Source organism: Gracilibacillus sp. D59, from assembly GCF_052246695.1.
Taxonomy (GTDB): domain Bacteria; phylum Bacillota; class Bacilli; order Bacillales; family Amphibacillaceae; genus Gracilibacillus.
Genome location: NZ_JBQQCK010000005.1, coordinates 57672 through 115342 on the forward strand (window position 1 = coordinate 57672; position 57671 = coordinate 115342).

Below are 57671 nucleotides of genomic sequence, written 5' to 3' on the forward strand. Positions count from 1 at the left end.
ATATTTTCCATATTACCTGAACCTTTATGACCAAAGGTAAAATCAAATCCAGCGACTAACTGTGAAATATTTAGAGTTACTATAAAATGTTCAATAAATTCTTTAGGTGTTAATTTAGCTAATGACTGATCAAATCGAATAATATATAAACGATTAACTCCTAGAGCTTCAATTCTTTTTATTTTTTCATCAATAGGGGTAATATAACGTACTCGATCTTTTTTCTTTTGCAATACTACAGAAGGATGTGGATCAAAAGTAATCACAGCTGATTCTTTGTCCTTTTGACTAGCCATGTTAATAGCTTGCTGGATTACCGCTTGATGTCCTTTATGAACTCCATCAAAGAAACCAATAGCAGCTACCGTATCCGGCAAGTTAGCTTTTTTTAATTCATGGGGGTATACAAGTGATTGCACTTCCACCTGTTTCACCTACTTTCTTTCATTCAATCTGAAAACACGAGCTGGTTTTATTTCTTTTTTATTATCATGTATTTGATATATAGCTACAATTTGATTGTGATAAGTCATTCGAAAAAAAGCTGTATCAGGTCTCGGACTAGGTAATGGTAATTTTTGTCCATGCCATACTTTTTCTTTTATATTTTCATCAATTTCCAATTTATCTAAATGTGCAAGACCTTTATTTATTGATAAAAGCGGGACTGGTTGATTACTATCCACGCACTCTTGAATTTGATCAAGAGTTAAAGTATCTTGTTCAGACAAATTGCCAGTAGCTTTTCTTACTAAATGGGACATATGGGAAGGAAATCCTAAAGCTTTTCCGATATCAACACACAATGTACGGACATATGTACCTTTAGAACATGTAACTTCGAATTCAATAGCTTGTGTCTTTCCTACTTTATCATATGTAGTAGCCAAAAAACGAATATTGTGTATCTTCACTTGACGATAAGGTCTTTCAACTGGTTCATTGGCTCTTGCATATTCATATAACTTTTTTCCATTCACTTTGACTGCAGAATATAGTGGGACTTGTTGTGTAATGTCACCACAAAATTCTTGTAATACACAATTAACGGTTTCTTCCGATATTTCGGCATCTACATTCTCTTGTTTCTGCATTGCTCCTGTTTGATCTTCCGTATCGGTAGAGTACCCCAATGTTACTTTTGCTCGATACGTTTTAGTCGTATCCGTTAAAAAAGGGACAATTTTTGTTGCCTCTCCAATACAAATAGGTAGTACTCCTTCTACTTCTGGGTCAAGTGTACCAGTATGCCCTACTTTTTTGATGCCTAGTATTTTTCTAACCTTAAAAACACAATCATGTGACGTCATTCCTTTGGTTTTCCATAATGGTAAAATCCCGTCCATACGTCACCTCCACTTCATTAAATGTAGACAGTCAGAAAACCCTTGTAAACACAAGGGTTCTCATTTATCTATAGACTATACATCCAAAGATGTCTAGCTCCAGCGCCATAGCAAATCGTTGTACCTTACTCCGTGGAACAGTCCAGACATAGCGCATCGGGCGCTTGTACTTTTCTTATTGATCTTCTGATTCATTTAATTCTCTAAGAATATGTTCGATCCGATTTCCTCTTTCGATGGTGTCATCGAAATCAAACATTAATTCTGGTGTTTTTCTCAATCTAATTCGATTGCCAATCTCCGAACGGATAAAGCCTTTTGCTTTAGCAAGACCAATTAGAGTTTCTTGTCTTTTGTTTTCATCACCTAAAACCGAGATAAATACTTTTGCTTGTTGTAGGTCTCCGGTAACTTCTACATCTGTAATGGTAACAAACCCTACTCTAGGATCTTTAATTTTGCGGGATATGATATCACCAAGCTCTTTTTTCATTTGTTCGGCGACTCGATTAGAGCGTAATTCCCCCATCTATATCACCTCTTTCCTCTTACTTCATCTTATTTCAGTATTTGTAATAGTCCGTTCTATTTCCGTAAAGGAATCAAGTATACTTAAGGCTTGTTGGACAACTTGCTCACCGATTTCACTCGATTCCGATACGGTAACTATCCCCAGCTTAGATCGTTGCCATAAGTCTTGATAATCCATTTCAGAGATGGCAATATTTAAACTTTTACTAAGGCGATTTTTAATCCTTTTTAATACAGATCGTTTATCTTTTAAAGAATGACATTCGTACAAAAAGATTTCAACTTCTGCATAGGTGATCATTTAATCTTAATTTCCTCCATCACATATGCTTCAATTACATCGCCTTCTTTAATATCATTGTAATTTTTAATCGTAATACCGCACTCGTAATTTTGTGCCACTTCTTTGACGTCATCTTTAAAACGTTTCAATGTATCAATCTCACCTTCATAGATGACTACACCATCACGAATTAAGCGAATGCCAGAATCTCTGGTAACTTTCCCGTCTGTAACGTAAGCACCTGCTATTGTTCCAATTCTAGATACTTTAAAGATTTCTCTTACTTCTACTTGACCAATCACTTTTTCTTCATATTCAGGATCAAGCATCCCTTTCATAGCAGCTTCCACTTCTTCAATTGCTTTATAAATTACACGGTGAAGACGAATATCTACATTTTCTGATTCTGCTGCTTTCTTCGCGTTATTATCAGGTCGTACATTAAATCCAATAACAACCGCATTAGATGCTGAAGCAAGAATAATATCAGATTCCTTGATTGCTCCAACACCGGTATGAATAATGTTGACTTTTACACCTTCTACATCAATTTTCTTCAAAGATGCAGCTAGTGCTTCCACAGATCCTTGAACATCTGCTTTTATAATCACGTTAATATCTTTGATTTCACCTTGTTTAATTTGTTCAAATAAGTCATCTAAGCTGACACGAGACTGTGTACCTCGCTTTTCTTCTAACTGTTTCTCTTGTCTCATTTCTCCGATTTGGCGTGCTTGTTTTTCATCTTTAAACACAACAAATCGATCACCAGCTAATGGTACATCATTTAGACCTGTAATCTCAACAGGTGTTGAAGGTCCAGCTGAATTAATACGTTTACCTAAATCATTAACCATCGCACGAACACGACCAAACGTATTACCAACTACAATTGGATCTCCTACTTTTAGTGTACCATTTTGTACTAGTAATGATGCAACTGAACCGCGACCTTTATCCAATTGCGCTTCAATTACCGTACCGTTAGCACGACGGTTGGCATTTGCTTTTAATTCTTCTACTTCTGCCACAAGAAGGATCATTTCTAATAAATCATCAATTCCTTCTCTTTTAATAGCAGATAATTGTACGAAGATGGTATCTCCACCCCAGTCTTCAGGGATTAATTCATATTCAGTTAACTCTTGCATCACACGGTCTGGATTTGCGCCTTCTTTATCCATTTTGTTGACCGCTATTATAATTGGTACTTCTGCTGCCTTCGCATGGTTGATCGCTTCAACCGTTTGAGGCATTACACCATCGTCAGCTGCAACCACTAAAATAGCAATGTCAGTTACTTGTGCACCACGCGAACGCATACTCGTAAATGCTGCGTGACCAGGTGTATCAAGGAATGTAACTTTTTTACCGTTTTCTCTTACTTGGTATGCACCAATATGTTGAGTGATACCACCCGCTTCACCCTCTGTTACTTTTGTATGGCGAATCGAATCAAGTAATGTAGTTTTACCATGGTCAACGTGTCCCATAATTGTTACAACGGGAGGACGTTCCTCTAATTTTTCTGGATCATCTTCTTCAATATATGTCGCAAGATCTGCTTTGTCTATTTGTACTTCTTGTTCTACTTCTACTCCATACTCATTACAAATTAATTCCAAAGCATCTTCATCGAGATCTTGATTCTTTGTTGCCATGACACCTAAAAACATTAATTTTTTAATGATTTCATTTGTTTCTTTATTTAACTTCTCTGAAAGTTCTCCAACTGTTAACGAACCTGAATAGGTTATTTTACTTGGTAGTTGTGGTTGATTATTAGCTGGCTTTTTTGGTTCTGGTCTTTTGTCTTGCTGTTTATTATTATTATTATTTTTCTTAGTCTTATTTGACTGTTGATGATTGTTAGGCTTTGTATTTTGTTGATTCTTTCCTTGTTTCTTTTTAGGTTGTTCTTTTGGCTTTGTCTGAAAGCTTTGATCAAGCTTTGATTTCATATCATCTGTAATAGTAGACATATGATTGGATACAGGAAGCTCTAATTCTTTTAGTTTATTAATGACTTCCTTACTGCTTTTGTTTACTTGTTTTGCGTACTCATATACTCGTATTTTTGACATACGTTCACCCCCGAATATTTTCATCAAGTAATGCACTCAATTTCTTCGCAAATCCATTTTCATGAATGGAAATCGCTACACGACCTGATTTACCTACTGCTTGTGAAAGTGTATCTCGATCATCTACAAAGAAATAAGGAATGTTATAAAACGAACATTTATCTGTTAATTTCTTTCGTGTCTGATCGCCAATATCACTTGCAATTATTACAATCTTTGACTTTTTCGACTGAATTTCTTTAACTATTTGCTCTTCACCAAACGTACACTTGCCAGCACGATTGGCTAAACCAATTATATTAAGATAAGATTTTTGATTGCCCACTTTATTCGCCTTCGATCTGTGTTCTTAATTCATCATATATTTCTTGTGGAATTTTTATTTCTAGTTGTTTTGCAAGTGCGCCATTTCTTTCTGCTTGGTCAATTACTTGTAGATCCTTTGATACGTAAGCTCCTCGCCCATTTTTCTTTCCAGAGGGATCTACAAAAACGTCACCTTCTTTTGTTTTCACCACTCGAATTAAAGACTGCTTAGGTAGCATTTCTTGTGTTACGACACATTTTCTTAATGGAACCTTACGTTTTTTAGCCATATATGAATACCTCCTTACTTGAACAGATCTTCATCCATATCTTCATAGGATTCTTCATAATCCAGGCTATCCTCATATTCTAAAGCCTCTAAGCTTTCTTCAATCTCTTCTTCTGAAATGAGACCTTCTTCTTTAGCTTCAGTTTCACTCTTAATATCAATTTTCCATCCAGTTAATTTTGCAGCTAATCTAGCATTTTGACCTCGTTTACCAATCGCAAGCGATAATTGATAATCTGGAACTATTACTGTGGTTGCTTTCTCATCCTCATCAACAAGTACCTGGATAACTTTTGAAGGGCTAAGTGCATTGGATACGTAGACAACAGGATCTTCAGACCATTCCACAATGTCAATTTTTTCGCCTTTTAATTCATCGACAATAGTCTGTACCCTTTGCCCTTTTTGACCTACACATGAACCTACAGGATCAATTTCTGGATCCTCTGCATGTACAGAGATCTTGGAACGGTCTCCTGCTTCACGCGCTACAGAAATAACTTCGACTGTACCATCATAAATCTCCGGTACTTCCATTTCAAATAAACGTTTCAATAAGCCTGGATGTGTTCTGGATACAAAAATATTAGGGCCTTTATTTGTATTTTCCACTTTGGTAACAAACACTTTAATTCTGTCATGGACATTGTATGTCTCGGTTGGCATACATTCAGATTCTGGTAATTTTGCTTCCACTTTACCTAAATTCACATAAATGAAGCGACCGTCCATACGTTGAATAGTACCATTCATAATATCTTCTTCACGGTCAACATATTCATTAAAGATAATACCCCGTTCTGCTTCTCGAACTCGCTGTGTTACAACTTGTTTCGCCGCTTGCGCTGCAATTCGACCAAAATCTCTTGGTGTTACTTCAATTTCTACCACATCACCAATTTCATACGCTGGATTTATACTATGTGCTTCCTCCAGTGAAATTTGTTGATGATGATCTTCTACCTCTTCGACAATTTCTTTTTGAGCAAAAACACCCATTGTTCCAGCTTCTTCATTTAAATCCACTCTAACATTGGTTGCTGATTTAAAATTCTTTTTATAGGCAGAAATCAAAGCAGCCTCTAAAGCTTCCATAAGAATTTCTTTGTTGATTCCTTTTTCCTTTTCTAAATAATTCATTGCATCGAACAATTCTCTGTTCACAAATGTCTCCCCCTTTAATCAAAAGTTACAGCTAGACGAGCTTTCGCAATTTTCGCAAATGGAATCTCCACTTCTTTTTGCTTCGTTTTGTCTTTATATTGAATAGTAGCATAGCCATCTTTAAAATCCGCCAAATCTCCGGTGAATTCCTTCTCACCAGCAATAGGCTCATAAAGCTTTACATATACATGTTTTCCGATGTTCTTTTCAAAATCAGCTTCTTTTTTCAATGGACGTTCTACTCCTGGTGAAGAAACTTCTAAGAAATATGCCTCACTTATAGGATCTTCCTCATCTAATTTCGCACTTAATCTTTCTGAAACTTGACCACATTCTTCAATATCTACACCTTCATCTTTATCGATGTATACGCGTAAAAACCAATTTGGTCCTTCTTTTTCATAGACGATATCTACAAGCTCTAAAGAAAGCTCATCTAATATGGGTTGGACTAGTTCTTCTGTTTGTTGTGCTATCTTGTTTGCCACTCTAATACCTCCTCTACTACGATTATGTTCTTTAAGATATATTTCCCATATTTACTAAACGATACACACATAAAATGGTTCTTCCGAATGTCGGGTGTTAAATAATGGTTAACATCATATTCATAAAAGGTTTATCATTTATACGTGAATCACTGCTACAGGACACTCACTTACCTTAACCATATAAAGGTCTTTTCCTGAATAATCTATGTAACCCAACCAGTTAATTGAAACTCTTCATGTATAAAGTGAAGTCGGAATGATAAATCCCTTGCCAAATAATGGCAAGGGATTTATCAAAACCCTATATCGTTCTTGGTTGAAGCTAAGAAGAAAGAGTGGGGATCCCCACTCTTTACTGTCTGCATCAAATGAAATCTGTTTAAAATATAGCATAAATGGTTGAATAATGCAAGGAATTTAACGTTTCATTCAATAAAAGTTCCACTCATCTCGCTCGGCTATCCCACAGTAATCGGGCATCTGCCACAATAGAATACAATATATCAAATAACCTTTTTTGCAGGAATCATTACATTCCTAAATGGTCGCCAAAGATTCCTTGTTCCTATCAAAACAGTGATAATTGATTTTTTTCAGCCATGCCTTCTAAACATCCATGTTGATCAAGGTATTCTAATACGGTTTTAGAAATGCGGCTACGTTCTCGTAAATCTTCTTTTGATAAGAATTCTCCGTCTTCTCTTGCTTTTTCTATATTTATTGCTGCGTTTGTGCCTAATCCATCTACAGCATTAAACGGTGGGATCAGACTATCTCCATCTACTAAAAATTCCGTTGCAGAGGAACGATACAAGTCTACTTTTTGAAAATGGTAGCCTCGTTCATTCATTTCTAATGCTAATTCTAAGACAGTAAGTAAACTTTTTTCTTTTGGTGGTGCATCATTACCTTTATCAAGTATTTCTTTAATTCGTTTGCGCATAGCTTCTGAACCTTTGATCATCGTAGCTAATTCAAAGTCATCAGCTCTCACTGTAAAGTATGCTGCATAGAAATAAATAGGATAATGAACTTTAAAATAGGCAATTCGTATCGCCATCAGTACATATGCAGCAGCGTGTGCTTTCGGGAACATATATTTTATCTTTTTACAGGAATCAATATACCAGTCAGGAACGTTGTGCTTTTTCATTTCTTCGATCCATTCCGGCTCTAATCCTTTCCCCTTACGAACAAATTCCATAATCTTAAAGGCAAGCGATGCTTCTAATCCTTTATGCATTAAGTACACCATAATATCATCACGACAACCTATAACATCTGGCAATCCACAAATACCATTGTTGATAAGTTCTTGTGCATTACCTAACCATACATCTGTTCCATGGCTCAGACCAGATATAATGACTAATTCAGCAAATGTCTTAGGCTTAGTATCTTCAAGCATCTGCCTTACGAACCGCGTACCAAACTCCGGTACTCCTAATGTCCCTGTCTTACACATAATTTGTTCTGCTGTAACACCTAACACTTCTGGACCTGAAAAAATCTTCATGACCTCATCGTCATCAGTCGGGATTGTTTGTGGATCAATGCCACTTAAATCTTGTAACATACGGATCATGGTTGGATCATCGTGCCCAAGTATATCTAGTTTCAATAAATTATCATGAATCGAATGAAAATCGAAGTGTGTTGTTCGCCATTCCGAATTTCTATCGTCAGCTGGAAATTGAATTGGTGTAAAATCATAAATCTCTTTATCGTCTGGAACAACTATAATGCCCCCAGGGTGTTGACCAGTTGTTCGTTTAGCACCGGTACACCCTTTTACTAAACGGTCTATTTCTGCTTGCTTTAAGGTTAATTCTTTGTCACTCGCATATCCTTTGGCATAACCGTACGCTGTTTTCTCTGCTACCGTACCAATTGTTCCGGCACGATATACTTTTTCTTCCCCAAAAAGCACCTTCGTATAGTTGTGCGCACGTGGTTGATATTCACCAGAGAAGTTCAAGTCAATATCTGGTACCTTATCACCTTTAAAGCCTAAGAATGTTTCAAATGGAATATCTTGTCCATCTTTTTTCAAATCAGCATTACAGTTAGGACATTTTTTATCTGGCAAATCAAATCCACTACCGACTGAACCGTCATCGAAAAATTGACTATATTTACATTCTGGACATACATAGTGAGGTGGTAATGGATTTACTTCTGTAATCTCTGTAAAAGTTGCAATTAATGAAGATCCGACCGAGCCCCTTGACCCTACCAAATATCCATCATCCAGCGATTTTTTTACTAGCTTTTGAGAGATTAAATAAATAACTGCAAAACCATGGCCAATGATACTTTTCAGTTCTTTTTCTATCCGTTTTTCAACTAATTCTGGAATCGGCTCACCATATACTGATTTAGCAAAGTTATAACTTAATTCACGAATTTCTTCTTCTGCACCTTCGATATTTGGTGTGTATAGATCTTCTTTTACTGGTTTAACTTCATCGATTTGGTCAACGAGTTCATTCGGATTAGTAATGACTATTTCTTTTGCTTTTTCTGCTCCCAAAAACGAAAATGATTCCATCATTTCATTCGTTGTTCGAAAGTACGTATTAGGTAATGTTTGTCTGTTTAACGGATTACCACTTTGCGAAGCGATCAATATTTGTCGATAGATCATATCATTTTTTTCTAAATGATGGACATTTCCTGTAGCTACACATGGTTTACCTAGTTCTTCAGCAAGTTGAACTATATTGCGAATAATATCGAATAACTGTGCTTCATTTTGAACTAATTCTCTATCATAAAGATGCACAAAATTGTCAGGAGGTTGTACCTCGATATAATCATAGAATTGTGCCACTTTTTCAGCTTGTTCCTTTGATTTTTGCATCATCGTTTCGAAAACTTCACCTTTATCACATGCTGTACCAACTAATATACCTTTTCGATATTGTTGTAACTTTGATCTCGGTATTCTTGGCACACGATAGAAATAATCGATATGAGCTAATGAAACCAATTTATAAATATTTTTTAATCCTTCTTGATCTACCGCTAATAATGTTGCATGGAACGGGCGGGAACGCTGGTAGGCATTTCCTTCTCCCATGTGCATATTGAATTGATTATGGTTTTCAATTCCTCGCTCGATCGAGAGTTTAACAAATTTCCATAATAAATACCCTGTTGCCTCTGCATCATAAATGGCCCGGTGATGTTGGGTGAGCTCGATATCAAGCTTCTTACAGAGAGTATTCAAACGGTGATTTTTTAATTCCGGGAACAGCAAACGTGCTAATTCTAACGTATCTATCACAGGATTACTTGCCTCTTCATAGCCTATCCGCTTAAACCCAGTATTCAGGAACCCCATATCGAAATCTGCATTATGAGCTACTAATATACCATTTCCCATCCATTCGTGAAATTCTTTTAATACTTCTTCGACTTCTGGAGCATCTTTCACCATTTCATCTGTAATTCCAGTTAAATTAGTCGTTGTTTCAGATAATGGATGATGAGGATTGGCAAAAGATTCATAACGATCGATAATTTCACCATTGTGTACTTTCACGGCAGCAAGTTCAATGATCGTATCATATATTGCAGATAATCCTGTTGTCTCTACGTCAAATACAACATATGTATCATCTGTTAATGTACGATCAGCTTCATTATATGCAATTGGTACACCATCATCGACAATATTTGCTTCCACACCGTATACAACTTTTACACCATGTTTTTGTCCGGCAGCATATGCTTCTGGATAGGCTTGAGCAACCGCATGATCTGTAATAGCAATAGCTTTATGTCCCCATTTACCTGCTTGTTCAATAAGTTTCGAAGCAGACACAACGGCATCCATTTGGCTCATTAAAGTATGTGCATGTAATTCAACTCGTTTTTCTTCTTCATAGCCTTTATCTTCGCGTACAATGGAGGCTACTTCTTGAATATCTTTCGCCATCATGGTTAATTCATTTGTGAAATTATCAGTCTGAACCATTCCTTTTGCTTTAATCCACATACCTTCTTTTAACTGCTTAAACTTGTCAACATCTTGATCTCCTTTTGAGAACATCTTAATTTGAAAGGAATCGGTATAATCTGTGACTTTAAGCATTAATAAATGTCTACCAGACCGTAATTCCCTGATTTCAGCATCAAATACAAACCCTTGAAAAATAACGTTTTTTTCTTCTTCTACTACCTGCTCCATAGGTATAGCACTTTCTTTGATAGGATAACCAATCTGCACAGGACCTGAAGGACTTTCTGGTTTCGCTTCTTTTGCCCGTTTCTCTTGTTCCTTAAAGGCTTCTTCCACTTTTTTGCGATCTTCCATTGCTTTTTCCTGTTGAAATTTTTCTATCTCCTCTTGTTGTGCAGCTACTTCAAGTTGGATGATATGTTTTGGAATTCCTACTTTCATACAGAATTGATCATATTGGTTTTGGATTGTTTTACTCCATTGTGCTTCAATTTGGTTACTTACAGTTAACATAATATTATTATCGTTAAATAAAGGCTTTTTATTTTCAAAAGTACGATATTTAGGTGATTCTCTCATCAGTTCTGATAAAAAGATTTGCCAATAATGGAATCGTTCCTGTTCATCTAATTCGTGTTGATCGACTCTAATTGTCCAAGAAACTCTTGCGATTGATGAAAAACCTTCGGTTAATTTCAAAATAAATGCTTGATAAACATCAGCCGGAATCGTCCGTTCGAAATGTAAATGAAAGTGCCATAATTGATTTGATCGATACACTTCCAGTTTGTCAATAGCTCCATTTTGAAAGTATTTATTCTTCATGTCATCAGCAATACCAATCTGTTTCATTAGTAACTGAAATTTATCCTGATTAGAGATACTCATTTTCGATCCCCTTTACCTATTAATCTTTCTCATAATTTTAACATAAGAAAAAAACGGGCAACACATGTCCGCTCCTTCTTTACAAAATTGTATCGTAGTAGATACAAACTGCCAACCAATGAAAGTTCTTTTGGTGTTTCTTTCTTCCGTTCTGATTGATGATGAATGCTGTCATTCGCTCCGGCAGAATACTGCGCTTTCCGTGGGCTCGGCTTCAGCTAACTTTGTGAAGAAAACCACTTCACAAAGTGGATCTTCAGCTCTCGCTGGCCCACAGGAGTCTCCGTATTCTGCCTTCGCTAATAATATTATTCTATCTTTTGAAAGTGGAAGTACTTAGGATATAATTCCCGTGTATTACTTCCTTTAAAAAACAGAACACTACGCAAAGCGGAGGCAAGATACGTAGACTCCTACGGGAACAGCGCGAGCTGAAGATCCCGCAAGAAAACGGGTTTTGTTTTCTGAGGAAGCTGAGGCCGTGCCCGTGGAAAGCGAAGTATCTTGCCGTAGCGTTTCGTAGCACTCATAAAAATTCAGAATGGAAGAAAGCAAATCTAAAAAGTATAACTTCGCAGTTTATGTTTTTTGTTCTTTATGCTGTATGTTCTTTTATTAAAAAATTTAGCTCACCTAGTGAAAATATAATTCCCTTGCCTGCGATGTTGAGACAAGGGAATGGGATTATTTTAGCAGTGAACTAATTTTATCTACTAATTCTGATATGTGAAGGTCTTCTTGCTCCCCGTTTTCTCTTAATTTACATTCCACATAGCCTTCCTGAGCTTTTTTACCGACTGTAATTCTAACTGGTAATCCAATCAAATCGCTGTCAGCAAATTTGACACCTGGACGTTCTTTACGGTCATCAAATAAAACGGAGATATTGTTTTGTTGCAGTTGTTCATAAATATCTTCTGCTAAATCGTGTTGATCTTGATTTTTAGGATTTACAGCGATTAAATGCACTTGGTATGGTGTAATTTCTTTTGGCCATTTGATACCATTGTCATCATGGTATTGTTCCACAATCGCAGCAAGAGTACGTGAGACACCGATACCATAGCACCCCATCGTCATTGTTTCCTGTTTACCTTGTTCATTTAAATATTGTGCACCTAGTTTTTCAGCATAGAATTGACCTAATTTGAATACATGACCGACTTCAATTCCTTTAGCAAACTTTATCTTCCCTTTGCCATCCGGTGAAGGGTCTCCTTCTTGAATAAAACGGAGATCTTGATACGAAGATACTTTAAAATCACGATCTGGGTTAACATTCTGATAATGCTTGTCATTTTCGTTTGCACCACAATAGCCATTTCGGATAGCGCTGACCGCGTGATCTGCAATTAATTCGATTTCTTCTGGCAAATCAACAGGTCCAATGGAGCCTACTTCTGTATTCAAGAGTTCTTTCGTTTCTTCTACAGATGCTAATTCTACATTGGTAGCGGCTAAAGCATTTTTTAATTTAATATCATTGATTTCATGGTCTCCACGAGATAAAACTAATACAAATCGGTCATCCACTTTAAACAATAAAGACTTAATCCCTTTCTCTAAAGGTTGTCCTAAAAATTGAGAGACCTCATCCATTGTTTTATAGCCTGGAGTATCAATGGTTCCTAACTCCAATTTATCTTCGTCACTTTGTTCATATGTGACATTGACTGCCGCCATTTCAATATTAGCAGCAAAGTCAGAAGTATCAGAATACGCGATCGTATCTTCACCTATTTCAGATAATACCATAAATTCGTGGGTATCTTTACCACCCATTGCACCTGAGTCGGCAATAACCGCTCGGAAATTCAAGCCACAACGAGTGAAAATATTTTGATACGCTTTAAACATTTTCTGATACGATTCATCCAGACTCTCTTGATCGGCGTGAAATGTATAAGCGTCTTTCATTATAAACTCTCTTCCACGTAAAAGACCGAATCTCGGACGCCTTTCGTCACGGAATTTAGTTTGAATCTGGTATACACTTAAAGGTAGTTTTTTATAGCTTTTCACTTCATCTCGAATAAGACTTGTAATAACCTCTTCATGTGTCGCACCTAATGCAAATTCTCTTTCATGACGGTCGTATAGACGCATTAATTCAGGACCCATACTATACCATCTTCCTGTTTCCTTCCACAAATCAGACAATTGCAGAGCAGGCATTAACATTTCTACAGCTCCCGCATTTTCCATTTCTTCACGTACAATTTTTTCTACATTTTTTAATACTTTATTTCCCATAGGTAAAAAACTGTATACACCTGAAGCTGTTTGTCTAATATATCCTGCACGGACTAACAACTGATGACTTTTAATCTCAGCATCAGCAGGTGTTTCCTTCAGTGTTGGAATTAGTGTTTGACTTTGTCTCATCTTATAATCTCACCTCGATAATTTCGATATTAACCTAGCTACCTATAGAGCATTTATCATTACAAAAATAGTCGTTGAATATCATTCCATGTAACCACAATCATGAGCAACATTAATAATGCGAACCCGATAAAATGTACTACGCCTTCTTTTTGAGGATCGATTGGCTTCCCTCTGACTGCTTCCAATCCGACAAATATGAGTCTTCCACCATCTAATGCAGGCAATGGCAACAGATTAATAATTCCCAAGTTAACACTTAATACTGCTGTCCACGTTAAGAAGTTCATTAAACCAGTTTTCACAACTTGATCAGTAGCATCATAAATCCCAACAGGACCAGACAACATATCAATAGAGAATTGACCGGTAACTAGTTTACCTAAATTAGTTAATATTAACGTTGACCAACGGTATGTTTCTTCTATACTATAGGGGATAGTTCGGATGAATGACTTTTCTAAAGCCAAAGTTACACCAACTTGTCCCACATCTTGTTCTGGTGTTTCAATTAATGCCGGAGTTACTTCAAGTGGAACTTGCTGATTATCACGTAAGACAATCATTTCTAATGGCTCATTGGGACTTGCTTCAACGACTTCCTGAAATTCTTCCCATTTGCTGATACTTTTCCCCTCAATCTCTATTACTGTATCACCTGACTGAAAACCAGCTTCTTGAGCAGGACTATTATCCACAACGGACCCAATTCTTACATCTTCTACTGGTACCCCTTGAATATTTGCTAGGATAAGAAATATTACTACTGTCAGTACAAAGTTCATTAATGGACCCGCGAATAATTGTAATGCTCTTTGTCCAACAGTTTTTGAAGCAAATTGACGATCATATGGGGCTATTTGTGTTGCTTTTTCATCCATAATGAAGGATGCTTTTTCATTTACTTGGAAGGAATACTTCTCTTCTTCATTCATTTCATAGCCTTCAATTGTTAATGCATGATCTAAATCAATATGTTCTACTTCAATTACAAAAGCATCGGGATGTTTTGCTTTGTTGTTTACAATTATTTGGTTAACTTCGCCACTATCATTAAAAGTTAAACCAATATGCTGACCAGGTTTTATATCTATGATTTCCGGATCTTCTCCGGCAACCCGTACATAACCACCCATTGGTAACAGTCTAATTGTATATAACGTTTCATTTTTCACCGTAGAGAATACTTTAGGACCAAAACCTATCGCAAATTCTCTGACAAGCATCCCTGTCTTTTTGGCAACATAATAATGGCCAAACTCATGAACAAAGACAAGAAGGCCAAACATTAAAATAAAGGCAATAACGGTTGTCAATCAAAGCACTCCTTCCCTCTAACACATTATCAATATTTTTCATATGTTTTATTTCTAACTTCCTGATCAATCGCATTAATTGTTTCTAAATCGGGTTGATGGACAAATGAATGAGTAGCCATGGCATTTTCGATTACATCTTCGATTTCTAAAAATGTAATTTTTTCACGTAAAAATAAATCTACAGCTGCTTCATTTGCAGCATTTAAAACGGTAGGTAATGAACCACCTTTACTCCCTGCATGATATGCAAAAGCTAAACAAGGAAATCTGTCCATATCCATTTTTGAAAAATGAAGCGTACTAATCTCTACTAAATCAAGGCTTTTGGAAGGCGGCAATGGTAATCTGTTAGGGAATGTCAAAGCATACTGTATTGGTACGCGCATATCTGGTGTTCCCAATTGAGCAATAACACTTTTATCAGCATATTCAACCATTGAATGAATAATACTTTCTTTATGTTGTATCACTTCAATGTTGTCATAAGGTATATCAAATAACCAATGTGCCTCAATTACTTCGAGCCCTTTGTTCATCATTGTTGCAGAATCGATAGTGATCTTAGCACCCATGCTCCAATTAGGGTGATTTAGAGCATCTGTTACTGTTACATTTCGTAATTGTTCCCTCGTTTTATTGCGGAAACTTCCGCCTGATGCGGTTAGTATAATTTTATTAACATTTTTTCTTGATTCTCCATTAAGTGCTTGAAAAATAGCAGAGTGTTCACTATCCACCGGCAATAAGTCTACCTTATACTTCCTAGCAGCTTCCATCACTAAATGACCTGCTGTTACCAAGGTTTCTTTATTAGCGATTGCTATTTGCTTATTATGCCGGATAGCTGTTAATGTAGCGCCTAATCCAACACTTCCCATTACAGCATTAACCACTACATCTGTTTTTGGATCTGCACTTACTTCATCCAATCCTTCTTTACCAACTAGTATTGTGATTTGATCTGTATGTATCTTCAATTCTTTTCGTACTTTTTCATCTTGGACTACAATTATTTCAGGTCTATATGATTTTATTATCTCTGTTGCCTTGTCTATATTTTTACCAAAAGCAATACCATATAACCGAAACTGATTTGGATGCTCTTTGATGACTTCTAACGTTTGCAGACCTATTGAACCTGTAGCCCCTAATAAAGTGATGTTTTTCATAAAAGTAACTCCTATTATTAATAGTCTATGATATAAAATAGATAAAATGTAATAATGGAAAAACAAATAACCAGCTATCAAATCGGTCTAATATACCTCCATGGCCTGGTAATAATTTTCCTGAATCTTTTACATCATAATGTCTTTTTATTGCTGACTCAACAAGGTCACCTATTTGAGCAAATATGGATGCTATAATCGTAACTATAACAACTAATAACATTGATTCTTTTACTTGTAGGAAGTATTGAAAAATAATAGCTACTAAACAGGCAACTAAAATTCCACCTAATGCCCCTTCAATTGTCTTCTTCGGACTAATTTGTGGCCAAAGTTTGTGTTTTCCAAAAGCTCGTCCAAAAAAATAAGCTCCTGTATCTGTTGACAATATTACTAGAATAGCATAAAAAATATAGACTAGTCCATTTTCGGCGTCTCTAGTTTGGATGAAATAATAAAAACCCAAACCAACATATATAGATGCCAAAATTAAGAAACCAGCATCTTCAAATGTAAATTTGTTTTTGACCAACACTGTATAACCTAGTATAACAAGCACAAAAAACATGAGTAATTCCAAACGTGTTGAAAAGAATATATATTCATCTTGAAACAATAAAGACCATAATAAAATAACGCCTATAACAGTAGGAATTGGATACTTTGTCATCCTTCTCATATGTAAAAGTTCTAGAAAACCAATTGTTGCAATGATATACATGATTATTTGAAAGGGTATTCCACTTAAAAATATAAATGGAAAGAAAAGCAATATTGCAACCACCGCAGTAATAATTCTTGTTTTCATGTTATTTTCACACCTTATATTCCACCATAACGACGTTTTCGTTTCTGAAAATCGTTGATAGCTTTTTCAAATTCTTCTGTATTGAAATCAGGCCACAATGTGTCTGTAAACCATAATTCTGTATAAGCAGCTTGCCAGAGTAAAAAATTACTAAGCCGTAATTCCCCACTAGTCCTGATTAATAGATCAGGATCTTTTATATGAGAAGTATATAAATGGTCACTTAAAGTAGTTTCTGTAATCTCTTCAATCTCATACTTGCCTTCTTGTACTTCCTGGCAAATTTCTTTTATCGATCGTATCATCTCAAACCTGCTGCCATAATTTATAGCAATATTCAGTATTAAACCTGTATTATCAGCTGTTTGCTCTTTTGCTCTCCTAATAGCAGCCTTTGTATTCTTTGGTAAGTCATCGAATTCACCGATAGTCTGAATACGTACATTCTCATCAACTAATTCAGGCAAATAATGCTGTAAAAAATCGATTGGCAGTTTCATGATATATTCTACCTCAGTTGATGGCCTTTTCCAATTTTCAGTTGAAAATGCATAAAGCGTTAATATCTCAACTTGCAATTGATTTGCTGCCTTAACTATTCGTTTAACATTATCCATACCTTCTCGATGTCCTGCAACACGTGGAAGTCCTCTCTTTTGAGCCCATCTACCATTCCCATCCATGATGATGGCAATGTGTTTAGGTATATTATCATCAGAGACTGTTTGTGATAAGTCTACCGTACTGTCTTTATTATTTTTAAAAGGAAGTTTAAACAAACGCATAATTTATCCTCCATCATCAAAAACCGTCTATTCTTTATTCAACATAAATATGGTTGTCATGTAAAGTGGAAAAACCCTCTTCTTAATAAGAGGGCTTCTACACTCAATATATATTCTACCTTTTTTTTGCTTAGACTTCCATAATTTCTTGTTCTTTTTCATTTGTTAGTTCATCAATTTTTTTAATGTGTTTATCCGTTTGAGTTTGCACATCTTCTTGAAAACCTCTTAGATCATCTTCTGTAATGTCACCATTCTTTTCATCTTTCTTCAACTGATCATTAGTATCACGGCGAATATTACGGATTTGGACTTTTGATTCTTCCGCATACTTACCGACAACTTTCACAAGATCTTTACGACGCTCTTCTGTTAATGGAGGTATGCTAATTCTAACTACATTACCGTCATTTGACGGTGATAATCCTAGATCAGCTTTTTGAATCGCTTTTTCGATATCAGAAACTGTGGATTTATCAAATGGTGTAATCACTAATAAACGTGCTTCCGGAGCAGAAATAGATGCTAATTGGTTTAATGGTGTTAATGCACCATAGTACTCGACTTGTACACTATCTAATATTGCTGGGTTGGCTCTTCCAGCTCTGACTGTTGCTAGATTTTTCGAATATGCTTTTACCGCTTGATCCATTTTTTCACGAGTTTCTTTAATTAACTGTTCAGACATGTTTAACTCCCCCTTATAATTGTTCCAATATTTTCACCAATTACTGCTTTTTTAATATTGCCTTCCTCTGAGATGGAGAAAACAAGTAATGGTATGTTGTTATCCATACATAATGATGAAGCAGTTGAATCCATTACACCTAGTCCTTCGTTAAGAATTTCCAAGTATGATAATTCATCATATTTTCTAGCTTCTTTGTCAACTTTAGGGTCTGCAGTGTATACACCGTCTACATTATTTTTAGCCATTAAAATAACATCTGCTTCCACTTCTGCTGCTCGTAATGCAGCCGTTGTATCAGTTGAGAAGTATGGATTACCAGTACCAGCAGCAAAAATAACTACGCGTTTTTTCTCCAAATGTCGGATTGCTTTACGACGAATATAAGGTTCTGCTACTTGGCGCATTTCTATAGAAGTTTGGACACGCGTAGGAATTCCCACATTTTCAAGACTATCTTGAAGGGCTAGAGAATTCATAACAGTAGCCAACATCCCCATATAATCAGCATTTGCGCGATCCATACCCATTTCACTACCAACTTTACCACGCCATATATTGCCACCACCAACAACAATTGCAACTTCTACACCTAATTCAACAATATCTTTTACCTGTTTTGCCACTGATTGAATAATTGATGGTTCAAGACCAAAACCTTGTTCACCACTCAGAGCTTCACCACTTAATTTAAGAACAATTCTTCTGTAGTTAGCAGTAGCCATAATTACCTCCATATATGTAAATATTATAAAGAAAACGAAGATTTTCGCCAAGTAAAAGGGTAGAATCTTCAATTTTCTAAAATATGTTATTAGAAAACTTGGCTTATTTAGTGCCTTAATTTTCAAACTATAATCCATAAAATTATATATTATATACATTCTTATAGTATAAAATAGTATTCTTTAAATTTTACTTAATAATACAACATCGAATCTGTTATATTAATAAATGCCATTATGCCTGAAAGAAAAGGGACACCAAGTGCCCCCCTTTTTTTGATCATGTTATTTTTTGTTTACTTGGCTCATTACTTCTTCCGCAAAGTTATCTTCGCGTTTTTCAATTCCTTCACCAACTTCATAGCGAACGAAAGATTTAACTGTTGCATTGTGGCTTTTTGCAACTTGTTTCACTTTTTGATCAGGGTCTTTAACAAAACTTTGGTCTAATAAACAAATTTCTTCAAAGAACTTGTTAAGACGACCTTCTACCATTTTTTCAACAATATGTTCTGGTTTACCTTCGTTTAATGCTTGAGTTTTAAGTAATTCACGTTCTTTTTCAACATCTTCTGCTGAAACAGCATCGCGAGATAAATATTTAGGATTTACAGCTGCTACGTGCATAGCAATATCTTTAGCTACTTGCTCATCAGTTGTTCCTTCAAGAACTGTAACTACACCGATGTTACCGCCCATGTGGATATAGGCTCCAAATGCATCATTATCCGTTTTATTAAATATCGTAAAACGACGTAATGAAATTTTTTCACCTATTTTTGCAATGTTAGAGTTGATGAATTCTTCTACTGATTCACCATCACCGTTAAGTGGTTGTTTTAGAGCTTCTTCAGCAGTTTCAGGTTTTTGAGATAGAATATGTTTAGCAAGATCCTGAGCTAAAGTTTTAAATTGATCGTTTTTTGTAACAAAGTCTGTTTCACAGTTTAATTCTAATAATACTGCTTCATTTCCAGATACTTCTACATAAGCAGAACCTTCTGCAGCAATACGATCTGCTTTTTTGGCAGCTTTAGAGATACCTTTTTCGCGAAGATAATCAATAGCTTGCTCAATGTTACCATCAGTTTCTTGAAGTGCTTTTTTACAGTCCATCATACCTGCACCAGTTTTTTCTCTTAGTTCTTTTACTAACTTTGCTGTAATTGCCATTAGAGATTCCTCCTTTAATATCATATATTGCTGAAAAAAAGGTGATAAAAGGTCTCCCTCTTATCACCAAAACCTTTAATTACTCTTCTACAGATTCAACTTCTTTGTTTTCTGTAGCTTCTGCTTCTTCAGCAGCTTCTTCTGTTACTTCTCCTTGCTTCGCTTCTAAAATAGCATCTGCCATTTTACCAGTAAGAAGTTTCACAGCGCGAATCGCATCATCATTCGCTGGAATGACATAATCAATCTCATCTGGATCACAGTTTGTATCAACAATACCTACGATCGGGATGTTTAATTTATGTGCTTCTGCAACAGCAATACGCTCTTTTCTTGGGTCAATAATGAATAAAGCATCAGGGATTTTATTCATTTCTTTAATACCGCCTAAGAATTTCACTAAGCGCTCTTTTTCTTTAAGAAGACCTACAACTTCTTTCTTAGGTAATACTTCAAAAGTTCCATCTTCTTCCATTTTTTCAATATCTTTTAAGCGGTTGATACGTTTACGGATTGTTTCAAAGTTAGTTAATGTTCCACCTAACCAACGTTGATTAACAAAGAACATTCCTGAACGAATCGCTTCGTCTTTCACTGATTCTTGTGCTTGTTTTTTGGTACCTACAAATAAAACAGTACCATCGTTTTCAGCGATTTCTTTAACGAAATTGTACGCTTCTTCTACCTTTTTCACTGTTTTTTGTAAGTCAATAATGTAAATGCCGTTACGCTCTGTGAAGATGTATTTCTTCATCTTTGGGTTCCAACGGCGTGTTTGATGTCCGAAATGAACACCAGCTTCTAGTAGTTGTTTCATTGAAATAACTGCCATGGATATTTTCCTCCTAATAAATTGGTTTTTGATTCCTCCATTTGTTTCATACGATACAAGGACTAAACTATAGCACCACTTGTATCTTCCACAAACGTGTGTATTTAACACCGAAAACAAATATACCATAATGTATAAGTGCAATCAAGCGATATTTCATTTTTTTTGTTGAAATTTCAATAATAGTTCTATTTCTGTCTTCCCTTTGTCCAATTTTTTTGCTATTTCATTAACTGTATACCCTTTATTATGCAAATGTAGTACATATGCTGTAGATGATTGTTCGACAACATCTTCAACTTGTTCAACATTTGTAATTGGTTGATAATCTTTTGTTTTTTTAGAAGTATTTAATTCTGTAACTGGTTGCTTGACTTCCTTTTGCTCTTGGCTAGTACTATTATTTTCAAAATTGTTTCCACTAAAATCCTCTACTTGTTTCACGAATTTTTCGTTTTCTTCTTTTATTTCTACTAAATAGACAGCAAGCGTGTCTTCGATATTTTTCACCTGTTGGTTCACATTATCTTCAATTGTAACTAAAGCTTCTTGCTTTACTTTCAGTTGTCTGATGATAACAAATGTTACAATATGGATAATGAAACTAAGCAATAATAATATATATAACATAATCTACCTCTTAACCATTAAAGTCCACTTTATTTCCTAAGTAAGGATGTTTGAACTGTTGTTGATATTGGCTCTCTTTTTTCTTTTCTTCGGTTGATGTTTGGGTGTTGCTGTCTCTTTTTTGTTTGTTATTTTTAAGGTGCTCACTTGCTTCTTGTTCTAAAACCTTTTTTCGTTTTCTCAACTCTTCATTAGCTATTGACTGTGCCAGTAGATTCTGATCAACCCTTCCTTGTTGCTGCATTTGATCTTGAATTTTCCCGGCATCCTGCGTTCTAGGTAAAGCAACCTGCATTTCTACTGCTTTCCAACTCATAGGATAACCTCCTATATTTGAAATCGTTCCTGCTCCCAGTATAACAGTTTAGCTATAGCGATTGAATGGTGACTTCCTTTTCCTCTAAATAAGCTTGAAAATATTGATATTCCTGATACAAAACACGTTTATATTTACCAAACATTAACTCGACATTTTCATATGCTTTTCCTCTAACAATTAATTTCATCCCATCATAATTGCCAATTTCGAATTGTAAATCAGTTAGTTCGTTTTTAATTGTTTGCAGCTTGTCTGTAGTTTTATCAAACATATTGCGCTGTTTTAATAACATAATTCTTTCTTTAGTTGGTAGTTCACCAATTGCATCTTTTTTTTGTTTCAATTGATCACCCATTATGCGCAATTTCTGCTGATTTACTTCTAATTCTTTCTGTTCTTGCTTTAAATCGCTTACACGGTCTAAAACCTTTTTACTGATCCCAAAAGTTAATTCTGTTTTGGAATTTGCCAAATTTCCCACATTCTTTACTTCAGTCATTTTTCCCGCTGAACAGCTTCCACCTATAATACTTCCATTAGAACAGAAAATATTATTTTGCGCGACACAAATTGAATGCATAATCGATGTTTTGACTTTCAGATCTTTACCAGCCGACACTTCTGCTTGATTAATATAACCTACTTCAATATCTGCCCCGGCCGTAACAACTGCCTTCTCCATACCGGCAATGCCTTCTCTTATCAATACATTACCACCTGCATTAATATACGCTGCCTCTACAATTCCAAACACCGTCACATCACCATCTGCTGTTACTCTAAAACCAGTTGGAACATTTCCTTTAATCATTACGGAACCATTAAATTCGATGTTACCTGTTTCAAGTGATAAGTCACCACTGATTTCATATAGGGAATAAACATTAATTATATGATCACCTACAGATAATTGTCCATCTGATGTAGCAATAAACGTTTGATCAGACTCATTAAAGGAAACATTTGCCCCAGATCGACATTTATAAGGTTTTCCTTTCTTTTGATTAACAGGGTTATTATAAATATCTATTCCTGGTTCACCATCAGTAGGAGGTATCAACTGAGCTAATATATCATTTTCTTCAACCATTGGAATTTTATTAACATCTCTGAAGTTCTTTTTTTCTTCTTCATTTAACGTGCTGTCTGTTGATTGCTTCACTATTAATTTTCCGTCCATACCATTTTTTGGTATTTTCCCTTCTGCTATGATAACTTTATTGTCTTCTGTTAGTTTTTGTTTCCAATCTACCTCATCAATGTTAATAACTCCAAATATAATATTGTAACTTTTTAATAACTCCTGAATCTCTTCTTCAGTTATGTCTTCTATTGCATCGGGTTCTTTAGCATACAAAGTTGCCACTAATCGATCTTGCGACACATTAATATCTATTTTTTCTTTTATTTCATTCATGATAAAGCCCCGCCTATACTATTATATTTTTTTATATAAATGACGAACTTTTACTATGGCTTGTTTATGAATTTGTGAGATTCTCGATGTTGTTAAGCCTAATACTTTACCAATTTCCGTAAATGTTAATTCCTTATCATAAAATAAACTTAAGACCATTTGCTCATTATCGTTGAGTTGTTGAATACATTTTGATAATTCTTGATAGTTTTCCTTTTGTACAATATTATCTTCTGGTAAAAGTCCCTTATCATCTGGAATAAGATAACCAATACCTTCTTTCGTTTCTTCAGAGCTGTTTTTACTTTTTTCCTCCATTGACAAAAGATTAGCAAAAAAGCTATCTTTTAATGAATCCTCAACTTCTTCCGCAGTCAATCCCAGATATTCTGCAATTTCATGGGGGCTAACTTCTCTTTGGAGTGATTGTTCTAACGCTTCAATTGCATGATCAATTTTTTTAACTTTATCACGTGTCGTTCTCGGCAACCAATCCTCTTTCCTTAATCCATCTATAATTGCTCCTTTTATTCGAAAAGAAGCATAAGTATCAAATTTTAAATCTCGACTATTGTCAAACTTTAAAATCGCATCAAATAATCCAAATAACCCCAAACTTTTGATATCATCTTTGCTAACACTTTTAGGCAAATTAACAGCGATTCGTTGGACATGGTAATGTACAAGATACATATAGTTTTCAATTAATTCATTCGTATTTTCTTCACTTTTGTTACTCAACCATTTATTCCACAGACTTTTATCTACTGATATATCTTTGACCATCGAATCACCTCATTTCAAAAATAACGATAACTGATTAAATTTGCATAACTCCACTATTAACTGTTCGTACTTCAAGCATCCCTGTTTCAATATTGAATTCAATCGTTCTCCCTTTATTTCCGCCAACATCCTGGGCAACAACCGGAATATTATTTTCCTTTAATTTTGCTAGAACTGCCTCGATATTTCTTTGCCCGATTTTTAACATTTGATTATCAGACTGAAAGGAAAACATATGTGCACCACCAGCTATTTTCGCTTTCAGCTTAGATTTACGTACTCCTTCGGTTAAGAGTTGTTTCAATAACAAATCAATCGATGTATCTGCATACTTCATTTCATTTAACATATTCCTTTTGGATGCAGTTGAATCTGGCAACATCACATGTGCAAGTCCTGCTACATTCTGTTCATAAATTACAACACCAACACAGGATCCTAGGCCAGATGTTTTTAATGTATTTGGTACTTGAGTTACTTTTTGGTCTGCAATACCAACTTTTACAACAGTTGCTGTCATTGTCATTATTCTTCGACCCCTAGTGCTCTGAAAATTTCATCAAAAGAGTCAGGGTCTGGTAATAAAAAGAAATGGCCTTTCACCGACTCGTTTGACTGTTCTTCTTCTTCAATCATCGTATCAATAATAATGGCATAGTCGCTTTCTTGCGAAATTTCAAGAAGCCCTTGCATTAAAATAGCAGCTGCCATATCAATCGTTACATTCGGTACGGTTGGTTGCATGTTAATAGAAGTAAAATCAGATAAAGCAGATAAATAAGATCCAGAAAGAATGTTACCAATCTCAGAAATAGCAGAAATAGCAAGATCATTTTCTTCAATATTATCACCGGATGTGCCTATCAGTTGCTCCACTAACGAACTAGACTCTTCAGGTGAAAGCACAAAAAACATACTTCCAGGAGCATCACCTTGGATTCTTAAAAATACGCTTACGATTACTTGCTCAGGTCCACCTACAAATTCCATCAGTTCATTAAAATCTACAATCTTAATAGAAGGGATTGACATCTCTATCTTTTTCCCTAATAGGCTAGAGAGTGCTGTAGCAGCATTACCAGCACCAATATTACCTACTTCCTTTAACACATCTAAATGATGTTGCGATAAATTTTCCATATTAACCATTTGTTTAACCTTCTTGTCCTGATATTGCAGCACGATAAGAGTCTTGCGATAATACCTTTTCCAATTCTAGAAGCATAATCAACCGTTTGTCGACTTTTGCTACTCCTCCGATATAATCTGCGTCAACAGTTCCAATCACTTGTGGAGCAGGCTCTATGGCATCCACCGGAATATCTAATACATCATAAGCAGCATCTACAATAAAACCAACATCAAATTTTTCCATATGAATAATGATAATCCTTGTACTTTCAGTATGTTCGATACTTTCCATTCCGAATCGCTCACGTAAGTCTATAATAGGCGTAACAACACCTCGAAGATTAATAACGCCTTTAACGAATTTTGCTGTTTTCGGTACCCTTGTAATATGTTGCATTCGCTCAATAGCTCCAACGACTTCAACAGGAATCGCATATTCTTCTTTATCCAATTCGATAATAATCGATTTATGATTGCTCGTTACTTCTTCCATGCTAGCCCTCCTAATTAATTAATGTGTTCGTATCAACAATTAATGCTACTTGTCCATCTCCTAAAATAGTGGCACCGGAAATCGCGAACACATCACCTAAATAATCACCTAACGATTTTAATACAATCTCTTGTTGACCGATAAATGTATCGACAATCAGTCCTGCCATTTTATCCCCTTTTCGAATGATAACAATAGAATATAACTCATCTTCATTGTTTTCAGTTGGTACTTCAAATACATTTTTCAAGTCTATTAGGGGTACTACTTTCCCTCTAAAGTCAATTACCTTTTTGTTGTGTGCATTTAAAATTTCTGATTTGCTAATAATGGCAGTTTCAATGATCGATGATAACGGTATTGCGTACTTTTCTTTTTTTACTTCTACTAATAACACGGAAATAATCGATAGTGTTAATGGTAATTGAATAGAAAATAGCGAACCTTTTCCTTCTTCTGATTCGATTGTAATTGTTCCACCAAGTGACTCAATCGTATTTTTTACTACATCTAACCCTACACCACGACCTGATACATCACTTATCTTATCAGCAGTAGAGAAACCGCTAGACATTATCAGTTGGTATACTTGTTTATCTGTTAATTGATTAGCTTCCACTTCTGTAATAACCTGATTGGAAACAGCTTTATTTACTACTTTTTCTCTATTTATTCCTGCTCCGTCATCAGAAATTTCAATAAAGACATGATTTCCACTATGATAGGCCTCCAATAATAAGTGCCCTTCTTCATTTTTTCCTGATGCTTGTCGTTTCTCTGGTGTTTCGATACCATGATCTAATGCGTTACGAATCAAGTGTACAAGGGGGTCACCAATTTCATCGATAACTGTTCGGTCTAATTCAGTTTCTGCCCCAATAATTTCTAGATTGATTTTTTTACCTAAATCTTTTGAAAGTTGCCGTACCATTCTTGGAAAACGATTAAACACTTGTTCAATTGGTACCATACGCATATTTAATATTATATTTTGTAAATCTCCTGAGATCCTCGACATTCGTTCAACAGTCTCTTGTAATTCTGCATGCTTAAGATTTGCTGAAATCTGTTCCAATCGCCCTCTATCAATAACCAGCTCCTCAAATAGATTCATTAAGCCATCAAGTCTGTCTATATTGACCCGTATCGTCTTACTAGTAACAGCTTTTTTCTTACTATCTTTAGATTTTTTACTTTTTGATGATTCACTGGCCTCATCATTTGCTTGTTCTTCCTCAGCAATTTTATGCTCATCGTTATGTTCTTGGTTGTTTATTACATGTTCAAACGTTGATACGGTAACTTCTTCAATTTCAGAAACTTTGAGAATTTTTTGTTCTACATCCTCAGGGCTATCCTTAGTTACTAGTAACACATGAAACTGGAGATCGAAGTTTTCATCCTCTAGTTCTTGAACCGTAGGATTTGCCTTGATTACTTCCCCAATTTGCTCTAACACTTCAAACACCATATATACACGAGCTGCTTTTAACAAGCAGTTTTCATTTAATTTGACAGTTACTTCTAAATTATAGAATCCATTTTCCTTTGATTGATCTATAATAGCTAATTCGAATTGATCTAATTTGTCAAAATGTGCTTGATCATTACTGATTGGCATAGACTTATTATTTGCAGTCTCAGTTGATTCGTTTACCTCTTCTAATTCTTGATTACTTTCAATAGCTTGTAATGTATTAACCAGTTCTTGCACATCTGAGGAACCATCTCCACCTTCAGCAATGTCTAAAACCATCCCTTCAAGCTGGTCCACAGCTTGAAAAATTACATCAATGATAGCAGAAGTTATTTTCAATTGATCATTTCGTACTGCATCTAGTACGTTCTCCATTTTATGGGTTAAATTTGCCAAATCTTGAAAACCCATTGTTGCAGCCATACCTTTTAAAGTATGTGCAGAACGGAAAATTTCGCCAACTGTATCCATGTTTTCTGGTTCATTCTCTAAGACTAATAATTGATCATTTAATGATTGAATGTGCTCTTTACTTTCCTCAATAAATACTTCAAGATACTCACTATTTTCCATCGGTATTTCACCTCTTCTTTGGGATTTTTTGCACTAATACTTCACTAATATTGTCTATGTCTTCTACATAATCTACTAAACTAGTTTTTTCTGCTGCTTGAGGCATACCATAAACTACACATGTTTCTTTTGATTGCGATATAGCAATGGTTCTAGGGTGTCGTTTTTTTAGATGTAACATGCCATTTGACCCATCACTTCCCATTCCGGTTAAAATTACTGCAATAGGGTGGCAATGGTTAACATTTGCAACGGATTCAAATAGTACATCTACAGAGGGTTGGTGCCCATTAATCGGTTGTTCTTGTTTAACTTCTGCATACAATTGGCTATTGATTTCTTTTACTCTAAATTGATTCCCGCCAGGAGCTAAATAAACTTTACCATTCTCTATTAAATCCCCATCTTCTACCTCTTTGACTGTTACATCTGATAATTTATTGAGACGTTCAGCCAATGACTTGGTAAACCCTTTTGGCATATGCTGAACAATAACTACAGGTGATTGAAAATCAATTGGCAATTTGGTAATTACTTGTTGTAATGCTCTAGGTCCACCGGTTGAGGAGCCTATAGCGACAATGGGTTGATTACTTGATATTGGTTTATAGCTATTCTTTTTGATAGAAGGTGCTGAATTGAGTGTTAACTTGTAATTTGCTTGAGATGCATGTTCTACTTTTTGAACTATCTCTGATTCAATATCTTTAATATTTAAGGAGATCGAACCAGAAGGTTTTGCAATAAAGTCAATAGCTCCATAAGTCATTGCCTCGATTGTTTTATCTGCTCCAGATTTCGTTAAACTTGAAAGCATCACAACAGGTGTTGGAGCTTTTTTCATAATTTCTTGTAACGTTGATATTCCATCCATCAATGGCATTTCTACATCTAAAGTAATAACATCAGGCTTTAAATCCACAACTTTTTGTAAGGCGTCTTTACCATTCCTTGCTGTATCGATCACTTCTAAATAAGAAGATGAATTGATAATATCTGCAATCATTTTGCGCATAAATGCTGAATCATCAACGACTAGTACAAGCTTTTTTTTCATAGATTTCTACCTTTCTGTCATTAATCTTCTGAGTCTATTTAGAAATCCTGTATCATTTGATTTTTTTACTGGTTCTCCTAGATATTGATTCGTGAGGCTTTCAATAGCTGCCGATGCTCTTGATTTAGGATTATGTAAAATAAAAGGTTGCTGTGCTAACACAGCGTCTGTAACAGCTGAATCATCAGGGATAGTTCCAAGTGGTGTAATATCATGATGCAAGAAACGATTCACTGCACTGTTTATACGATTCATGATATCGATACCCTGTTTTTTACTTCTAGAACGATTAATAATTAAATGAAACTTAATGGGTTGTTGTAATAAAACATGTTTTACCATGGAATATGCATCTGTCATGGAAGTCGGTTCAGGAGTCGTTACTAGAATACATTCATCAACAGCTAAGATATAATGGATCGTTTCTCGTGTAACACCTGCTCCCATATCAAAAATGATATAGTCATATTCTCTCATAAGTAGTTCTAATTGCTCATGAAAATATTTCAATCTTTGCTCATCAAGAAAGAAGATATGGTCCTGTCCACTACCCCCGGCAATATAAGAGAGTGAATATGGACCTACTTCTATAATATCATATATCGACAATTTATTCTCGAACAGATTAATGATTGAATAGTTTGAACTTTTACCTAATAAAATATCAATATTACCCATGCCCACATCCAAATCAAACAATAAAACTTTTTTACCTTTGCTAGCTAGTGATAAAGAAAAATTTAACGCAATATTAGACTTTCCTACGCCTCCCTTACCACTAACCACCGCTATCGTTTTAGCATGATAATGACTGTGTACACCTTTTAATTTTTGCCTTAGCTTTGCTGCTTGATCAGTCATTTTTAATCACCAACTATTAATTTCGCTATTTGTTCTATCGAAGCTTCTTCAATATCATCAGGTACATCCTGACCATTAGTCATATAAGCTACACCGATTTTATATTTCAAGCATAAATTTAAGACAGGGCCATAAGTGATTGTTTCATCTTTCTTCGTTAAAATAAGTTGTTTAATTGGTATTTTATCAAATTGTTTATAGATATCTTCTAGGTCCTTTGCCCTTGTAGTTAAGGATAAAACTAGATAAGTATTTACATCATGGTTTAAATCAACAATTTTACCTAACTCTTTTATATATTTTTCATCTCTAAAATTTCTGCCTGCTGTATCAACAAAAACAAAATCATAATCTTGAAACTTTTCCTTCGCCTTTTTATAGTCATCCACATTGTATGCAATTTCTATTGGCACATCTAAAATTTTTGAGTACGTCTTTAGTTGCTCAATGGCAGCAATTCGATACGTATCTGTCGTTATAAACGCTACTTTTTTACGACGGTTTAACACACAATGTGCTGCTAGTTTTGCTATCGTCGTCGTTTTACCAACTCCTGTAGGCCCAACCAAATGAATAAATTGTTTGTCAAATATCTCTCCGCCGAATGTACCTTTATTTGCTATGCGGTGCTTTATTTCAAAAGATAACTGATCCCATATTTTACTTTCTTCTATATCATCATTATTAAATCGTTCTTGTATGGAGTCGATTAATTCATAAGCTATTTCTTGATCTACTTCCTGTTTCATTAAATGATCATAAGCCAACTGATATGGAAGCTTAAAAGTTAAATCTTTCGTAGCGTTTTTTTGCATCCATTGTTTCATTTCACGCAATTCTTTTAAAACATCTTCTTGATTAGGGCTTAAGTTTTTCGTGTTTACCTCTGGCTTAGGTTCTGTTACTTTTTTATGCACGATATTCTTTTTTTTCGGTAATTTTGTTTGGTCAATTGCCGCTAAGACTTCAATTTTTCTTTTTTTGAATAGCCCCAAAAATCCACCTTCGTGGATAACTTTTGAATTTAATATGACAGCATCTGCTCCTAATTCTTTTCTAACAACTTGCATCACTTCTGGCATTGTTGAACCCTTGAATTTTTTTACCTTCATGCTACGTTCACCACCCCGATGCTTTGAATTTCTGCAGTTGGTTCAATCTCGTTGTATGACAAGACAATCACATGTGGATAAAAGCGATCTAATAATTGTTTAAAATACATTCGAATTGTTGGTGAACATAAGATAACTGGTGTTTCTTCCTGTAAACTCATGTTCTCTACATTTTCCGAAACAGATTGAATTACTCGTTGTTGTGTATCAGGATCCATTGCTAAGTAACTGCCGTACTCGGTTTGTTGGATATGTTCGGCAATTATTTTTTCAACTTCACCAGAAACAGTTATTACTTTTAATTGTTGTTTACCTTGCACAATATCATTCGTAATTTGAACCGATAATGATTGCCTTACATATTCAGTCAGTAAATCTGTATCTGTAGTCATTTTGGCAAAGTCTGCTAAAGTTTCAAAAATAACTGGTAAATTTTTAATTGAGACGTTTTCTCTCAACAATTTAGCTAAAACTTTCTGTACATCACCAACCCCTAATGGTTCTGGCGTTACTTCTTCTGCAAGAATTGGATGAGATTCTTTTAAATGATCGATTAATTGTTGAGTTTCCTGTCGACCAATTAACTGGTGTGCATATCGTTTTATTAATTCTGTGATATGTGTCGAGACTACTGACGGCGGATCTACAACAGTGTACCCAGACATTTCGGCGTCATCTCTGACCTCTTCCGTTATCCATTTAGCTGGCAAGCCAAATGCCGGTTCGACTGTATCGATCCCATCTAAATCATCATCCTCAATACCAGGACTCATAGCTAAATAATGATCAAGCAATAACTCACCTTTAGCTATTTCATTCCCCTTTATTTTTAGCCGGTATTCATTTGGATTTAACTGAATATTATCCCGAATTCTTACAACTGGAATGACTAAACCTAATTCAATTGCTAATTGTCGTCTTATCATGACAACTCGATCTAATAAATCTCCGCCTTGATTAGAATCTGCTAAAGGAATTAACCCATAACCAAATTCAAATTCAATTGGATCCATGTTAATCAGACCAACAACATTTTCAGGTGATTGCATTTCTTCTGATTCTGATTCATCTATTTGATCCTCTGTTGGTGCCTCATCGACTAGTGTTTTTCTAGATAACAGGTAAGCACTAACAATTAACACTGAGGCGATCACCGTTGTCAAAAGAAAATTAATCGGTGTAAAGCCTAAGAAGAAGATCGTACCGCCTGCAATGTAAAGTAGAGTTGGATATCGCAATAACTGTTTGCTAACATCCGCACTCAAGTTACCTTCTGAGGCAACTCTAGTAACAACGATCCCGGTAGCTGTGGATATGAGTAAAGCAGGGATTTGACTCACTAATCCATCCCCAACGGTTAAGCGCATATATGTGTCAATTGCTTCGTTAAAACTTAACCCTAGCTGGGCAATCCCAATAATAAGTCCAAAAATAATATTAATGAGTACAATGATGATACCAGCTATCGCATCACCTTTAACAAATTTACTGGCACCATCCATCGCTCCATAAAAATCTGCTTCGTGCTCAATCTTCTCACGACGCTCTTTCGCTTGTTGTTCATTGATCATGCCAGCGTTTAAATCCGCATCTATACTCATTTGCTTACCAGGCATTGCATCCAATGTAAATCGTGCAGCAACCTCTGATACACGCTCACTACCTTTAGTAATAACTAAAAATTGAATAATAACTAAAATAACAAATACAACAAAACCTACTAAAGGATTATCTCCGATAACGAATGTACCAAACGTTTCAACAACGCCACCTGCATTTGCCTCTGACAGAATGGACCTGGTGGTTGATACATTCAAGCCTAACCGGAATAAGGTTAATAACAATAGTAAAGAAGGAAACACAGAGAATTGTAATGCCTCTGTAGTATTCATGGAGACTAAAATAACGATTAATGCTAGAGATATATTGGTTAAAATTAATATACTTAATAACCACCCCGGTAGAGGAATAACTAACATAATAATAATAGATATAACACCAAATAAAACTGAAAAATCTCTAGCTTTCATCTTCTTACAACTCCTTTAATTGAAACACAGAAACGTTCTTAAATCTTTTTTTGTATTCGATAGACATAAGCCAAAATTTCCGCAACAGCTTGGAAAAAATCTTCACCTATAACTTCATCAATCTCGACTTGATCATACAATGCTCTTGCTAAAGGTCGATTTTCTACCATTACCACGTCATGATTTCGAGCAATATCCTTAATTCTCATCGCAATAAAATCGACACCTTTTGCAACAACATATGGCGCATCTGCCTTTGCTTCATCATATTTAATTGCTATCGCATAATGAGTTGGATTTGTAATAACAACATCCGCATTAGGTACTTCACTCATCATCCTCTGCATCGCCATCTGTCTTTGCTTCTCTTTAATTTTTGATTTGATTAATGGGTCCCCTTCAATATTTTTATGTTCATCTTTCACATCATTTTTTGACATTTTGTTTTGCTTTTCAAAATCGTATTTCTGATATGCATAATCAATCACCGAAATAATCAACAAACCAATAGCTGCAGCAATTCCCATCTCAATTGTCATCTGGCCAAAGAAAGCTAATGCACCATTTACCTCTTTATCTACTAACATCATCATTTCATTTCGATTGATCCATATGATAGAGAAAGTAATAACACCTACAACAACGATTTTTAATAAAGATTTTACTAATTCCACTAATGCTCTTGCAGAGAATATCCTCTTTGCTCCTTGTATAGGATCAATTTTATTTAACTTCATTTTTAACGGCTCTGTTGTAAACATAAAGCCGATTTGCATAAAATTTGAAGCAAGCCCTGCTACTATCGCAATAAGCATAATCGGGGCGATCGCAATACTAATTTGGGACAAAATATCTGTGAACATGCTAAATAATTCTTCTTCTGTTACGTCATGATGAATATATTCTGTAAATGATTTGCTATACATGCTTGTCATGGTACCTTTTAGTAAATCACCAGTTACTAACAAAATAATAAAAATAAAAAATAGTAAAATGGCTGTATTTACATCCTGACTTTTGGCTACTTGTCCTTTTTTACGTGCATCTTGTCTTTTTTTCGGAGTGGCTTTTTCAGTTTTTTCACCTGCAAAATATTGAAGATCAAGCCGTAATTTCATTAACTAAGCACCTCCGAACATTTGAATAAGACTTTTCATTGTATCTAATGTATATTGAAATAGTTGCTGCACAATCATCATGTAAAATGTTACAAACATAAATAGCACGGCAAATGAAACTAAAATTTTGAGAGGGAGCCCTACTACAAAAACATTTAGTTGTGGAACAGTTCGTGCAATAATACCTAATGCTACATCAACTAAAAATAAACAACCAACGATTGGAAGAGCTAACTGAAAAGCCATTAAAAACATTTGGCTGAAGGTTTTCAGAATTAAATCAAGATTATCAAAATGAAATAACTGATCCAACGGAAGCTCTTCAAAGCTATACATCAATCCATTTAACAATAAGTGATGGCCATCCACTGATAATATAAATAATATCGCGATTGTATAAAAGTACTGACCTATTAACGGACTTTGGGCACCAGTTTGCGGATCGACCACATTTGCAATAGCGAAACCCATTTGAAAATCGATGAACCCACCTGCGATCTGAATCGCCGATAATATTAAATAAGCCATTAAACCTAATAACAAACCTATGATTGCTTCTTTCATAATCAGTAACATGTACATCCCATCAAACGTCAACTCTGGTATCTCCAGTGTATAAAACATGATCCAAGCTATAAAAACACCAATGCCAATTTTCAATTGTGAGGGTATGTTTCGATAGGAAAAGATAGGTACTGTTGCAAAAAAAGCTATTACTCTAACTAAGATTAAAATAAATGCCGGAAAACGATTGATATCTATTAATTCAAACATAGCTTATCCCACGAACTGATTAATATTTTGGAATAAATTTGATGCAAATTCTACCATTGTTGTTAGCATCCAAGGCCCAAATATTACAATTCCTAATAAGACAGCGACTATTTTGGGTATAAATGCAAGTGTTTGTTCTTGGATTTGGGTAGTTGCCTGAAAAATACTTACTAATAAACCTACGACCAGTGCTAGCAATAGAATTGGTCCTGTAACCATTAAAATGGTGTATATCCCTTGTTCGGCTAACGAAATTACAAATTCTCCACTCACTATCAGTATCTCCTCTCAAACTATGTCACAGTGGTAAGAAACCTTCTAATAATGAATGAGTAATTAAATACCACCCATCTACTAGAACAAACAACAATATTTTAAAAGGCAATGAAATCATCACCGGCGGTAACATCATCATCCCCATAGACATTAAGACACTTGCAACAGCCATATCAATGACTAGGAACGGGACAAATATCATAAATCCCATTTGAAAAGCTGTTTTTAGTTCACTTATTGCATAAGCTGGGACTAATGTCGTCAGAGGAATATCTTGAACAGATTCCGGTCTGTCTATTTCTGCATAGTTCATAAATAATGCTAAATCTTTTTGCCTAGTATGCTTGGACATAAATTCTTTAATCGGCATACTTGCATTATCATAAGCTTCTTCTAACGTTATCTCTTCCTCAAATAACGGTTGTAATGCTTGCTGATTCACTTCTTGAAATGTAGGTGCCATAATGAAAAATGTCATAAATAAAGCTAGACCAATTAAAACTTGGTTTGGTGGCATTTGTTGCGTTGCTAATGATGTTCGCACAAATGATAAAACAATCAATATTCTAGTAAAGCTTGTCATTAGAATTAATATACTTGGAGCCAATGAAAGAACAGTTAATAACAAAAGTAACCGGACAGATGTAGATACGCTCTCAGGATCTGATCCTGAGAAAACATCAATGAGATGAATGATCATTTTTATGACTACTTTCTTTCAGTTTTTGATATACTTTCTTTCTTCCTTCTTTCATGGTATTTAGCTCCTTGTTTAATAACGATGTGAAATTTTGATTACTAGTATTGGGTGCTCCGGTTGGTTGTTTAACCAGTTTCGCTTTAAGTTTATCTAAAGAATCATTGTTTTCTTCTTGCTTCATTAATTGTTCAATTGTTTCAGGGTCAGTAATTTCCATTAACAATTCAATATTTTCTGCGACGCCAATGACATAAAAACGATCCCCTATTTTTATCGTTTGAATCGATTTATTCGATCCCACAGATATACCACCATAATTTTCTATAACTTGATGTTTTTTTAGAAAGCCATTTTTTTTTCGCAAATATTTTGAAATCAGCATAATCAAACCAATAACAATAGCTAGAGCGAAAAGGAGTTTGACAAAACTCCCTATAAAACCGGGAGAATCAACATTAGAAAGCTCCTTATCTGTAGCTGGTTCGTTCTCACTCTCTTCCTCTTGTTGTACTTCCTCTTGGTTTTTAAACATATCATTTACCATTCCACTAGCTGCCAGATTAATTGGTAAAATCCATACTAGAAGACACATAAATAATATGCTTATTAGTAATTTCAGGTTAATGCCAATCACCTCATTAACCTAAAACTTTTGAAATGGCTTCGATTACCCGATCAGCTTGGAATGGTTTAACAATAAAGTCTTTTGCGCCTGCTTGAATCGCATCAATTACCATTGCTTGCTGCCCCATAGCTGAACACATAATAACTTTAGCTGCTCCATTGATACTTTGAATTTCTTTTAAAGCAGCAACACCATCCATTTCTGGCATTGTAATATCCATTGTTACTAAATCAGGTTGCAATTCTTTATATTTTTCAACAGCTTCTTGACCATCTTGTGCTTCTCCTACTACGTCATATCCATTCTTTGTTAAAATATCTTTGATCATCATTCTCATAAAAGCAGCGTCATCTACGATTAATACTGTTTTTGCCATATTTATCAATCCTTCCGTCTTTCTATTTTAATTGTTTTAATCTATCTTCTTTACTTACAATATCAGTTACCCTAACACCAAAGTTTTCATCGATTACTACTACCTCACCTTTGGCTATAAGTTTCTGATTTACTAAAATATCAACTGGTTCACCTGCTAGTTTATCAAGTTCCACAATAGAACCTGATGATAGTTCTAATATTTCTTTTACAGTACGTTTCGTTCTTCCTAACTCGACTGTTACTTGTAAAGGAATATCCATTAATAAATCTAGATTTCGCTTCTCACTCTGTTGTAATGGCACATCTTCAAAATTAGAGAAAGAGGCAGCTTGTACTTCTTGATTCATGGCTGCTGATTGATCACCTAATTGTTTAGGCTGATGCGGATGTGCATTAGCTTCTGTTTGTTGCATAGAAGCTTGCTGATGTATCGGTTGACTATTTTGAACTGATTTGGACTCTTTGTTTTGATTACCTTCTTGTTTCATATCCATTGGATCAGTTGAGTGATTCGATTCCTCTGGCACATTTAATAATTGATCTACTAATTCTTTAGCAAAAGTTACGGGTAATAATTGCATAATTTTTGAGTCTATTAGTGTTCCAATTTTTAATTGAAAAGAAACTTTAATTAGAACATCATCATCTGGTGTCAAGGATTGTGTTTCTTCTTCGGTAACATCCATGACAGATGTTATTGGAGGAGAAATATCAACCTTCTTATTAAAAACAGTAGACATGCTTGTTGCTGCAGTCCCCATCATTTGATTCATCGCTTCTTGAACAGCACTTAAATGAATATCATTTAAGTCTTGCGTTTCAGGATCACCATTTCCACCAAGCATCAGATCCGCAATAATAGCTGCATCTTTCGATTCCAAAATAAATAAATTGGCTCCACTAAATCCTTCCGTATATTTCACTTCAATTCCAACGTAGGGTACAGGAAATTCTTCCTCTAATTCACCCTTATGTAGAACTTGGATGGTAGGCGTTGTTATTTCCACTTTTTGATTTAGCAGTGTTGAAAGAGTCGTTGCAGAACTCCCAAAAGATATATTACCAATTTCCCCTAAGGCATCTTCTTCTATTGATGATAGGTATTCATCTACGGAAGGAGCCTCATTTGAATTCTTATCTTCATCTGTATCATCTGAGCCATTTAATAGTGCATCTATTTCATCTTGGGATAACATTCCATCATTCATCATCTAGATCCCCTCCCTTAATTTCGTCTAATACTTGTACAGCCATTTTCTGTTTTTTCTTCCCAGGTTGTACTAAAAATTTTGGTTCTTGACCAACTTGTAATGTTAATGCTTGGTCAATGTTTCTATCCAGTACAATGGTATCTTCTATCCCCAGAAACAAAAATTCTTCTAACGTAATAGATGCTTCACCTAATATTACGGTCATGTCCATGCTTGTTTGTTTGATATTTTGGGAAATAGATTCATATTCTTCTGGTTTTCGTTCCTTAGAATTTTCATTTTGCATCCAATAGTGAACAGATAATTTAGGAATGATCGGTTCAAGTACTACATGAGGAATACAAATGTTTATCATACCACTGCTATCACCAATTGTAGTATCCAGAGATACTACAACAACTGTTTCGTTAGGAGAAACTAATTGTAAAAATTGCGGATTCACTTCAAAGTCTTCGAGCATCGGATCAATATCAGCTACAGATCCCCAGGCTTCTTGAAGATTGTCTAAAGCTTTTTCAAACAATTGTGACATAAGCGTTGTTTCAATTTCGGTTAAATTATCAATCTTATTAACACTGCTTCCTTTTCCACCCAGCATACGGTCTAGCATTGCATAAGCTATATTAGGGTTGAATTCAAAAATGATTCTTCCATCCAATGGTTCTACACTGTATACATTTAAAATGGTTTTTGTAGGAATAGATCGAATGAATTCTTCATAAGGAATTTGGTCAACAGAAGCAACAGCAATATGCACATACGTTCTTAACTGTGCTGAAAAATAGGTTGACAACATTCTGGCAAAGTTATCATGAATTCTAGATATACTTCTTATTTGATCCTTAGAAAACCTTAGTGCTCTTTTAAAATCATATACTTTTACTTTTTTATCTTTTTCTTCTTCTTTTAATTGATTGGCATCCATTTCACCAGACGATAAAGCTGATAATAAGGCGTCAATCTCGTTTTGCGATAGAACTTCATCTGCCATTTCCCCACCTCCATTCGGAGTAAACTTACTGGATAACTTTACTGATAATTAATACATCGACGATTTGGCCTTCCGTCATATGTGCATTCATAGCAGTTTTCATATTATTTTCTAACTCCGTTAAATTTTTTTGAAAGTCTTGTGCTGTCAGGTCAACTGATAATTTAATGAATTCGTTTTTAACCTGGAATTCTCTTTTCTCAATCTCTTTTAAAGCATCTTTACTGTTAGTAATAAATTGAAATTGAATTAATACAAAATTATCATCATTTAAATCCGTCCTGATTTCCTCAGTTGTATAAGAGTATTTCACAATATCATCAATTGACATAGCTTCCCCTTCATTTGAAGTATTGTTTAGTAGAAAATATAGTGTTATTGCTCCTGCTATCGTAATAATTAAAAGAGTTACAACTAAAATTTTTATTAATCTAGGATTCATTGCCTTGTTCACCTACTTCTCTTTGAAGTTGATAGAGACCTATCTGCTTATAAAACTTTGTTACCATTTCCTTCACATCATCTTCTGTTTCCTTTACAAACAATTTTTTTTGATTGGTCAAAGTGATAGTTGTATCTGGAAAAGACTCAATACGTTCTATATATATTGCATTAATAGTAATCGTGTCACCTTTAAGTTTAGTTAATGTAATCATAGATTTAGAGAGTTAAGGTAAGAGCCTTAACTCTCTTCCTCCTTTTTATCGTTTTAAGTTCACTAATTCCTGTAAAATTTCATCTGATGTTGTTATGATTCTGGTGTTTGCTTGGAAACCACGTTGGGCTGTAATCATCTCTGTGAACTCTTCTGAAAGGTCAACATTAGACATTTCTAATGCACCAGAGACAATCGATGCTGTACCTTCTGATTCAGGCGCAAATAAAAACGTCGTGTCAGCCTCGTTAACAGCTCCATCTCCATTCACATCTATAGTAGCGTCTTGTTCCATACGACCGGCATTAACTGAGTTTTGAAACATGTTAGATCCAGTTTTATTTAAACCACCAGCATTCGAAAATTTCGCCAACAATATTTGTCCTGCAGCTCTTGTTTCTCCATTTTCAATATAATTAACAACACCATTGCCCTGAATACTGAAACTTTCTGCATTGTCCGGTATACGGATCCGACCATACACATCATCTATTTCTCCATCTGCAATAGGATCACCAGCTTCATTTTGTGCTCCTTGAACATCTGTTCTTCCAAGCAAATATTGACCATTTGCATTAACAATATAACCCTGGTCGTCTAAGTACATATTACCTGCTCTTGAATAACTTAAATCAGTTTGCTCTAAATCTAGTCCAGTAGTTTCTGGATCATCAACTCCATTAAAAGCAAGTTCTGTACCAAATACAAACATTCCATCTCCTTCTAGTTGAAGGTCTAACGGACGCTCAGTAGTTTGACGATTCCCCTGCGTATGAACATTATCAATTGATCCTAATTGAGCTCCTGTACCAACTTGTGCCGGGTTTATACCACCTCTAACATCCGTCGGTGCACTAGCTCCAGATACTGATTGACTCATCATGTCCTGAAACATCGTACGCCCTTTTTTAAAGCCTACTGTATTTACGTTGGCTATATTGTTACCTACTACATCTAATTTTGTTTGAAAAGCCTTCATGCCTGAAATTCCTGCATACATTGAACGTAACATTTATTCTACTTCCCTTCTGATATTTTTATTTAAGCTACCGCTGTCGGTTGGTAACCTACGGCCTCCCTAATGGGTCCAGCCTAATCAATTATTATGGTCCCGTTAATATTGGTGAAAATTTTACTACTAAGCTCGCTTTTATCTAATGCCGTAATAACTCTTTTCTTCTCAGCATTCACGATAAATGCTGCATCACTCATAATAACTAATGACTCTTTTACGCCTTTATACTTGGCTTCATCCAATTTCTCATTCATCTTGTTCCAATCTGCATCACTTAATACAATATTTCGCTGGGTCATTCTGTCACTGGCATGTTTACTCAACTCGATTTCCTGTTGCTTTTTCAGTAGTTCAGAAAAATTACTTGATTTTTTCTGGGGAACTTTATTTTTATTTGGAACAAGTGGATGATGATAAGCATGTATCCGATTATCCATATTTTCCCTCCTTTATTCCTCGGAAGGATTGTTTATTCTGAGCACCTCATCCGTATATATTTTGCTGTCGTTATCCAATTCTAATACGGCATAGCCTTCCTGTTGTGAGATTGCTTTTACTTCATTACTTACTATCTCTTTAGGTTCAGCAACTTTACCTGTTTCTTCGTCTATCCGATAATAACTTACTGTTTTTCCAATTAAATGACTGTATTGAATAACAGGCGAAACCGTTTGGTTCTTTACTAACGAATCTATAGACTTAGACATGTTCATCATTTGCTCTAATGATGAAAAAGTTGTCATCTGTGAGATAAACTCTTTATCCTTCATTGGATCTAATGGATCTTGATTTTGCAACTGTGTCATTAAAATTTTTAAGAACTCTTCTTTGCCTAAATTATTGCTAACCTCTCTTCCTTGATTTTGGTTAGCTAAATAATAAGATGGATCAATAGAAGTCACTATTTATCACCTACACTTTCGCATCCATCAACATATCATGGAAGCTTTGATTTTGATTATCATGATGAGAGTCTTCCTCTTCATGATCGTTATGTTGTTCTTGCTGCTCATCGTCTTGAGAATTCAGATTATCATCCAGCATTTCTTCCTGGTTAATCTGAGAATAGCTTTCTTGTTTTTCAATTACTACTTGTTGTGGTGAGAACATATGTCGAAGTTGATTGAGACTCCCTTCCAACAGTTCCTTGGCACCTTGTGTACTAGCAATCATTTTAACCATCATTTCACCATTTATTTGAGTCAGTTTAACTGTTACATCACCTAAATGTTCCGGTTGAAGCCTTATCAATAGCTGATTAGCGCCATTTGATAGTTTCATAAAGTTGCTTTTTTGCATCACTTGCTGAAATTGATCTACAAGTTGTTTTTGAACTGCTTGTTGCTCACTGTTCGTTTGTGACAAATGAATCACATATTGTTGTACTTTTGATTGAACTTGTTGATTACCAGTGTCATTTCTTACAAGTTGCACTGATTCTTGTTTGCTAGCGTGCTCCAACCTTTCCATCGCATTATCGATCCACCGCTTTACATCTTGTTGCGTAACTTTTTGGATACTGCCATAATGGCGCTGCATGGATTGACGATTAGTAAAGTTTGATAAAAGCTTTGACCATATTTCACTACTTTTATCATTGGTAGTTTCTGATAAAAGATTTTGTGCTGCATTCAATGTCTGATTATTCATCTGTGACCATTGTTTCAACAATTGTAGGATTTGTTTAAAATCACGATTGTTAATAGGTTGGTTTTGAAGTTGTTGTAATATTTTATCGGTCTTTTCGACTAACGATATCGCCTGTTCATTCAAAATTAATTCCTTGGTTAAGTTATTTTGAACTTGATATCCAGCACCCAAAGAAAAACTATTTGTTTGCTCTAAAGCTGCTTCTTCTCGTTGATTTTGACCTATGTTATTGATTTGTTCTAGAAACTTCTTAATCAGGACAGCTAACCCTTGATCTTCTGCTCCTAATTGACTACCTAATGATTCTATCTGCTCTTCGTTAAGGTCTTCCATGATATTTGTCATAAATTCTTCTGTTGATAATGCTTTTTCGGAAGTTTCTAGCTTATTGTTGATTTCGTTTATTATTGCAGTTATTTCGTTCAATTGTTCTTCTGTTAAACTATCCAATGATTCTCTTATCGATCCTTTATCTCTTAACTTTTCTAGGTTTGTGGCACTATCAGAATCAGTTAGACTTGCTTGTTGTCTATACCTGGTCGTTTTAACTGACATGAAATCAGAGAAAGCATTTCCTTCCACTTTGTCTCTTATAGGTTTAGACATTGGACTAGCCGAACCATTTGTTAACAAATTAGACGCTACAATCATTTTTTCACCCCCTTTCAATATAGGTAATTTAATCACTGATTCACTAGTAAATCTGAATAAGTAGCTGCCGTTTCAGGGTCCATCTCACTTAAGATTTCCCCTCTGACTTCTGCATCTAGTTGTTGTAATAAAGGGATAGCAACATCGTCTTCCATCGTTTCAATAATAGGCGCTGCTGCCTTTGGTTTCATTGCTTTAAAAGAAGCAGCAAGTTCTTCTAATGAACCCGAGTTAGTGGTTTCACTCTGTTGAGCCTCTTCTAATTCACCAATTTGTGAGGACATTGTAGAGTTTTTTTCTTCCAATTCAGAAATAGTTCCTTCTTTTGTTTGAACTTCATGTTGTAAAGCATCAACCTCTTCTTGAAGTTTTTTAATGACTTGATCCTTTTCTGCTAACTGATTTGCATGTAATTCTTCCCCATCTGTGGTAACTTGCTCACTTATAAATGGCACCTTATTTAAGGTATCTTTTGTATACTTACCAGTGTCTACCCCCATAAAATGTAAAATGATTACTGCAAACACTAATGCAAAAATTAATGGTACAAATATAACTATTAACCATTGAAAAACACTCGCTTTATTTTCTTTGCTTTTCTTTAGATTGGTAGCCATTTCTTCACCTACCCTTACTGTTCTGAATACTTGCGAATGGATACTTCGTCCATAAGCATTAAGTCTTTTTTATCTTCCAATTGTTTATATTGCCACTCTTTTTTTTCGATGATTTTTTCGATTTTTTTTACTTCTATATAATGATCGGTGACATGCTCTTGTAATTGGTTCATATATTTTCTTGCTGTATCCACTTTTTTTTGAACACTTATTATAGTAGGCGTAAGAAAATCTAAATATTGATGGTATGATTGTAATGTTTCGATTTGAGACTTGTCGGACAAGGATTGTTTGTAGCTTTCTTCAATCTTCTCTTTCTTTTTAAGCAAATCATATAAGTGACTGGCATATTTTTCGAATTCCTCTGTAGCTTCCTGAAATTTAAGCTGAGCATCATTTTTTTCATTCTCTCTAATCAGTCTGATCTTCTCAAATCCATGTAATTGATTCATCAAGAACTACTCCTTTTCACCAGTTCTTCTAATTGTTGAAGGGCTATTTCTTCATCTACATTTTCAGTCATATCTTGCTTTAAGACATTTAAAATTCCTGGTTGAAGTTGAATTGCCTGATCAACGGATTTATTTGAGCCTCTCTTGTACGCTCCTATTTGAATTAGTTCTTCATTATCGTTATAGGTAGCTAGTATGGAACGGACTCTTTGTGCTAGGTCCAGCCTCTCCTTTGAAACTATTTCAGGCATTACTCTACTTACAGACTGCAAAACATTAATTGCAGGAAATTGTCCTTTTTCTGCTAATTTTCGATCCAAAATATAATGGCCATCCAGTATACCTCTTGTTGTATCTGCTATCGGTTCATTAAAGTCATCTCCATCAACTAAAACCGTATAAAAGGCTGTGATTGAACCATTCTTACTTGTACCTGTTCGTTCTAAAAGAGACGGTAGTAACGCAAATACAGATGGTGTGTACCCTTTAGTTGTTGGTGGTTCGCCTATAGCAAGTCCTATTTCTCGTTGCGCCATTGCTACCCTTGTAACAGAATCCATCATCAAATTCACATCATAACCTAAATCTCTAAAATACTCGCTAATAGCAGTAGCCGTAAAAGCACCTTTAATACGCATAAGAGCAGATTGGTCTGAAGTGGCAACAACCACTATTGTCTTCTTTAAACCTTCAGGACCTAATTCGCGTTCAATAAATTCCTTAACTTCCCGACCACGCTCACCGATTAAGGCAATTACATTAATGTCAGCATTGCTATTACGAGCAATCATCCCTAGCAGTGTACTTTTACCTACTCCGCTTCCTGCAAAAATCCCGATTCGTTGCCCTTTTCCCACCGTCAACATTGTGTCGATTGTCTTTACTCCTATTTGAATCGGTTCTTTAATTCGAGGTCGCTCTAATGGATTAGGTGGAGCTTGTTCGGTTGGATATTCTTTTAATCCTTTTGGTAAATGAGATCCATCCAGTAAATGCCCCGTTGAATCGATAACTTTTCCAATTAAGGCTCGACCTATTTTAATTTGTAATGCATTTTTGCTAGCTTCCACTAAACACCCTGATCCAATATTATGCAATGTCGAATAAGGCATTAAAAGGACCTTTTTTTCATAAAAGCCTATTACCTCAGCCATTATTTTTTCGTTCTTTTTTTTCGTATGTATATAGCATACTTCTCCGATTCGGGCTTCCGGTCCCCTTGCTTCAATTAATAAACCAATCACACGATCTACTTTTCCATAACGTTTATATGAATCTATTTCATGAATTTCATTGAATATCATTTGTGTTTTCACGTGTGATCTCCTCCACTACATGAAATAGTCTAGTTCTAATTTCTTCTAATTGGCTGTCAACTGAAGCATCAATTCTTCCAAATGGTGTTTCGATCATAATTTGTTCTCCTTGTAATTCGATCGATGGGTATATCATAAATTCCATTTCATCATGGATCACCGAGTTCAACTCATCCTTATTTTCGATAAGCAAAGGATAATAGTAACTAGAGACAAATAATTTAATGCTTGTACGGTCTTTCACCTGTTCTACCAAAGATTTCGCAATTCCAACAAATTTCGCATTATCTTCTTCAATTGATTGTTTCAAGACCTTTTCAGCTACCGCCATTGCAATTTGTAAAACCGTTACATCACTCTCATTAATAATATTGTGATATTCTTGTTTGGCAGTATTCAAAACATTAGAAGCTTCTTCCATCAATTTCTGGTACTGTTGTATGCTATCTTCTTGTCCTTGCTTAAAACCTTGTTGATACCCTTCCTGTTGAGCTTGTTCTATATAGTGAGCTTTTTCTTGATCCCATGCTTGTCTCATTTGCATTATTTCTGCATGCGTATCTTCTTTCAATTTTTCGTTTTTTTTCAATGTTTCATCGTACTGCTGTTTTGCATCTTCAATTTGCTGATATACACTGTTTAACATTTCCTTAGCGTCTTGTTCTGAGGTGTTTTGATTCCATTTCGGTTTCTCTATTTTCCGTATTTGAATTTGCCTAGGTGGAAAAGAACGATTAGACAATAATATCATCTCCTCCACCTCTGGCAATGACAATCTCGCCCACTTCTTCTAGTCGTCTAATAACAGATACAATACGTGATTGCGCTTCTTCTACATCTCGTAATCGTACAGGACCCATAAATTCCATTTCTTCTTTGAAAGTTTCCGCCATTCTTGTAGACATGTTATTAAAGACGATTTCTTTCACTTCATCGCTAGCAACTTTTAATGATAGACGTAAGTCATCATTTTCAACCTCTCGTATAACTCGTTGAATGGCTCGATTATCAAGAGTAACAATATCCTCAAATACAAACATCCTTTTCTTGATTTCTTCTGCTAATTCAGGATCATCGATTTCAAGCGTATCTAAAATGGTTCGTTCTGTACTTCGATCTACACCATTTAAAACTTCTACAACAGCCTGGATACCTCCAGTTTGTGTATAATCTTGTGAAACAGTGGTAGATAGTTTTCGTTCTAGAATCTGTTCTACTTCAGAAATGATTTCTGGTGATGTAGAATCCATTACCGCAATTCGTTTTGCAATATCAGCTTGCATTTCTTGTGGTAACTCTGACAATATCTGTGCAGACTGCTCAGAATCCAGATAAGATAACACGAGTGCAATTGTCTGAGGGTGTTCGTTTTGAATAAAATTAATAATTTGATTAGGTTCTGCCTTTCTAGCAAAGTCAAAAGGTTTTACCTGCAAGGAGGATGTTAATCTGTTTAGGATATCTCCAGCCTTGTCCTCACCTAATGCTTTTTCAAGAACGGTTTTTGCATAACTAATTCCACCTTGTGAAATATAATCCTGCGCCATTGCTATTTCATGAAATTGCTCCAGAATTTCATCCTTTTGAACACCATCTACTTTTTTCACAGATGAAATTTCTAGCGTAAGTTTTTCAATCTCTTCTGGTGTTAAATGCTTATACACTTGAGCAGAGACATCCGGACCTAGAGAGATTAATAAAATAGCAGCCTTTTGTTTCCCAGTCAGTTGTTGTCGTTTAGCCATTGATTATTAACCTCCTTTAATCGTCTGTAATCCAGCTTCTTAATAATTTCGCAAATTCTTCCGGTTTTTCCTGAGCGTAATTCTCTAATTGTTTTCGTCTCACAGATGAATCTGAATCATCTGTATGTGTAATTGGCGGAATTTCTTGTTCTTGTATTTCTGATGTTTCCACTTCTTCCACGACTTCTTCTTTTGAACTTTTTCTCCTTAACATCCAAATCAGGATAATAATAGCCAAAATCAACATACTTCCTGCTATGTATACCCATGCCGGAATAGCTGGACTAACTGTTGGGTTTGCTAATGTATCCGTTCCTTCAAATGGCTGGAAAACGATTGAAACTTTCTCTTCCGGTGCTATTTCACCATATGATTTATCAATGGAAGTAGAAATAATAGAGTTCAAAATAGAAGCAACACTATCTTCAACTGACGTTTGTTCTTGTGCAGTCAGTTGTTCAACCTCTCCGTTTTCTAAAAGTCTGGTATTATCAATTGCTACTTGAATACCTAGATCTCTGATCTTATATGGACTTTCAACAATGTCTCTTTGGATCCGGTTAAATTCATTATTGACTGATTCTTTGACAAGTTCATAGTCACCAACATTTCCTTCTACCCCAGCTGGATAATTGGCAATCTCACCTTCTTCAACTCCAACTGCTCCATCTTCGGGCTGTTCGCCTGTATATGACTCAGTTATAGTTTCAATGCTGACAGGTAACGTATCATTCTCTTCATTAACAGGTTCTACCAGTTTTTCGACTCGTTTTTCTTGAGTGAAATCGACATCAGCAGTTGCCGAAATGGCAACTTTATTCATCCCGATCATTGATCCCAACATTCTTTGTACATTTCTTTCGATATCTTTTTCAATGTCATTTTTGATTTGTTGTTGTGAAGTATATGTATCACCACTTCCAAAAGTATTTTGATTATTCAAATCAAAATACTCAAAATGTTGGTTCATAATGACAATATCATCAGTAGAAAGATTAGGTATTGATTTTGAAACAAGGTGATACAGAGCATTCATATTACCTGATTCAAATTGATAGCCTGGAGCTGTTTCAATAACTATAGATGCTGTTGATGGCTGCTGTTCATCACTAACAAAAACCGGTTTTTCCGGAATATTAAGATTAACTTCCGCTCCATTAATTCCATCAATTTGAGTAATTAAATTTGCTAATTCCGTTTGCATTGCATCTAGCTTCATTACTTCAAATTCATTGTCAGTGACTCCCCAGGAACTGTTTTCAGCAAAGAAGGAATAATCGATACTTCCGCTATCTGGTATACCTTGGGCAGCAAGATCTACCAGTAATGAATCTGCCATTGATTCAGGTACTTTCACTCCTGTACCAGCATCCGATATTTCATATGTAGCACCCCGAGCATCAAGTTCCTCTTTAATTTGACCAACTTCTTGTATTGACAAGTCGTTGTACAGTGCTACCATATCACTTTTTGCGGATGTCATTACGGTGACTAGGATGATGACAGCTACTAATGCTCCAATTCCACCGAAAAGTAACGCTTTTTGCTTTTTAGACATCGTTGTGTAATAGCCAGTTACTTTATCCTTGTATTGTTTTAATTTCTCGTTCATTTTGTGCCCCCAAAAATCATTACTTGCTTACAACAATGAATTTATTAAACTTGCAATCTCATTACTTCGTTGTATGCATCCACCATTTTTTTCTGAACTTCTACACCAGTTTGTAGCATGATACTTGCTTTTTGCGCTGTTATCATTACATCATGTAAGTCATCAATTTCACCTTTGGCAAGTGCTTCTGTTTTTTGGTCTGACTCGTGCTGTGCTTTATTAATACTTTCAATAGCTTGTTTGAAGCTATCGGCAAATTGTTGTTGAGCTTCTCCTACTGTCTGCTTTTTATTTACGGTTTGAATAGAATTTGGCTGTATATTTTCTATCGAGTAAATATTCATTTATGTATTCACACCTTTTTTGTATTATTTACCAATTTCCAAAGCTTTCATTAGCATTGTTTTCGAAGCATTTAAAGAGGTAATATTTGCTTCATATGACCTTGTGGCACTCATCATATCAACCATTTCTTTTAACGGATCCACATTAGGCATTTCTACGTAGCCATCGTCATTTGCATCTGGGTGATTAGGGTTATAAACTAACTTGAATGGTTCTTCATCTTCTATAATTTGAGATACCTTCACGCCATTACCAGTACTTTCCGCTCCGTGAGTAGCCCGATTGAGAACAGATGAAAAACTTTGATCTTTAGGACTAAATACTGTCATTTTTCTTCGGTATGGTTCATATTCCCCCTCCGCATTAACTGTTGCTCTTGTTGTATCCACATTTGCAATATTAGAAGAGATCGTATCCATTCTAAGACGCTGAGCGGTCAGACCACTTGCACTAGTATTGATCGCATTAAATATTGACATGATTAACTACCTCCTCTGATGACACTTTGTAAGCTTTTAAATTTTCCATTAATTCGATCTACTAATCCCTGGTAGTAAATTTGATTTTTAGCTAATTCCGTCATTTCTTTATCGATATCTACATTGTTTCCGTTGTGATTGTACATTGTATTACGGTCTGTTGTTATACTTATATTAGATCTATCAGATGAAAATGGAACATGTCGTTCGTTCGTTCTAGTTGCTTGAAACTGACTAGATAATTCATTTTTTAACACATCATTAAATTGAACTCGTTTCGCTTTGTAATTAGCTGTGTCTACGTTCGATATATTATTCGCTATCGTTTTATTTTTTACAGAAGCGTACTGAAGTGAATTTTCTAGAGTCTGAATAGTCCCTTCAAATAAAGACATAAAATATCCCTCACTTTTTTTAGATTAAACCGTCATAAAAACTCATTATCTATCGAATATTGTAAAGTAAATGGTCTCCACTGTCTATGACTTATTGTCATAATCTGACTAAAGTAGTGTATGTTTTTTATTAAACTAGGACTTTTGACTTATATTTTATTAGCACACCTTGTTATTCTTTGTTTATTTGTGTCGTATTAAGTCTTTAGGAATAATACATATTCCGTAATAAATTATAGTAAATTAAAAAAAATCTCCTCGATTAAAATGAGGAGATCTTTTTTTAGATATTTTGGTGTTTTAGTTCATTTAAAAATTTATTATTTAATACTTTTATATACGTTCCTTTCATCCCTAACGATCTTGATTCAATGACACCTGCACTTTCTAATTTTCTAAGTGCATTTACAATAACTGAACGAGTTATACCCACACGATCGGCTATTTTACTCGCCACTAGTAAACCTTCATTGCCATCCAATTCTTCAAAAATATGTTCAATAGCTTCCAGTTCACTGTATGATAATGAACTTATTGCCATTTGCACCACTGCTTTACTGCGAGCTTCTTCTTCAATTTCTTCTGTTTTCTCATGTAAAATTTCCATCCCTACTACGGTCGCACCATACTCTGCCAGCACTAGATCACTCTCATCAAAACTTTCTGATAAGCGACTTAAGATAAGCGTCCCAAGTCGCTGACCACCACCAATGATCGGCACAATTGTTGTTAATCCATGCTTAAACAAATCACGATTTTCTACCGGAAAGGCCGTGTATTCACTATCGATATCAATGTTAGTTGTTGTTGACGTAATATTAAATAAATTATCTGTATAGGTTTCAGGAAATTGTCTTTCTTCTAACATCTTTTTCATTCGTTCATTTTCAATCTGTTGGTTAATAGCGAATCCTAATAATTTTCCTTTACGACTAACAATAAATATATTTGCTCCAATAACATCTCTTAACGTTTTCGACATATCAGTGAAATTAACCGATTTACCTTTCGTTTTTTGAAGCATAGCATTAATTTCTCTAGTTTTATCTAATAATTGCATATGTTTTTCACCATCCATTATTATAAAATAAATTGACTTAAATCTTTATTTGTAGCTATTGATTTTAATTTGTCATTAACATAGTTTTCTGTTATTTCAATATTGCCAATTCCAATATCAGAAGCCTCATATGATAGTTCTTCCAATAATTTTTCCAATATAGTGTGTAATCTTCTTGCTCCTATATTATCCGTATCCTGATTAACTTCAAAAGCTATTTCTGCTAGTCGATTAATTGCTTCTTTTGTAAATGAAATAGTTATTCCTTCTGTTTCTAACAATGCTTTATATTGCTTTAACAATGCATTGGAAGGTTCTGAAAGTATACGTTTGAAGTCAGATACAGTTAATTTTTGAAATTCTACACGTATTGGAAAACGCCCTTGCAATTCAGGAATTAGATCAGAAGGTTTCGCCATGTGAAATGCCCCTGCTGCAATAAATAACATATGGTCTGTCTTCACCGGACCATATTTCGTAACAATTGATGATCCTTCTACAATCGGTAATATATCACGCTGAACTCCTTCTCTTGATACATTTGCTGATTGTTCTTGTTTTACTGCCACTTTATCCATTTCATCAATAAAAATAATCCCTGTTTGCTCTGCTTTTTCAATCGCTTGTTGCGTCACATCATCCATGTCAATAAGCTTTTGAGCTTCCTGATGGGTTAAAACTTTTCTTGCTTCTTTTACTGATAAGCTTCGTTTCTTTTTCTTTTTTGGAATTAATTGCCCTAATGCATCTTGCATATTCATTCCCATCTGTTCCATTCCCGAACCTTGTAACATGTCAAACATATTCGGTGCTTGTTCCTCCACTTCGATCGTTACAGTACGATCTTCTAATTCACCAAGCTCTAATAATTTTTTAGTTTGTTGTCTTTGTTGCTTAATATTTTCTTTTTCTTGTGAATCATTCGTTTCTTCTGCATTGTTTTGTTGTTGGTTCGAGTTTAAGAAAATATCGAATGGATTTTTTGACGAAGTCGTTTTCTTTTTTGACGGTACTAGAATCTCCACAAGTCGCTTATTTGCTAATTGCTCTGCTTTTTCTTGTACTGTTTCCATTGCCTCTTCCTTAACCATTCTTACTGCTGTTTCGACCAAATCACGAACCATTGATTCTACATCGCGCCCGACATAGCCTACTTCGGTATACTTGGTAGCTTCAATTTTAATAAAGGGAGCTCCAACTAATTTAGCCAATCTTCTTGCTACTTCCGTTTTACCGACTCCCGTAGGACCTATCATTAATATATTTTTAGGAACGATCTCATTTTTTAATTCTTCCGGTAATTGCATTCTTCGGTAACGATTTCTTAAAGCAACTGCCACCGCTTTTTTAGCATCCTGTTGTCCAATTATGTACTCATTTAAGCTTTCGACAATTTGTTTTGGCGTTAATTTAATAGACACGAGCATTACACATCCTTTCTTAATCCAATTCTTCTAAAACTAGCTGGTTATTTGTAAAAACACAAATTTCCCCTGCGATTTCAAGTGATGCTTTTGCAATTTCTTTTGCATCCAAGTCTGAAGCATGTTTTTTTAACGCTCTACCTGCACTTAAGGCATAATGACCACCTGAACCGATTGCAAGAATTCCATCATCAGGTTCTATCACTTCACCAGTACCTGAAATTAATAAAATTTCTTTTTTATTCATTACGATTAACATTGCTTCCAGTTTTCGTAAATATTTATCACTCCGCCAGTCTTTTGCTAGCTCAACAGCAGCTCTTGATAAGTTTCCATCAAATGTTTCAAGTTTAGTTTCAAAACTTTCAAACAGCGTAAATGCATCTGCTACAGAACCAGCGAAACCTGCTAAAACTTGATCTCGAAATAGCCTTCTTACTTTTTTTGCTGTATGTTTCATGACCACTTGATTTCCAAATGTCACCTGTCCATCTCCACACATTGCAGATTTACCATTGTGCTGGATTGCAAATATCGTGGTCGCATGAAAAGAATCCATTCAAATTCCTCCTATCGTTTTGCTCTTGGATGAGCTGTTTTATAAACATTACTTAATCGATCTTTTGAAACATGTGTATATATTTGAGTGGACGATAAATGAGAATGTCCCAATAATTCTTGCACAGCCCTTAAATCAGCACCATTGTCCAATAGATGTGTAGCGAAGCTATGTCGTAATTTATGAGGATGAATATGTAAAGTTATTGCTGCTTCGTCCACCAATTTATTAATGATTAATCTTACCCCTCTTGCTGTCAACGGATTTCCTCTGGCATTCAGAAATAAAACGTTTTCCGGATGACTTTTCTCAGTAATTAATAATGGTCGACTTTCCTTCAAATAAAGTTGTAAAGCATGTTTAGCATAGTCACCGAAAGGAACATACCTTTCTTTGTTACCTTTACCTGTAACAAGAATTGTTTGCAGATCGTAATCAATCCTGTCTAATGTCAATTGAATACATTCACTAATACGAACTCCTGTACCATATAAAACTTCCAATATAGCAATATTTCGTTTGCCAAGTATAGTACTTTGATCAATCGATTCAAAAAGCATTTTCATTTCTTCTTGATAAACAAATTCGGGGATCGTATGAGCTGCTTTCGGTAAATGTAAATGAACGAAAGGATTTTCTAACACCATTTGTTCTCTCAGCAAAAACTTATAAAATGACCTTAATGTGGAGATACGTCTATTGATCGACCGTTTAGACAGATCTTTTTCATATAGGGTAGTTAAATAAGTACGAATAACACTATAATTTACATCTTGTAAAGACTGAAGATTCTCAGAATTTAAAAAATCAAAAAAATCAGCAATATCTTTTTCATATGCTTCAATTGTCAGTTTGGATGCATTTTTTTCGATTTGTAAGTAGTCTAAATAAGCTAGCCAATATTTAAAAAAGTTCATAAGTCACCTCTAAATGCGTTAAAATATTAACACAATAGATTCAAGTCTGCAATTAAATTTGCAAAATTGTCATTACTTTCTCCATCATTACATTGATTCCCTTTTCATAACTGCTTTAAACACAATGTACTAATTAACAGCCATCATTATTAGATTCTTTGAAAATTTTCTGTGTTATTTTTATATTAACATTGTTAGATATTTTTAAAAACGCATAAGAAATTTTATTTATTCAAACCCCACTCTAGATCAATACTGCTAACCCTTCTTGGGTGACAGTTATCTGCTTCTTTAACTAAAGGAGTTCTCCTACAAAACTAGTCATAAAAAAGGTGATTCCATTGATTGGTTCGGAATCACCTTTTTAAGCCAAGGTCTCCTAAAAGTACATTTTGGAAACTTTTTTGGATTCATTAACCTTGGGCTTCTTCTTTATAGTCACATGATGCACATTGAACTTGTGCTTTCTTCTTTGATTTCTTCTCGACTAACATATTGTTACATTTCGGACAGTCTCTTCCAACTGGTTTATCCCATGAAATAAACTCACAGTCAGGGTAATTGTCACACCCATAAAATGTTCTTCGTTTCTTTGTTTTTCTTTCAACAATATTTCCGTCTTTACAATTAGGGCATTTTACACCTATTTCTTTTAAAATCGGCTTCGTATTTCGACAATCAGGAAAGTTAGAACATGCTAAAAACTTACCATAGCGGCCCATTTTATAAACCATTTCATGACCACATTTTTCACAGTCAATGCCTGCCGGTTCATCACGAATTTCTACTTTCTCCATTTCCTTTTCTGCCTTTTGTAATTGTTTCTCAAACCCTGAGTAAAATTGGTCAATAATTTTTACCCATTCTGTTTTTCCCTCTTCGACAGCATCTAAATCACCTTCCATTTTTGCCGTGAAGGTGACATCAATAATTTCAGGGAAAAATTCCTCTGTTAATTTGATAACAATTTCGCCTAACTCCGTCGGGATAAACCGGCGATTATCAAGAGCAACATAACCACGTCTTTGAATGGTATCTAATGTAGGAGCATACGTTGATGGTCTACCGATTCCTTTTTCCTCCATTGTTTTTACTAACCTTGCTTCTGTATACCTTGGAGGTGGCTGTGTAAAGTGTTGATTCGGTGTTATTTTTTCAGTTTTTACGGTTTCGCCTTCTGTTAAATCAGGTAACCATTTGTCTTTTTGCTTTTCCTGATCGTCGGAGCCCTCAATATAAACTTCCATAAAACCTTTAAACTTAATCTTAGAACCTGTCGCTCTAAACTCCACACCTTGATTGGTTAAATGAACTGTCATCGTATCCATGACAGCCGGCGCCATTTGACTAGCAATAAATCGTTCCCAAATTAACTTATATAATTTAAATTGATCTCTTGATAATACCGATTTTAGTGAACTTGGACTTCTAAGTGCGTTTGTAGGTCGAATTGCTTCGTGTGCATCTTGTGCACCTTCAGCATTTTTGGCTTTTCTTGCGAAACCTGCAAATTCTTTTCCATACTTATTTTCAATATATTGTCGGGCTTGAGTTTTTGCAGTATCCGATATTCTTGTGGAATCTGTCCGCATATACGTTATAAGACCAGTAATACCGCCCTCGCGTTTTCCTAGATCAATACCTTCATATAATTGTTGTGCAACCATCATTGTTTTTCTTGCTCTGAAATTAAGCTTTCTTGCTGCTTCTTGTTGTAAAGAAGAAGTTGTAAATGCCGGTGATGGGTTGCGTTTTCTTTCTCGCTTATTAACTTTTTCCACTAAAAAGTCATTACCTTTTAATAGTGCTAAAATGTTATCTACATCTTCCTTGGAATGAAGCGGCTTTTTCTTGCCATCTATTCCATAATAAGCACCTTCAAATAATTGTCTTCCTTTTTTAAAGTTAGATTCAATACTCCAATATTCTTCTGGCTTAAAGTTTTTAATTTCATTCTCGCGGTCAATAATCATTTTAACTGCAACAGACTGAACACGTCCGGCACTAAGCCCTTTTTTAACTTTTTGCCAAAGTAGTGGACTGATATTATAACCAACTAATCGATCTAAAATTCTTCTCGCTTGTTGTGCATCTACTAAATCCATATTGATTGTTCTTGGATGTTTAAAGGAATCTTTAACTGCGTCTTTTGTGATCTCATTAAACACTACACGACACTCTGAATCCAAGTCAATATTTAAACTGTGTGCCAAATGCCAAGCTATCGCTTCTCCTTCACGGTCAGGGTCGGCTGCTAGAAAGATTTTATCCGCTTTTTTTGCAGCGGTTTTTAATTCTTTTAATACAGGACCTTTCCCTCGAATGGTTATATATTTTGGCTCATAGTTGTTTTCAACATCAACACCAGTCTGACTTTTTGGCAGATCCCTTACGTGCCCCATAGATGCTTTCACTTTATATTTTTTTCCTAAATATCTTTCAATAGTTTTGGCTTTTGCCGGTGATTCAACAATTACTAGATATTGTGCCATATTACTTACACCCTCCCAAGAGGCAAAATCAATTCGTATTAATTCATATTATAAATGTTTGCTATTGGATATGATAAATCTTCCCTATTATTAAATACTTTGTTAGTGTTTGTCAAACAAAGCATTAAAAAAATTGCATAATTAATCAATTATTATTACTCTAAAGTTCTTTGTTTCAGATGATATTCTTCTAAAATATCATTGCTTGTTTGAACTAACTTCGCCCCATCTTTTATCAGTTGATTACACCCAGAGCTTGTTTCCGCAAGTACAGACCCTGGAACGGCAAATACTTCTTTTCCTTGCTCTAATGCCTGATCGACTGTAATTAGAGTACCACTTTTCTCTTTCGCTTCAATTACAAGGGTGCCGAAGCTTAGTCCACTTATAATTCTATTTCTCTCGGGGAAATGATATTTTCTCGGAGCTTGATCTGGAGGATATTCCGATATAATTAAATCTTGCTTTGCAAGTTGTGTAAATAACGTAAGGTGCTGCTTGGGATATATATGTTCAAAACCACTTCCTAGTACAGCTATGGTGGGACTTTGATGTTGTATTGCCAACTGATGGGCGAATCCATCAATACCGACAGCCATACCGCTTGTAATAAGAAAATCGTATTTAAATAATGGAATGAGAATATTGGCCATAATCGACCTAGCGAATTTTGAAGGATATCTGGTACCTACGACACTGAGGTTAGGTGTATGCGAAAGTAATCTTGGATTACCATGGAGGTATAAAACTAATGGAGGGTCTGGAATTTCTCTTAAACTTACAGGGTAATCTTTACTATAAATCGTTAATACTTGGTATGTCTCTACGTAATGTACGATTTTTTGTTTGATTGACTTATTCTGCAATTTTTCCACAATAAAAAATGCCTTTTTGTCATAGATTTGAAATTTTTCTTTCCATTGTTGTACGTCCCATTTGTACATTTGTTCAAATTCAGGATCCTCATTCATCACTTTCCTTATAAAATTACGATTCGTTCCTATAATGCAATGCAAATGAATTAATCGCCATTCTTTTTTTTCCATTCATATATACACCTCTTTAATATAGAAATAAGCTGAGAATCTTCTCAGC

General features: G+C 35.1%; 60 protein-coding genes (1 of these 60 only partly in view). All 60 read right to left on the reverse strand.

Annotation, left to right across the window (positions count from 1 at the left end):
- Nucleotides 1-425, reverse strand: the 5' portion of a protein-coding gene (locus ACTWP4_RS10255) for a bifunctional riboflavin kinase/FAD synthetase (RefSeq protein WP_443128665.1). Its footprint begins 520 nt before the window's first position; only the first 425 of its 945 coding nucleotides appear in the window; the start codon lies at nucleotides 423-425; its stop codon lies beyond the left edge, outside the window.
- 9 nt (nucleotides 426-434) lie between these two features.
- Nucleotides 435-1346 (reverse strand): tRNA pseudouridine(55) synthase TruB, encoded by a 912-nt coding sequence (gene truB, locus ACTWP4_RS10260; RefSeq protein ID WP_443128666.1) that lies wholly within the window; start codon nucleotides 1344-1346, stop codon nucleotides 435-437.
- 175 nt (nucleotides 1347-1521) lie between these two features.
- Nucleotides 1522-1875 carry a 30S ribosome-binding factor RbfA gene (gene rbfA, locus ACTWP4_RS10265; RefSeq protein WP_443128667.1) on the reverse strand — a complete coding sequence of 118 codons (354 nt, stop codon included), beginning with the start codon at nucleotides 1873-1875 and terminating at the stop codon, nucleotides 1522-1524.
- Between the two features lie 24 nt (nucleotides 1876-1899).
- Nucleotides 1900-2178 carry a DUF503 domain-containing protein gene (locus ACTWP4_RS10270; RefSeq protein WP_443128668.1) on the reverse strand — a complete coding sequence of 93 codons (279 nt, stop codon included), beginning with the start codon at nucleotides 2176-2178 and terminating at the stop codon, nucleotides 1900-1902.
- On the reverse strand, nucleotides 2175-4244 hold the full coding sequence (gene infB, locus ACTWP4_RS10275; protein WP_443128669.1) for a translation initiation factor IF-2: 2070 nt from the start codon (nucleotides 4242-4244) through the stop codon (nucleotides 2175-2177). The genes ACTWP4_RS10270 and infB overlap by 4 nt, the downstream gene beginning before the upstream one ends.
- 4 nt (nucleotides 4245-4248) lie before the next feature.
- Nucleotides 4249-4569, reverse strand: a complete 321-nt coding sequence (locus ACTWP4_RS10280; RefSeq protein WP_443128670.1) for a L7Ae/L30e/S12e/Gadd45 family ribosomal protein — start codon at nucleotides 4567-4569, stop codon at nucleotides 4249-4251.
- 1 nt (nucleotide 4570) lies between these two features.
- Nucleotides 4571-4840 carry an RNase P modulator RnpM gene (rnpM, locus tag ACTWP4_RS10285; protein ID WP_443128671.1) on the reverse strand — a complete coding sequence of 90 codons (270 nt, stop codon included), beginning with the start codon at nucleotides 4838-4840 and terminating at the stop codon, nucleotides 4571-4573.
- Nucleotides 4841-4854: 14 nt separating this feature from the next.
- The gene (gene nusA, locus ACTWP4_RS10290) at nucleotides 4855-6003 is read right to left on the reverse strand and encodes a transcription termination factor NusA (protein ID WP_443128672.1); all 1149 of its coding nucleotides are present in this window, start codon (nucleotides 6001-6003) and stop codon (nucleotides 4855-4857) included.
- 14 nt (nucleotides 6004-6017) lie between these two features.
- Nucleotides 6018-6491 carry a ribosome maturation factor RimP gene (gene rimP / locus ACTWP4_RS10295; RefSeq protein WP_443128673.1) on the reverse strand — a complete coding sequence of 158 codons (474 nt, stop codon included), beginning with the start codon at nucleotides 6489-6491 and terminating at the stop codon, nucleotides 6018-6020.
- Between the two features lie 571 nt (nucleotides 6492-7062).
- Nucleotides 7063-11349 carry a PolC-type DNA polymerase III gene (locus ACTWP4_RS10300; RefSeq protein WP_443128674.1) on the reverse strand — a complete coding sequence of 1429 codons (4287 nt, stop codon included), beginning with the start codon at nucleotides 11347-11349 and terminating at the stop codon, nucleotides 7063-7065.
- A gap of 684 nt (nucleotides 11350-12033) precedes the next feature.
- Complete coding sequence (locus ACTWP4_RS10305; RefSeq protein WP_443128675.1) at nucleotides 12034-13734, reverse strand: proline--tRNA ligase; 1701 nt, start codon at nucleotides 13732-13734, stop codon at nucleotides 12034-12036.
- Nucleotides 13735-13793: 59 nt separating this feature from the next.
- Nucleotides 13794-15050, reverse strand: coding sequence for an RIP metalloprotease RseP (gene rseP / locus ACTWP4_RS10310; protein WP_443128676.1), 1257 nt, complete (start codon nucleotides 15048-15050; stop codon nucleotides 13794-13796).
- Nucleotides 15051-15079: 29 nt separating this feature from the next.
- A complete protein-coding gene (dxr, locus tag ACTWP4_RS10315) occupies nucleotides 15080-16222 on the reverse strand; it encodes a 1-deoxy-D-xylulose-5-phosphate reductoisomerase (RefSeq protein WP_443128677.1) in 1143 nt (380 codons plus the stop codon).
- 25 nt (nucleotides 16223-16247) lie between these two features.
- The gene (locus tag ACTWP4_RS10320; RefSeq protein ID WP_443128678.1) at nucleotides 16248-17030 is read right to left on the reverse strand and encodes a phosphatidate cytidylyltransferase; all 783 of its coding nucleotides are present in this window, start codon (nucleotides 17028-17030) and stop codon (nucleotides 16248-16250) included.
- Between the two features lie 14 nt (nucleotides 17031-17044).
- Nucleotides 17045-17815: an isoprenyl transferase gene (locus ACTWP4_RS10325; protein WP_443128679.1), complete on the reverse strand. Its 771-nt coding sequence runs from the start codon at nucleotides 17813-17815 to the stop codon at nucleotides 17045-17047.
- 130 nt (nucleotides 17816-17945) lie between these two features.
- Nucleotides 17946-18503, reverse strand: coding sequence for a ribosome recycling factor (gene frr, locus ACTWP4_RS10330; protein ID WP_443128680.1), 558 nt, complete (start codon nucleotides 18501-18503; stop codon nucleotides 17946-17948).
- Between the two features lie 2 nt (nucleotides 18504-18505).
- The gene (gene pyrH, locus ACTWP4_RS10335) at nucleotides 18506-19228 is read right to left on the reverse strand and encodes a UMP kinase (RefSeq protein WP_443128681.1); all 723 of its coding nucleotides are present in this window, start codon (nucleotides 19226-19228) and stop codon (nucleotides 18506-18508) included.
- A gap of 285 nt (nucleotides 19229-19513) precedes the next feature.
- Nucleotides 19514-20401: a translation elongation factor Ts gene (tsf, locus tag ACTWP4_RS10340; RefSeq protein WP_443128682.1), complete on the reverse strand. Its 888-nt coding sequence runs from the start codon at nucleotides 20399-20401 to the stop codon at nucleotides 19514-19516.
- Nucleotides 20402-20480: 79 nt separating this feature from the next.
- On the reverse strand, nucleotides 20481-21233 hold the full coding sequence (gene rpsB / locus ACTWP4_RS10345; protein WP_443128683.1) for a 30S ribosomal protein S2: 753 nt from the start codon (nucleotides 21231-21233) through the stop codon (nucleotides 20481-20483).
- Between the two features lie 156 nt (nucleotides 21234-21389).
- Nucleotides 21390-21863, reverse strand: coding sequence for a DUF6115 domain-containing protein (locus ACTWP4_RS10350; protein ID WP_443128684.1), 474 nt, complete (start codon nucleotides 21861-21863; stop codon nucleotides 21390-21392).
- Between the two features lie 10 nt (nucleotides 21864-21873).
- Nucleotides 21874-22179, reverse strand: coding sequence for a hypothetical protein (locus ACTWP4_RS10355; RefSeq protein WP_443128685.1), 306 nt, complete (start codon nucleotides 22177-22179; stop codon nucleotides 21874-21876).
- 52 nt (nucleotides 22180-22231) lie between these two features.
- Complete coding sequence (locus ACTWP4_RS10360) at nucleotides 22232-23599, reverse strand: DUF342 domain-containing protein (RefSeq protein WP_443128686.1); 1368 nt, start codon at nucleotides 23597-23599, stop codon at nucleotides 22232-22234.
- Between the two features lie 21 nt (nucleotides 23600-23620).
- On the reverse strand, nucleotides 23621-24385 hold the full coding sequence (locus ACTWP4_RS10365; protein ID WP_443128687.1) for a FliA/WhiG family RNA polymerase sigma factor: 765 nt from the start codon (nucleotides 24383-24385) through the stop codon (nucleotides 23621-23623).
- A 34-nt stretch (nucleotides 24386-24419) separates the two neighbouring features.
- Nucleotides 24420-24911, reverse strand: coding sequence for a chemotaxis protein CheD (locus tag ACTWP4_RS10370; protein ID WP_443128688.1), 492 nt, complete (start codon nucleotides 24909-24911; stop codon nucleotides 24420-24422).
- Nucleotides 24911-25534: a chemotaxis protein CheC gene (locus ACTWP4_RS10375; RefSeq protein ID WP_443128689.1), complete on the reverse strand. Its 624-nt coding sequence runs from the start codon at nucleotides 25532-25534 to the stop codon at nucleotides 24911-24913. The genes ACTWP4_RS10370 and ACTWP4_RS10375 overlap by 1 nt, the downstream gene beginning before the upstream one ends.
- Nucleotides 25535-25538: 4 nt before the next feature.
- Nucleotides 25539-26009: a chemotaxis protein CheW gene (locus ACTWP4_RS10380; RefSeq protein ID WP_443128690.1), complete on the reverse strand. Its 471-nt coding sequence runs from the start codon at nucleotides 26007-26009 to the stop codon at nucleotides 25539-25541.
- Between the two features lie 10 nt (nucleotides 26010-26019).
- The gene (locus ACTWP4_RS10385) at nucleotides 26020-28059 is read right to left on the reverse strand and encodes a chemotaxis protein CheA (RefSeq protein ID WP_443128691.1); all 2040 of its coding nucleotides are present in this window, start codon (nucleotides 28057-28059) and stop codon (nucleotides 26020-26022) included.
- 7 nt (nucleotides 28060-28066) lie between these two features.
- Nucleotides 28067-29116, reverse strand: coding sequence for a protein-glutamate methylesterase/protein-glutamine glutaminase (locus ACTWP4_RS10390; RefSeq protein WP_443128692.1), 1050 nt, complete (start codon nucleotides 29114-29116; stop codon nucleotides 28067-28069).
- 6 nt (nucleotides 29117-29122) lie between these two features.
- Entirely contained in the window at nucleotides 29123-29977 is an 855-nt protein-coding gene (locus tag ACTWP4_RS10395; RefSeq protein WP_443128693.1) for a MinD/ParA family protein, read from the reverse strand.
- Between the two features lie 2 nt (nucleotides 29978-29979).
- Nucleotides 29980-31089, reverse strand: coding sequence for a flagellar biosynthesis protein FlhF (gene flhF, locus ACTWP4_RS10400; protein WP_443128694.1), 1110 nt, complete (start codon nucleotides 31087-31089; stop codon nucleotides 29980-29982).
- Nucleotides 31086-33119, reverse strand: coding sequence for a flagellar biosynthesis protein FlhA (flhA, locus tag ACTWP4_RS10405; protein WP_443128695.1), 2034 nt, complete (start codon nucleotides 33117-33119; stop codon nucleotides 31086-31088). The genes flhF and flhA overlap by 4 nt, the downstream gene beginning before the upstream one ends.
- A 38-nt stretch (nucleotides 33120-33157) precedes the next feature.
- A complete protein-coding gene (flhB, locus tag ACTWP4_RS10410; protein ID WP_443128696.1) occupies nucleotides 33158-34237 on the reverse strand; it encodes a flagellar biosynthesis protein FlhB in 1080 nt (359 codons plus the stop codon).
- Between the two features lie 3 nt (nucleotides 34238-34240).
- A complete protein-coding gene (gene fliR, locus ACTWP4_RS10415) occupies nucleotides 34241-35011 on the reverse strand; it encodes a flagellar biosynthetic protein FliR (RefSeq protein ID WP_443128697.1) in 771 nt (256 codons plus the stop codon).
- Between the two features lie 3 nt (nucleotides 35012-35014).
- Nucleotides 35015-35284, reverse strand: coding sequence for a flagellar biosynthesis protein FliQ (fliQ, locus tag ACTWP4_RS10420; protein ID WP_443128698.1), 270 nt, complete (start codon nucleotides 35282-35284; stop codon nucleotides 35015-35017).
- Between the two features lie 25 nt (nucleotides 35285-35309).
- Nucleotides 35310-35987, reverse strand: a complete 678-nt coding sequence (gene fliP / locus ACTWP4_RS10425; protein WP_443128699.1) for a flagellar type III secretion system pore protein FliP — start codon at nucleotides 35985-35987, stop codon at nucleotides 35310-35312.
- Entirely contained in the window at nucleotides 35968-36621 is a 654-nt protein-coding gene (locus ACTWP4_RS10430; protein WP_443128700.1) for a flagellar biosynthetic protein FliO, read from the reverse strand. The genes fliP and ACTWP4_RS10430 overlap by 20 nt, the downstream gene beginning before the upstream one ends.
- Nucleotides 36622-36625: 4 nt before the next feature.
- Complete coding sequence (locus ACTWP4_RS10435) at nucleotides 36626-36988, reverse strand: response regulator (RefSeq protein WP_443128701.1); 363 nt, start codon at nucleotides 36986-36988, stop codon at nucleotides 36626-36628.
- 22 nt (nucleotides 36989-37010) lie between these two features.
- Complete coding sequence (fliY, locus tag ACTWP4_RS10440) at nucleotides 37011-38201, reverse strand: flagellar motor switch phosphatase FliY (protein ID WP_443128702.1); 1191 nt, start codon at nucleotides 38199-38201, stop codon at nucleotides 37011-37013.
- Nucleotides 38191-39192 (reverse strand): flagellar motor switch protein FliM, encoded by a 1002-nt coding sequence (gene fliM / locus ACTWP4_RS10445; RefSeq protein WP_443128703.1) that lies wholly within the window; start codon nucleotides 39190-39192, stop codon nucleotides 38191-38193. Before fliM ends, fliY begins: the two co-directional genes overlap by 11 nt.
- Nucleotides 39193-39217: 25 nt before the next feature.
- Nucleotides 39218-39634 carry a flagellar basal body-associated protein FliL gene (gene fliL, locus ACTWP4_RS10450; RefSeq protein WP_443128704.1) on the reverse strand — a complete coding sequence of 139 codons (417 nt, stop codon included), beginning with the start codon at nucleotides 39632-39634 and terminating at the stop codon, nucleotides 39218-39220.
- On the reverse strand, nucleotides 39624-39848 hold the full coding sequence (locus ACTWP4_RS10455; protein WP_443128705.1) for a flagellar FlbD family protein: 225 nt from the start codon (nucleotides 39846-39848) through the stop codon (nucleotides 39624-39626). The genes fliL and ACTWP4_RS10455 overlap by 11 nt, the downstream gene beginning before the upstream one ends.
- Nucleotides 39849-39893: 45 nt before the next feature.
- Nucleotides 39894-40859, reverse strand: a complete 966-nt coding sequence (locus ACTWP4_RS10460) for a flagellar hook-basal body complex protein (RefSeq protein ID WP_443128706.1) — start codon at nucleotides 40857-40859, stop codon at nucleotides 39894-39896.
- Between the two features lie 80 nt (nucleotides 40860-40939).
- The gene (locus ACTWP4_RS10465; RefSeq protein ID WP_443128707.1) at nucleotides 40940-41299 is read right to left on the reverse strand and encodes a TIGR02530 family flagellar biosynthesis protein; all 360 of its coding nucleotides are present in this window, start codon (nucleotides 41297-41299) and stop codon (nucleotides 40940-40942) included.
- A gap of 12 nt (nucleotides 41300-41311) precedes the next feature.
- Entirely contained in the window at nucleotides 41312-41764 is a 453-nt protein-coding gene (flgD, locus tag ACTWP4_RS10470) for a flagellar hook assembly protein FlgD (RefSeq protein ID WP_443128708.1), read from the reverse strand.
- 10 nt (nucleotides 41765-41774) lie between these two features.
- Entirely contained in the window at nucleotides 41775-43163 is a 1389-nt protein-coding gene (locus ACTWP4_RS10475) for a flagellar hook-length control protein FliK (protein ID WP_443128709.1), read from the reverse strand.
- Between the two features lie 32 nt (nucleotides 43164-43195).
- Entirely contained in the window at nucleotides 43196-43780 is a 585-nt protein-coding gene (locus ACTWP4_RS10480; RefSeq protein ID WP_443128710.1) for a MotE family protein, read from the reverse strand.
- A 14-nt stretch (nucleotides 43781-43794) separates the two neighbouring features.
- Nucleotides 43795-44232: a flagellar export protein FliJ gene (fliJ, locus tag ACTWP4_RS10485; RefSeq protein WP_443128711.1), complete on the reverse strand. Its 438-nt coding sequence runs from the start codon at nucleotides 44230-44232 to the stop codon at nucleotides 43795-43797.
- Nucleotides 44232-45548 (reverse strand): flagellar protein export ATPase FliI, encoded by a 1317-nt coding sequence (gene fliI, locus ACTWP4_RS10490; RefSeq protein WP_443128712.1) that lies wholly within the window; start codon nucleotides 45546-45548, stop codon nucleotides 44232-44234. Before fliI ends, fliJ begins: the two co-directional genes overlap by 1 nt.
- Nucleotides 45523-46290 carry a flagellar assembly protein FliH gene (gene fliH, locus ACTWP4_RS10495; RefSeq protein ID WP_443128713.1) on the reverse strand — a complete coding sequence of 256 codons (768 nt, stop codon included), beginning with the start codon at nucleotides 46288-46290 and terminating at the stop codon, nucleotides 45523-45525. Before fliH ends, fliI begins: the two co-directional genes overlap by 26 nt.
- On the reverse strand, nucleotides 46283-47293 hold the full coding sequence (gene fliG / locus ACTWP4_RS10500; protein WP_443128714.1) for a flagellar motor switch protein FliG: 1011 nt from the start codon (nucleotides 47291-47293) through the stop codon (nucleotides 46283-46285). Before fliG ends, fliH begins: the two co-directional genes overlap by 8 nt.
- A gap of 16 nt (nucleotides 47294-47309) precedes the next feature.
- Complete coding sequence (gene fliF, locus ACTWP4_RS10505; RefSeq protein WP_443128715.1) at nucleotides 47310-48905, reverse strand: flagellar basal-body MS-ring/collar protein FliF; 1596 nt, start codon at nucleotides 48903-48905, stop codon at nucleotides 47310-47312.
- Nucleotides 48906-48949: 44 nt separating this feature from the next.
- Entirely contained in the window at nucleotides 48950-49249 is a 300-nt protein-coding gene (gene fliE / locus ACTWP4_RS10510; protein ID WP_443128716.1) for a flagellar hook-basal body complex protein FliE, read from the reverse strand.
- 24 nt (nucleotides 49250-49273) lie between these two features.
- Nucleotides 49274-49729, reverse strand: a complete 456-nt coding sequence (flgC, locus tag ACTWP4_RS10515) for a flagellar basal body rod protein FlgC (protein ID WP_443128717.1) — start codon at nucleotides 49727-49729, stop codon at nucleotides 49274-49276.
- Between the two features lie 2 nt (nucleotides 49730-49731).
- Nucleotides 49732-50124, reverse strand: coding sequence for a flagellar basal body rod protein FlgB (flgB, locus tag ACTWP4_RS10520; protein ID WP_443128718.1), 393 nt, complete (start codon nucleotides 50122-50124; stop codon nucleotides 49732-49734).
- Nucleotides 50125-50407: 283 nt separating this feature from the next.
- Nucleotides 50408-51184, reverse strand: a complete 777-nt coding sequence (gene codY, locus ACTWP4_RS10525; RefSeq protein ID WP_443128719.1) for a GTP-sensing pleiotropic transcriptional regulator CodY — start codon at nucleotides 51182-51184, stop codon at nucleotides 50408-50410.
- A 20-nt stretch (nucleotides 51185-51204) separates the two neighbouring features.
- Nucleotides 51205-52605: an HslU--HslV peptidase ATPase subunit gene (gene hslU / locus ACTWP4_RS10530; protein WP_443128720.1), complete on the reverse strand. Its 1401-nt coding sequence runs from the start codon at nucleotides 52603-52605 to the stop codon at nucleotides 51205-51207.
- 19 nt (nucleotides 52606-52624) lie between these two features.
- A complete protein-coding gene (gene hslV, locus ACTWP4_RS10535; RefSeq protein ID WP_443128721.1) occupies nucleotides 52625-53167 on the reverse strand; it encodes an ATP-dependent protease subunit HslV in 543 nt (180 codons plus the stop codon).
- An 11-nt stretch (nucleotides 53168-53178) separates the two neighbouring features.
- Entirely contained in the window at nucleotides 53179-54084 is a 906-nt protein-coding gene (xerC, locus tag ACTWP4_RS10540; protein WP_443128722.1) for a tyrosine recombinase XerC, read from the reverse strand.
- Between the two features lie 413 nt (nucleotides 54085-54497).
- Nucleotides 54498-56576 (reverse strand): type I DNA topoisomerase, encoded by a 2079-nt coding sequence (gene topA / locus ACTWP4_RS10545; RefSeq protein ID WP_443128723.1) that lies wholly within the window; start codon nucleotides 56574-56576, stop codon nucleotides 54498-54500.
- Between the two features lie 155 nt (nucleotides 56577-56731).
- Nucleotides 56732-57622, reverse strand: coding sequence for a DNA-processing protein DprA (gene dprA / locus ACTWP4_RS10550; protein ID WP_443128724.1), 891 nt, complete (start codon nucleotides 57620-57622; stop codon nucleotides 56732-56734).
- Nucleotides 57623-57671: the final 49 nt, after the last annotated feature.

Coding starts and splice junctions, on each gene's coding strand:
- truB (WP_443128666.1), bottom strand. CDS start 1,346: ATGGACGGGATTTTACCATTATGGAAAACCAAAGGAATGACGTCACAT.
- rbfA (WP_443128667.1), bottom strand. CDS start 1,875: ATGGGGGAATTACGCTCTAATCGAGTCGCCGAACAAATGAAAAAAGAG.
- ACTWP4_RS10270 (WP_443128668.1), bottom strand. CDS start 2,178: ATGATCACCTATGCAGAAGTTGAAATCTTTTTGTACGAATGTCATTCT.
- infB (WP_443128669.1), bottom strand. CDS start 4,244: ATGTCAAAAATACGAGTATATGAGTACGCAAAACAAGTAAACAAAAGC.
- rnpM (WP_443128671.1), bottom strand. CDS start 4,840: ATGGCTAAAAAACGTAAGGTTCCATTAAGAAAATGTGTCGTAACACAA.
- ACTWP4_RS10300 (WP_443128674.1), bottom strand. CDS start 11,349: ATGAGTATCTCTAATCAGGATAAATTTCAGTTACTAATGAAACAGATT.
- ACTWP4_RS10305 (WP_443128675.1), bottom strand. CDS start 13,734: ATGAGACAAAGTCAAACACTAATTCCAACACTGAAGGAAACACCTGCT.
- dxr (WP_443128677.1), bottom strand. CDS start 16,222: ATGAAAAACATCACTTTATTAGGGGCTACAGGTTCAATAGGTCTGCAA.
- ACTWP4_RS10320 (WP_443128678.1), bottom strand. CDS start 17,030: ATGAAAACAAGAATTATTACTGCGGTGGTTGCAATATTGCTTTTCTTT.
- ACTWP4_RS10325 (WP_443128679.1), bottom strand. CDS start 17,815: ATGCGTTTGTTTAAACTTCCTTTTAAAAATAATAAAGACAGTACGGTA.
- frr (WP_443128680.1), bottom strand. CDS start 18,503: ATGTCTGAACAGTTAATTAAAGAAACTCGTGAAAAAATGGATCAAGCG.
- pyrH (WP_443128681.1), bottom strand. CDS start 19,228: ATGGCTACTGCTAACTACAGAAGAATTGTTCTTAAATTAAGTGGTGAA.
- tsf (WP_443128682.1), bottom strand. CDS start 20,401: ATGGCAATTACAGCAAAGTTAGTAAAAGAACTAAGAGAAAAAACTGGT.
- rpsB (WP_443128683.1), bottom strand. CDS start 21,233: ATGGCAGTTATTTCAATGAAACAACTACTAGAAGCTGGTGTTCATTTC.
- ACTWP4_RS10350 (WP_443128684.1), bottom strand. CDS start 21,863: ATGTTATATATATTATTATTGCTTAGTTTCATTATCCATATTGTAACA.
- ACTWP4_RS10355 (WP_443128685.1), bottom strand. CDS start 22,179: ATGAGTTGGAAAGCAGTAGAAATGCAGGTTGCTTTACCTAGAACGCAG.
- ACTWP4_RS10360 (WP_443128686.1), bottom strand. CDS start 23,599: ATGAATGAAATAAAAGAAAAAATAGATATTAATGTGTCGCAAGATCGA.
- ACTWP4_RS10365 (WP_443128687.1), bottom strand. CDS start 24,385: ATGGTCAAAGATATATCAGTAGATAAAAGTCTGTGGAATAAATGGTTG.
- ACTWP4_RS10370 (WP_443128688.1), bottom strand. CDS start 24,911: ATGACAATGACAGCAACTGTTGTAAAAGTTGGTATTGCAGACCAAAAA.
- ACTWP4_RS10375 (WP_443128689.1), bottom strand. CDS start 25,534: ATGGTTAATATGGAAAATTTATCGCAACATCATTTAGATGTGTTAAAG.
- ACTWP4_RS10380 (WP_443128690.1), bottom strand. CDS start 26,009: ATGGAAGAAGTAACGAGCAATCATAAATCGATTATTATCGAATTGGAT.
- ACTWP4_RS10385 (WP_443128691.1), bottom strand. CDS start 28,059: ATGGAAAATAGTGAGTATCTTGAAGTATTTATTGAGGAAAGTAAAGAG.
- ACTWP4_RS10390 (WP_443128692.1), bottom strand. CDS start 29,116: ATGAAAAAAAAGCTTGTACTAGTCGTTGATGATTCAGCATTTATGCGC.
- ACTWP4_RS10395 (WP_443128693.1), bottom strand. CDS start 29,977: ATGACTGATCAAGCAGCAAAGCTAAGGCAAAAATTAAAAGGTGTACAC.
- flhF (WP_443128694.1), bottom strand. CDS start 31,089: ATGAAGGTAAAAAAATTCAAGGGTTCAACAATGCCAGAAGTGATGCAA.
- flhA (WP_443128695.1), bottom strand. CDS start 33,119: ATGAAAGCTAGAGATTTTTCAGTTTTATTTGGTGTTATATCTATTATT.
- flhB (WP_443128696.1), bottom strand. CDS start 34,237: ATGAAATTACGGCTTGATCTTCAATATTTTGCAGGTGAAAAAACTGAA.
- fliR (WP_443128697.1), bottom strand. CDS start 35,011: ATGTTTGAATTAATAGATATCAATCGTTTTCCGGCATTTATTTTAATC.
- fliP (WP_443128699.1), bottom strand. CDS start 35,987: ATGATCATTCATCTCATTGATGTTTTCTCAGGATCAGATCCTGAGAGC.
- ACTWP4_RS10435 (WP_443128701.1), bottom strand. CDS start 36,988: ATGGCAAAAACAGTATTAATCGTAGATGACGCTGCTTTTATGAGAATG.
- fliY (WP_443128702.1), bottom strand. CDS start 38,201: ATGATGAATGATGGAATGTTATCCCAAGATGAAATAGATGCACTATTA.
- fliM (WP_443128703.1), bottom strand. CDS start 39,192: ATGGCAGATGAAGTTCTATCGCAAAACGAGATTGACGCCTTATTATCA.
- fliL (WP_443128704.1), bottom strand. CDS start 39,634: ATGAATCCTAGATTAATAAAAATTTTAGTTGTAACTCTTTTAATTATT.
- ACTWP4_RS10455 (WP_443128705.1), bottom strand. CDS start 39,848: ATGATTACATTAACTAAACTTAAAGGTGACACGATTACTATTAATGCA.
- ACTWP4_RS10460 (WP_443128706.1), bottom strand. CDS start 40,859: ATGTTACGTTCAATGTATGCAGGAATTTCAGGCATGAAGGCTTTTCAA.
- ACTWP4_RS10465 (WP_443128707.1), bottom strand. CDS start 41,299: ATGGATAATCGGATACATGCTTATCATCATCCACTTGTTCCAAATAAA.
- ACTWP4_RS10475 (WP_443128709.1), bottom strand. CDS start 43,163: ATGATTGTAGCGTCTAATTTGTTAACAAATGGTTCGGCTAGTCCAATG.
- ACTWP4_RS10480 (WP_443128710.1), bottom strand. CDS start 43,780: ATGGCTACCAATCTAAAGAAAAGCAAAGAAAATAAAGCGAGTGTTTTT.
- fliJ (WP_443128711.1), bottom strand. CDS start 44,232: ATGAATCAATTACATGGATTTGAGAAGATCAGACTGATTAGAGAGAAT.
- fliG (WP_443128714.1), bottom strand. CDS start 47,293: ATGGCTAAACGACAACAACTGACTGGGAAACAAAAGGCTGCTATTTTA.
- fliF (WP_443128715.1), bottom strand. CDS start 48,905: ATGAACGAGAAATTAAAACAATACAAGGATAAAGTAACTGGCTATTAC.
- fliE (WP_443128716.1), bottom strand. CDS start 49,249: ATGAATATTTACTCGATAGAAAATATACAGCCAAATTCTATTCAAACC.
- flgC (WP_443128717.1), bottom strand. CDS start 49,729: ATGTCAATATTTAATGCGATCAATACTAGTGCAAGTGGTCTGACCGCT.
- flgB (WP_443128718.1), bottom strand. CDS start 50,124: ATGTCTTTATTTGAAGGGACTATTCAGACTCTAGAAAATTCACTTCAG.
- codY (WP_443128719.1), bottom strand. CDS start 51,184: ATGCAATTATTAGATAAAACTAGAGAAATTAATGCTATGCTTCAAAAA.
- hslV (WP_443128721.1), bottom strand. CDS start 53,167: ATGGATTCTTTTCATGCGACCACGATATTTGCAATCCAGCACAATGGT.
- xerC (WP_443128722.1), bottom strand. CDS start 54,084: ATGAACTTTTTTAAATATTGGCTAGCTTATTTAGACTACTTACAAATC.
- topA (WP_443128723.1), bottom strand. CDS start 56,576: ATGGCACAATATCTAGTAATTGTTGAATCACCGGCAAAAGCCAAAACT.
- dprA (WP_443128724.1), bottom strand. CDS start 57,622: ATGGAAAAAAAAGAATGGCGATTAATTCATTTGCATTGCATTATAGGA.